General features: G+C 63.8%; 49 protein-coding genes and 1 pseudogene (1 of these 50 running past the window's edge). 29 read left to right on the top strand and 21 right to left on the bottom strand.

Annotated features, from left to right (window positions below; genetic code table 11):
- Positions 1-1084, top strand: the 3' portion of a protein-coding gene (locus RCH11_RS13200) for a hypothetical protein (RefSeq protein ID WP_327057476.1). It extends 182 nt beyond the left edge of the window; the window shows 1084 of its 1266 coding nt (coding positions 183-1266); its start codon lies beyond the left edge, outside the window; it ends in the stop codon at positions 1082-1084.
- Here RCH11_RS13200 and RCH11_RS13195 read toward each other — a convergent pair.
- From RCH11_RS13195 to RCH11_RS13185, 3 genes are read right to left on the bottom strand one after another with little or no spacing between them, the layout of a single operon-like run.
- A complete protein-coding gene (locus RCH11_RS13195; RefSeq protein WP_327057475.1) occupies positions 1059-1433 on the bottom strand; it encodes a DUF2304 domain-containing protein in 375 nt (124 codons plus the stop codon). The two genes, RCH11_RS13200 and RCH11_RS13195, sit on opposite strands and share 26 nt — an antisense overlap.
- Positions 1430-2167 carry a glycosyltransferase family 2 protein gene (locus tag RCH11_RS13190; RefSeq protein ID WP_327057474.1) on the bottom strand — a complete coding sequence of 246 codons (738 nt, stop codon included), beginning with the start codon at positions 2165-2167 and terminating at the stop codon, positions 1430-1432. The genes RCH11_RS13195 and RCH11_RS13190 overlap by 4 nt, the downstream gene beginning before the upstream one ends.
- 28 nt (positions 2168-2195) lie before the next feature.
- On the bottom strand, positions 2196-3140 hold the full coding sequence (locus tag RCH11_RS13185; protein ID WP_327057473.1) for a GDP-L-fucose synthase family protein: 945 nt from the start codon (positions 3138-3140) through the stop codon (positions 2196-2198).
- A 133-nt stretch (positions 3141-3273) separates the two neighbouring features.
- Here RCH11_RS13185 and RCH11_RS13180 point away from each other — a divergent pair, with 133 nt between their 5' ends.
- From RCH11_RS13180 to RCH11_RS13165, 4 genes are all read left to right on the top strand, one after another.
- Positions 3274-4056 (top strand): glycosyltransferase, encoded by a 783-nt coding sequence (locus RCH11_RS13180; protein ID WP_327057472.1) that lies wholly within the window; start codon positions 3274-3276, stop codon positions 4054-4056.
- 102 nt (positions 4057-4158) lie between these two features.
- Positions 4159-5187, top strand: a complete 1029-nt coding sequence (gene gmd, locus RCH11_RS13175; protein WP_327057471.1) for a GDP-mannose 4,6-dehydratase — start codon at positions 4159-4161, stop codon at positions 5185-5187.
- Positions 5188-6123 carry an NAD-dependent epimerase/dehydratase family protein gene (locus RCH11_RS13170; RefSeq protein WP_327057470.1) on the top strand — a complete coding sequence of 312 codons (936 nt, stop codon included), beginning with the start codon at positions 5188-5190 and terminating at the stop codon, positions 6121-6123. It abuts the gene before it with no gap.
- Position 6124: 1 nt separating this feature from the next.
- Positions 6125-7318, top strand: a complete 1194-nt coding sequence (locus tag RCH11_RS13165) for a DegT/DnrJ/EryC1/StrS family aminotransferase (protein WP_327057469.1) — start codon at positions 6125-6127, stop codon at positions 7316-7318.
- A 26-nt stretch (positions 7319-7344) separates the two neighbouring features.
- Here RCH11_RS13165 and RCH11_RS13160 read toward each other — a convergent pair whose 3' ends face one another.
- The 9 genes and pseudogenes from RCH11_RS13160 to RCH11_RS13120 all read right to left on the bottom strand — a co-directional run bounded on the left by RCH11_RS13160 (position 7345) and on the right by RCH11_RS13120 (position 18627).
- A complete protein-coding gene (locus RCH11_RS13160; protein ID WP_327057468.1) occupies positions 7345-8457 on the bottom strand; it encodes a glycosyltransferase family 4 protein in 1113 nt (370 codons plus the stop codon).
- Positions 8458-8536: 79 nt separating this feature from the next.
- Positions 8537-10123: a DUF2142 domain-containing protein gene (locus RCH11_RS13155; RefSeq protein ID WP_327057467.1), complete on the bottom strand. Its 1587-nt coding sequence runs from the start codon at positions 10121-10123 to the stop codon at positions 8537-8539.
- Between the two features lie 1484 nt (positions 10124-11607).
- Positions 11608-12906 carry an O-antigen ligase family protein gene (locus RCH11_RS13150; protein WP_327057466.1) on the bottom strand — a complete coding sequence of 433 codons (1299 nt, stop codon included), beginning with the start codon at positions 12904-12906 and terminating at the stop codon, positions 11608-11610.
- A gap of 30 nt (positions 12907-12936) precedes the next feature.
- The gene (locus tag RCH11_RS13145; protein ID WP_327057465.1) at positions 12937-14277 is read right to left on the bottom strand and encodes an O-antigen ligase family protein; all 1341 of its coding nucleotides are present in this window, start codon (positions 14275-14277) and stop codon (positions 12937-12939) included.
- Positions 14278-14286: 9 nt separating this feature from the next.
- Entirely contained in the window at positions 14287-15060 is a 774-nt protein-coding gene (locus RCH11_RS13140; RefSeq protein WP_327057464.1) for a polyprenol monophosphomannose synthase, read from the bottom strand.
- Complete coding sequence (locus RCH11_RS13135) at positions 15057-16346, bottom strand: hypothetical protein (protein ID WP_327057488.1); 1290 nt, start codon at positions 16344-16346, stop codon at positions 15057-15059. Before RCH11_RS13135 ends, RCH11_RS13140 begins: the two co-directional genes overlap by 4 nt.
- A 178-nt stretch (positions 16347-16524) precedes the next feature.
- Positions 16525-16650, bottom strand: a pseudogene (locus RCH11_RS13130) (acyl-CoA dehydrogenase family protein); the annotation flags it as partial.
- A 125-nt stretch (positions 16651-16775) separates the two neighbouring features.
- On the bottom strand, positions 16776-17090 hold the full coding sequence (locus RCH11_RS13125) for a hypothetical protein (protein WP_327057463.1): 315 nt from the start codon (positions 17088-17090) through the stop codon (positions 16776-16778).
- Positions 17091-17403: 313 nt separating this feature from the next.
- Complete coding sequence (locus RCH11_RS13120; protein ID WP_327057462.1) at positions 17404-18627, bottom strand: acyl-CoA dehydrogenase family protein; 1224 nt, start codon at positions 18625-18627, stop codon at positions 17404-17406.
- A gap of 130 nt (positions 18628-18757) precedes the next feature.
- Between RCH11_RS13120 and manA the strand changes: the two genes are divergently transcribed.
- Together manA and RCH11_RS13110 are read left to right on the top strand one after the other, a co-directional pair.
- Positions 18758-19969: a mannose-6-phosphate isomerase, class I gene (gene manA, locus RCH11_RS13115; protein WP_327057461.1), complete on the top strand. Its 1212-nt coding sequence runs from the start codon at positions 18758-18760 to the stop codon at positions 19967-19969.
- 228 nt (positions 19970-20197) lie between these two features.
- Positions 20198-21205, top strand: a complete 1008-nt coding sequence (locus RCH11_RS13110; RefSeq protein ID WP_327057460.1) for a hypothetical protein — start codon at positions 20198-20200, stop codon at positions 21203-21205.
- Between the two features lie 64 nt (positions 21206-21269).
- Here RCH11_RS13110 and RCH11_RS13105 read toward each other — a convergent pair whose 3' ends face one another.
- A complete protein-coding gene (locus tag RCH11_RS13105; RefSeq protein WP_327057459.1) occupies positions 21270-22223 on the bottom strand; it encodes a GlxA family transcriptional regulator in 954 nt (317 codons plus the stop codon).
- Positions 22224-22428: 205 nt separating this feature from the next.
- Here RCH11_RS13105 and galE point away from each other — a divergent pair, with 205 nt between their 5' ends.
- From galE to RCH11_RS13085, 4 genes are all read left to right on the top strand, one after another.
- Complete coding sequence (gene galE, locus RCH11_RS13100; protein ID WP_327057458.1) at positions 22429-23394, top strand: UDP-glucose 4-epimerase GalE; 966 nt, start codon at positions 22429-22431, stop codon at positions 23392-23394.
- A gap of 182 nt (positions 23395-23576) precedes the next feature.
- On the top strand, positions 23577-23918 hold the full coding sequence (locus RCH11_RS13095; protein ID WP_327057457.1) for a WhiB family transcriptional regulator: 342 nt from the start codon (positions 23577-23579) through the stop codon (positions 23916-23918).
- A gap of 329 nt (positions 23919-24247) precedes the next feature.
- Positions 24248-27091 (top strand): glycosyltransferase family 2 protein, encoded by a 2844-nt coding sequence (locus tag RCH11_RS13090; RefSeq protein WP_327057456.1) that lies wholly within the window; start codon positions 24248-24250, stop codon positions 27089-27091.
- Positions 27084-28625, top strand: coding sequence for a DUF5719 family protein (locus RCH11_RS13085; protein WP_327057455.1), 1542 nt, complete (start codon positions 27084-27086; stop codon positions 28623-28625). Before RCH11_RS13090 ends, RCH11_RS13085 begins: the two co-directional genes overlap by 8 nt.
- 26 nt (positions 28626-28651) lie before the next feature.
- Here RCH11_RS13085 and RCH11_RS13080 read toward each other — a convergent pair whose 3' ends face one another.
- Entirely contained in the window at positions 28652-29089 is a 438-nt protein-coding gene (locus tag RCH11_RS13080) for a metallopeptidase family protein (protein WP_327057454.1), read from the bottom strand.
- A 55-nt stretch (positions 29090-29144) separates the two neighbouring features.
- Between RCH11_RS13080 and RCH11_RS13075 the strand changes: the two genes are divergently transcribed.
- The 6 genes from RCH11_RS13075 to RCH11_RS13050 all read left to right on the top strand — a co-directional run bounded on the left by RCH11_RS13075 (position 29145) and on the right by RCH11_RS13050 (position 36019).
- Positions 29145-29378, top strand: coding sequence for a DUF3499 family protein (locus RCH11_RS13075; RefSeq protein ID WP_327057453.1), 234 nt, complete (start codon positions 29145-29147; stop codon positions 29376-29378).
- Positions 29379-29400: 22 nt separating this feature from the next.
- Positions 29401-30819, top strand: coding sequence for a phosphomannomutase/phosphoglucomutase (locus tag RCH11_RS13070; protein ID WP_327057452.1), 1419 nt, complete (start codon positions 29401-29403; stop codon positions 30817-30819).
- Between the two features lie 110 nt (positions 30820-30929).
- Complete coding sequence (ahcY, locus tag RCH11_RS13065; RefSeq protein ID WP_327057451.1) at positions 30930-32405, top strand: adenosylhomocysteinase; 1476 nt, start codon at positions 30930-30932, stop codon at positions 32403-32405.
- A 150-nt stretch (positions 32406-32555) separates the two neighbouring features.
- Positions 32556-33719 (top strand): dTDP-4-amino-4,6-dideoxygalactose transaminase, encoded by a 1164-nt coding sequence (gene rffA / locus RCH11_RS13060; RefSeq protein ID WP_327057450.1) that lies wholly within the window; start codon positions 32556-32558, stop codon positions 33717-33719.
- 41 nt (positions 33720-33760) lie between these two features.
- Entirely contained in the window at positions 33761-35002 is a 1242-nt protein-coding gene (locus tag RCH11_RS13055) for a rhamnosyltransferase WsaF family glycosyltransferase (protein WP_327057449.1), read from the top strand.
- A complete protein-coding gene (locus tag RCH11_RS13050) occupies positions 35003-36019 on the top strand; it encodes a glycosyltransferase family 2 protein (protein WP_327057448.1) in 1017 nt (338 codons plus the stop codon).
- Here the strand turns inward: RCH11_RS13050 and RCH11_RS13045 are convergent.
- A complete protein-coding gene (locus tag RCH11_RS13045) occupies positions 36016-36960 on the bottom strand; it encodes a glycosyltransferase (RefSeq protein WP_327057447.1) in 945 nt (314 codons plus the stop codon). The genes RCH11_RS13050 and RCH11_RS13045 overlap by 4 nt on opposite strands.
- Positions 36961-37046: 86 nt before the next feature.
- On the opposite strand from RCH11_RS13045, the gene RCH11_RS13040 reads away from it, so the two are divergent.
- Positions 37047-37334: a hypothetical protein gene (locus RCH11_RS13040; RefSeq protein ID WP_327057446.1), complete on the top strand. Its 288-nt coding sequence runs from the start codon at positions 37047-37049 to the stop codon at positions 37332-37334.
- On the top strand, positions 37331-38827 hold the full coding sequence (locus RCH11_RS13035) for a glycosyltransferase family 2 protein (RefSeq protein WP_327057445.1): 1497 nt from the start codon (positions 37331-37333) through the stop codon (positions 38825-38827). The genes RCH11_RS13040 and RCH11_RS13035 overlap by 4 nt, the downstream gene beginning before the upstream one ends.
- Here RCH11_RS13035 and RCH11_RS13030 read toward each other — a convergent pair.
- Positions 38824-39681, bottom strand: coding sequence for an RDD family protein (locus RCH11_RS13030; protein ID WP_327057444.1), 858 nt, complete (start codon positions 39679-39681; stop codon positions 38824-38826). The genes RCH11_RS13035 and RCH11_RS13030 overlap by 4 nt on opposite strands.
- 17 nt (positions 39682-39698) lie before the next feature.
- Between RCH11_RS13030 and RCH11_RS13025 the strand changes: the two genes are divergently transcribed.
- Genes RCH11_RS13025 through RCH11_RS13015 form a run of 3 tightly spaced genes read left to right on the top strand, consistent with a single transcriptional unit; the run spans position 39699 to position 42636 of the window.
- Positions 39699-40691 carry a stage II sporulation protein M gene (locus RCH11_RS13025; RefSeq protein WP_327057443.1) on the top strand — a complete coding sequence of 331 codons (993 nt, stop codon included), beginning with the start codon at positions 39699-39701 and terminating at the stop codon, positions 40689-40691.
- Between the two features lie 53 nt (positions 40692-40744).
- Entirely contained in the window at positions 40745-41179 is a 435-nt protein-coding gene (locus tag RCH11_RS13020) for a Fur family transcriptional regulator (protein ID WP_327057442.1), read from the top strand.
- Positions 41173-42636 (top strand): catalase, encoded by a 1464-nt coding sequence (locus RCH11_RS13015; RefSeq protein WP_327057487.1) that lies wholly within the window; start codon positions 41173-41175, stop codon positions 42634-42636. The genes RCH11_RS13020 and RCH11_RS13015 overlap by 7 nt, the downstream gene beginning before the upstream one ends.
- A gap of 137 nt (positions 42637-42773) precedes the next feature.
- Here RCH11_RS13015 and RCH11_RS13010 read toward each other — a convergent pair whose 3' ends face one another.
- The 5 genes from RCH11_RS13010 to RCH11_RS12990 are packed head-to-tail and all read right to left on the bottom strand — an operon-like array spanning position 42774 to position 48179.
- On the bottom strand, positions 42774-44066 hold the full coding sequence (locus tag RCH11_RS13010; protein ID WP_327057441.1) for a DUF58 domain-containing protein: 1293 nt from the start codon (positions 44064-44066) through the stop codon (positions 42774-42776).
- Between the two features lie 17 nt (positions 44067-44083).
- Positions 44084-45082 carry an AAA family ATPase gene (locus tag RCH11_RS13005; protein WP_327057440.1) on the bottom strand — a complete coding sequence of 333 codons (999 nt, stop codon included), beginning with the start codon at positions 45080-45082 and terminating at the stop codon, positions 44084-44086.
- A gap of 30 nt (positions 45083-45112) precedes the next feature.
- Positions 45113-46291 carry a DUF4350 domain-containing protein gene (locus RCH11_RS13000; protein WP_327057439.1) on the bottom strand — a complete coding sequence of 393 codons (1179 nt, stop codon included), beginning with the start codon at positions 46289-46291 and terminating at the stop codon, positions 45113-45115.
- Positions 46288-46953 carry a DUF4129 domain-containing protein gene (locus tag RCH11_RS12995; RefSeq protein WP_327057438.1) on the bottom strand — a complete coding sequence of 222 codons (666 nt, stop codon included), beginning with the start codon at positions 46951-46953 and terminating at the stop codon, positions 46288-46290. Before RCH11_RS12995 ends, RCH11_RS13000 begins: the two co-directional genes overlap by 4 nt.
- Positions 46950-48179 (bottom strand): hypothetical protein, encoded by a 1230-nt coding sequence (locus RCH11_RS12990; protein ID WP_327057437.1) that lies wholly within the window; start codon positions 48177-48179, stop codon positions 46950-46952. The genes RCH11_RS12995 and RCH11_RS12990 overlap by 4 nt, the downstream gene beginning before the upstream one ends.
- Positions 48180-48334: 155 nt before the next feature.
- On the opposite strand from RCH11_RS12990, the gene mtrA reads away from it, so the two are divergent.
- The 7 genes from mtrA to RCH11_RS12955 all read left to right on the top strand — a co-directional run bounded on the left by mtrA (position 48335) and on the right by RCH11_RS12955 (position 57623).
- The gene (gene mtrA, locus RCH11_RS12985; RefSeq protein ID WP_327057486.1) at positions 48335-49015 is read left to right on the top strand and encodes an MtrAB system response regulator MtrA; all 681 of its coding nucleotides are present in this window, start codon (positions 48335-48337) and stop codon (positions 49013-49015) included.
- Between the two features lie 46 nt (positions 49016-49061).
- Positions 49062-50669: an MtrAB system histidine kinase MtrB gene (mtrB, locus tag RCH11_RS12980; RefSeq protein ID WP_327057436.1), complete on the top strand. Its 1608-nt coding sequence runs from the start codon at positions 49062-49064 to the stop codon at positions 50667-50669.
- Positions 50662-52350, top strand: coding sequence for an LpqB family beta-propeller domain-containing protein (locus RCH11_RS12975; protein WP_327057435.1), 1689 nt, complete (start codon positions 50662-50664; stop codon positions 52348-52350). Before mtrB ends, RCH11_RS12975 begins: the two co-directional genes overlap by 8 nt.
- Positions 52351-52438: 88 nt before the next feature.
- On the top strand, positions 52439-53152 hold the full coding sequence (locus RCH11_RS12970; RefSeq protein WP_327057434.1) for a ComF family protein: 714 nt from the start codon (positions 52439-52441) through the stop codon (positions 53150-53152).
- A 90-nt stretch (positions 53153-53242) separates the two neighbouring features.
- Positions 53243-53935, top strand: a complete 693-nt coding sequence (hpf, locus tag RCH11_RS12965; RefSeq protein ID WP_327057433.1) for a ribosome hibernation-promoting factor, HPF/YfiA family — start codon at positions 53243-53245, stop codon at positions 53933-53935.
- Positions 53936-54148: 213 nt separating this feature from the next.
- Positions 54149-56968 carry a preprotein translocase subunit SecA gene (gene secA, locus RCH11_RS12960; protein WP_327057432.1) on the top strand — a complete coding sequence of 940 codons (2820 nt, stop codon included), beginning with the start codon at positions 54149-54151 and terminating at the stop codon, positions 56966-56968.
- Between the two features lie 82 nt (positions 56969-57050).
- Complete coding sequence (locus RCH11_RS12955) at positions 57051-57623, top strand: protoporphyrinogen oxidase (protein ID WP_327057431.1); 573 nt, start codon at positions 57051-57053, stop codon at positions 57621-57623.
- Positions 57624-57671: the final 48 nt, after the last annotated feature.

The raw sequence follows: 57671 nt of genomic DNA, 5'->3' as shown, positions 1-57671 counted from the left end.
GCAGGAGGTGACTCGCGGCACCACTGCAGCGACAGCCGAATCGTCCCAGCATGCAAGTCGTGCCCGAAACTTCGGGCTCGTCTTTGGCGCGGCTGTGTTCGTTGTCGTCGTTGCCACCGCCCCGCTCTGGGTGCACGCGGCCTTTCCCGCCGATGGCTGGAATCTTGTCTGGCCCTTCGCGTTCGGTACGGCGTCGTTTGTCATGGTTGCGGTGCTTGCCGGCTCGTTCTATGGCATTGCGAAATGGGTTCCACTTGCGCTCATGATCAGTGTCGACGCTTTGCTGCGCCTACTGGGAGTATCGATTGTTCTTTCGGTGACATCGAGCATTGTCGCGCTCGCGTGGGCCGTCGCTGTCCCGTTTCCTCTCACCCTCGTCGTGCTGTGGCCTTTCATCCGAAATTCCGTTGTCGGAAAGACCCAGCTGGATGTTGGGTACCGCGCGATCCTCTGGAACGTCGCGCGGACGATACTCGCTGCCGCATCGACTGGAATTATGGTGAGTGGGTTGCCCTTCCTGCTCGGCCTATCATCCCGAGGAGTGCCCAAGGCGACTTTCGGGCTGGTCATCCTCGCGACAACTCTTGCGAGGGCGCCTCTCATTGTCATTGCCCAATCGTTGCAGAGCTACTTCATCATCTCGTTCCGGGACAATGTGCACCACTTCTGGCGAACGTTCCTGCGCCTTGAGGCCCTCGTTGCCGCCGCCGGTATTGTGCTCGCCGCGCTCGCATGGCTTATCGGGCCTGCCGTCTTCGGGTTTCTTTTCCCCGCTAATGCGCGCCCGGATGGAATGTTTCTCGGAGCGCTCGTACTGTCATCCGCGCTGGTGGCGGCACTCTGCATCGCTGCGCCGGCCGTGCTGTCACGGACTGCACACTTCGTTTACACGCTGGGTTGGCTTGCCGGGGCTACCGCCACAATCATGAGCCTCATGTTGCCGTTGGACTTCACCACTCGCACGATCATCGCGCTCTTCGCTGGCCCAATTGCTGGTCTGGCTGTGCATGGCGGCTACCTCGCGCTCGAGTCCAGGCGAGGGCGCGCACTTCACTCGGTCAAGAATCCGAGTGCGACTGCCTGATCTGCACTTCGAGAGCCTCGATGCGAAGCTCCTGGAGAGCAGCGGTCTCGGCGAGTGCCTGTGTCTTCGCCTCAAGGGCAGTAAGTTCTGTGCTGTGCTGAATGCAGACGAGAAATAGCACCGCGAGACTGACGAAAAATACGAGGTTGAGCGGTATCGCGACGCCGACCAAATTCGCCGCCCAGATGAGTGTTGTCGGAAAGACGCCGATGATGAGGGCGAGCGTACCGGCCACGAGCCACCACACGGCGTGGCGCTCGCGCAGGCGGCGCCTGCGAAGCATTTCTATCACCACCCCGAGGGTGAGCAGCGCCGAAAGAACACCAAAAATATACGACGCGATCGTCATGCGGACTCCGTGATCTCGGCGAGCGTGACGGGCGGGCGCATCAGCGCGAAAACTAGCGCCAGACACGCCCTGCCGAGGTAAGCGGCGGCCTTGATCGGATGGTGGGAGGGAACACCGCCGGCGCGGGGTCTCATTGCTACCGGTACCTGCACAATCACGCATTTCGCGCGTGCAGCGATAACCAGCGATTCAATGGTGTCGCCGAGATATTCGGCCGGGTAGTGCTCGGCGAAAAGACGAACAGCACGCGGTCCGCTTGCACGAAATCCGGAAGTAGTGTCGGTGAGCCTGGTATGGGCGGTGCGACTCAGGAAGCTGGAGAGCAGCACCATCGCCCATTTGCGTGGCCCACTCACGGAGTAGTCTCCCTCGCCGGCAAACCGTGCACCGAGTACGAGATCTGCCGAATCGAGGGCGGCAACCAGTGCAACAACGCCAGCAGGATCGTGCTGCCCGTCGGAGTCGACCTGCACGACATTATCGAATCCGTGATCGAGTGCGTATCGGAATCCGACTCGCATCGCGCCGCCGACTCCCAGGTTGAATGGCAGCCGCGCGACCAAAGCACCGGCGCACACAGCCTCAGCGATGGTCGCATCCCTCGAACCGTCATTTACTACCAAGCAGGTGACTCCGGGAAGTTTCGCAAAGACCTCGAGAACGACCTTTCGCACCGACTCTTCCTCGTTGAATGCGGGCAGCACGATAAGCGTTCTCTCGAGCGGGGTTGGCATAGAGAGATAGTAGCAACGAGGACAAGTGCTAACGCGTTCGGACGCTAGTTATGTTTTCAAGGTACCAGGTGTACGTGGCGGAGATGCCTTCGACGAGTCCTGTGCGAGCGTGCCAGCCAAGATCGTTGATTCTCGACACATCGAGCAATTTGCGTGGTGTGCCATCCGGCTTTGTGGGATCTTGCTTGAGGACACCCTGATAGCCAACGATATCGGCAACGATCCGCGCGAGATCGTGAATCGAGAGGTCCTTACCGAATCCCACATTGATGGTCTCGGGGGAGTCGTAGTTATCGAGAAGGAAGAGGGATGCCTCGGCCAGGTCACCGACATAGAGAAACTCCCGCAGCGGAGTCCCTGAACCCCAGATGACTACTTCGGGCGCCTCGTCCACCTTTGCCTGGTGAATGCGCCGCAACAGCGCCGGAAGCACGTGCGAATTCTCGGGGTGAAAATTGTCTCCAGGCCCGTAGAGGTTGGTCGGCATCGCAGATATCCAATGTCGGCCGTACTGTTTTCGAGAGGCTTGCACCTGCATGATGCCGGCAATCTTCGCGATCGCGTACGCATCGTTCGTCGGCTCAAGCTCGCCGCTAAGCAGCGAGGATTCCTTAATCGGTTGTGCCGCGAATTTGGGATAGATGCACGAGGACCCGAGAAACAGCAGACGATCGACGTCGATATCGTTCGCGGCGTCCATGATGTTGACCTGAATCTGAAGGTTGTCGCTCAGAAACGCTGCAGGGTAGGTGTCGTTCGCGTGGATCCCGCCGACCTTGGCGGCCGCGTCAATAACGACCTCAGGCCGACTTGACCGCAAGAAGTCGAAAACCGCCGGCCGGTCACGCAGGTCGACCTCGCTCGACGAAGCTCCGATGAGGTTGTCGTAACCCTCCTCTTGGAGGTGGTTCCAGATTGCGGAACCGGCAAGGCCCCGATGCCCCGCGACATAGATTCGCGTGTTCTTTTCCAACGGTTCTCCGTAGTGCGTTCTCGTTATACTCGCTGAAGTGCGACGACCAGTGGAGCAAGAGTTGGGTGCCCGATACATTTGCGGGACTCGCCCAGTCGCCTCACCGAATGGTAGCAATGGAGAAGGATGTGACGTGACGGCTGATCCTCAGGTACTTGTTGTTTTGCCAACGCTCGGGGATCGACTCGACTCGTTCAAGCTGACTCTCGCTTCGGTGCAGCAACAGCGGGAGCACATCGGTGTCACCCTCGTCGTCGTGGCGCCTTCGAGCGCAATTGAGGCGCGTGAACTCGCGACCCAAAGCGGGGCGCTCGTTGTGGACGATCCGAAGGAGGGTATTTCCGAGGCAATTAATCGCGGCCTTCGAGCGCGAACGACAGAGCAGTATTACGCATGGATCGGTGATGACGATCTCTTTCGTCCTCGAGGCCTTGGGAAACTTCACGCGATCCTCGAGTCAGCTCCAGCGTCGGTTCTTGCTTTTGGCGGTTGTGACTATATCGACCCGGATGGTCGCACGATCACAGTGAGTAATGCTGGCTGGCTTGCGACTTTTCTCCTTGCGTGGGGCCCCGATCTGATCCCGCATCCCGGAACAATGGTGCGGTTGGATGCCCTCGAAGCAATCGGAGGATTCGATCGCAGCCTGAAGTACGCGATGGATCTCGACGCTTTCCTTAAGCTACGAGCGCATGGAAATTTCTCGTGGACTCGCGAATCTGTTTCGGCCTTCCGATGGCACCCAGATTCCCTCACGGTTGCGAATCGCAGGGGATCGAGTCAGGAATCTGAACTGGTGAAACGACGTCATCTTCCGCCCGCGCTGCGCCCGATCAGCTTCCTATGGCAATATCCGATCCGGTGGGCGTCGGGGTACGCAGCGGGGCGCGTCAGCGCTCGGGCACGTGCCCTGTGAACAAGGTCAGCGATGTCCCTGCGATAGGCTGAGTTGGTTTCGAAGCGAAAGTTTAGACCTTCGACGTGCCCGGTGGGCCGTCATGTGACGGAAGTGAATTGAATGATTGAGACCAAGGCCAAGCGGGCGATTGTGACCGGGATAACCGGTCAGGATGGCAGTTATCTCGCCGAATTGCTTCTCCGCAAGGGCTACGAAGTTCACGGGCTCATCCGTCGCTCTTCCACTTTCAATACCGATCGAATCGATCACATCTATCAGGACCCTCACGTGCCCCATCCGAATCTTTTTCTTCACTACTCGGATCTTGCAGACGGATCCCGTCTTGTGACCCTGTTGAATGAGATTCAGCCGGACGAGGTCTACAACCTTGCGGCCCAGTCTCATGTTCGGGTTAGTTTTGATGAGCCAGAATATACGGGAGACATCACCGGCCTCGGCACGATTCGATTACTTGAGGCCATACGCGCGATCGGCCTCGAGACTCGTTTCTACCAGGCGAGCAGTTCAGAGATGTTCGGAGCAACTCCGCCGCCCCAGAATGAGTCGACGCCCTTCTACCCGCGTTCCCCGTACGGAGTAGCAAAGGTCTACTCCTACTGGATCACTAAAAACTATCGCGAAGCCTATGGAGTCTTCGCCTCCAACGGCATCCTCTTCAACCATGAATCTCCCCGACGCGGCGACACTTTTGTCACGCGCAAGATCACTCGCGCCGTTGCGAGAATCAAAGCCGGCGTGCAAAACGAGCTCTTCATGGGCAACCTCGAGTCGGTCCGCGATTGGGGCTACGCGCCTGAATACGTCGAAGCGATGTGGCGGATGCTCCAAGCCGACGAACCTGACGACTTCGTTGTGGCGACGAACACCGCCTACACGGTTCGCGACTTTCTTCAGATCTCTTTCGAGCACGCCGGACTGGACTGGGAGAAGTACGTCAAATTCGACGAACGATACCTTCGACCGACGGAGGTCGACTCGCTCATCGGCGATTCGACGAAGGCGAGAGTGACCCTTGGCTGGGAGCCATCCATCCTCACCCCCCGGCTCGCCGAGATCATGGTCGACGCTGACATCAAGGCTCTGGAGCTCGGCGGGACTCGTTACGTTGACACGATCGTCGCCCACTAAGTGCGCATTCTGATCAGTGGTGCCAACGGGATGCTCGGGCGGAGCATCGTCGCACAGGTAGCGGCCCAACGGCCCGAGGATGAACTCATCACCCTGACGCGCCATGACGTAGACCTGCGCGACAGATCGGACACCCGTGACTTCATCGAGCGCGCGCGGCCCGATGCCGTCATCCACGCAGCGGCGAAGGTCGGTGGGATTGGCGCAAAGCTTGCTGAGCCGACCATATTCCTCCTCGACAATCTGCTTCTGGACACGAGCGTTCTCGCGGCAGCCATAGATCTCCGCGTTCCTGACTTCCTCTACATCGGCAGCGCAGCGGTGTATCCGGCCAAATATGTAAGGCCGTTCGTTGAGGAGGATATGTTGACGGGGCACCTCGAGGAGGCGAACGAGGGGTACGCAGTCTCTAAGATCGCCGCGATCAAGGTATGTGAATACGTAACCCGTCAGTACTCCCTGAACTACAAGTCGGCGCTGCCGTCGAACCTCTACGGTCTCCACGACCACTTCGAGCTTTCCAACGCGCATCTCGTCGCCGCCACGCTGGCGAAGATGCACGAGGCGAAACATGCTGGACTAGACGTAGTTTCGGTATGGGGAGACGGCACCGCACGACGCGAATTCACCTTCGCTACTGATGTGGCGGTATGGCTAGTCGAGCAAATCGACAAGCTCGATTCGTGGCCATCTACTCTCAATCTCGGTTGGGGCTCGGACCATTCAGTTGCCGAATACTATGAGGTCGCGAGAGATGTTGTGGGGTTCGATGGTGAACTCGAATTTGACACCAGCAGGCCATCCGGCGTTCCGCAGCGCCTCATCGATTCGAGTGCTGCTCGATCCCTCGGATGGTCACCGACCACCTCGCTACGCGAGGGAATGGCAGCGACTTACGCCGACTATCTCGCCAATCTCAGTAGCGCCGGAAGGTAAAATGAACGACCGCATTTCCCCTACGACCGACTTCCCCCTTGCCACGGCATCCTGGGATCAGGCTGAATACGCCGCCATCCAGCGCGTCATCGATGGAGGGCGGTTCACAATGGGACCGCTGGTCGCCCAATTCGAACGCGATTTCGCTGCGCAGGTCGGTTCCGCACATGCCGTTATGGTTAACTCGGGAAGCAGCGCCAACCTCCTGGTGATCGCTGCTGCCGTGCTTGATCCGGAAATCGATCTCAATCCCGGCGATGATGTCCTCGTACCAGCGCTGTCGTGGGCGACCACCTACTATCCCCTTCAGCAGTATGGCCTTCGCCTTAACTTCGTGGATATTGATCTCGATACGCTCAACATGGACCTCGAACTCGCAGAGGCCGCAATCGGGCCGCGCACAAAAGCGATTCTCGCCGTCAACATTCTTGGCAATCCCAATGATTTCGCCAAGCTCAAGGCGATTGCCGACCGTCATGGACTCCTCTTGCTGGAAGATAATTGTGAGTCGCTTGGCGCGGAGTTCGAAGGGAAACAAGCCGGAACGTTCGGCGCAATGGGCACGTTCAGCACCTTCTTCTCGCATCACATTTCCACGATGGAGGGGGGAATGATCGTGACCAATGACGAGCGTCTCCGCCAGACTCTGGTGTCTCTTCGCGCGCATGGATGGATCCGCGAACTCCCCGAAAAAAACTTTATTCATGACAAGACCGGGGATCCGTTCGAGGACTCGTTCTGCTTTGCCCTGCCCGGTTACAACGTTCGGCCCGTCGAAATGTCGGGGGCGATCGGCATAGAACAGGTCAAGAAGATTCCAATGATCATCGAAGAGCGTCGCCGAAATGGGGCCCACTGGGTTGAGACGATGTCGCAGCTCGAGGACGTACGCCTGCAAAAGGAAACGGGCAAGAGCAGCTGGTTCGGGTTTTCGATGGTCCTCGAGGGTGCGCTCACCGGTCGCCGTCGCGAGGTCGGGGCGGTGCTGACCGCGGCGGGGATCGAATCCCGACCGGTGGTTGCCGGCAACTTCACACGCAACCCGGCAATGAAGTATCTTGATGCGGATGTTCCCGCTTCACTTCCGGCAGCGGATACCATCCACTTCGACGGCCTCTTCGTTGGAAACCGTCACTACGACTCACGCGCGAGCATCGACGTGCTGCACGAGATCATGGCGGGGATTCCGCGCTAGCAGTCCCGCCGCGGTGTGGTTTCCAACTAGTTGCGTTTACCCTCGCTGATCGCGAGAGCGAAGGACTCGAGCGTTTTGTGCGCGACCTTGTCCCACGAAAAGAGCGATGCTCTCGCAAGGCCAAGCGCCGTCAACTCTGCCTGTCGAGCCGGATCTGCTGCGAGTTGAAGAACGGCTCGGGCAAGATCGCGTGCATCGCCGGCCGTGAAATAGTCGGCAGCTTCAGCGCCGACCTCACGGAATACTTCGGTGTCGGCGAGCAGCACTGGTAGTCCGATTGCCATTGCTTCGAGGGTTGGAAGTGAGAACCCTGTTGCGAGGGTCGAGTCTATGAGGGCGGTCGCGGTTTCGAACAATTCTCCGAGCTCCTCACTAGGAACCCAGGACCGGAGATGGACCGACCCTTCGAGGCCGAGGGACCTCACCAGAGGGATAAGCGGGTCTTCGCCGAAGCTGCCCGTAATGACGAGTCGAGGGCGTTCACTCTCAGGGATCTCTGCCCAAGAACGCACTACGGTCTCGAAATTCTTGTATGGGCTGCGCTGACCAATTGCGATAAACAAATCTGGGTGGCGCCGTGTCGGCACGGAGTTCGCTGTCGCTTCGTTGGTATTTCGACCAGCAAGCGGGATGACATCGATTCGGTCGCCCGGAAACATAAGGTAACGACGAATTGCCGAGGCCGAATACTCGCTGATGGTTATCAAGCGCGTCGCGTTCGCGGCTGCTCGTTTCTCCATCCACTTGACCGGTCCAATGAATAACTTGTTCTGCATGAGATGAGGGTGTGAGAAGTACAGAAGGTCGTGCACGGAGATCACCACGGGTGCACTCGAACGCAACGGGCCGAGCATGGCCGGACCATGTATCAGGTCGGCTCCGACCTCTTTCGCTCTCCTCGAAACCGTGAAGAGTTCACCCCGAGCCCAGCTAAGACGGTTCTCGCCGCTGATGCCGGAGTTGATGACATCCCCGGGGAACCACGAGTGGTCTTTTGCCATGAGTTCGGTGCTTGCGAATCCCACGTAGGTGTACTCGGACCCGATTTCACCGATCTTTTTATACAGCTCTCGTGCATAGATCTCGAGACCACCTTTGGTGCCGGTGGACTGGAGGAGGTTTACAAAGACGAGAGGCACAGTCGATGAGCATACCAATCAGGGTTCTGCTCAAACGGGTTCAGCATGCTCGCCGGTGCCGCAAGCTGCGCGACTGCGCTCAAAGTCCAATTTTCAAGCCGGCGGTCTTAGTCGCGGCCTCAGAGTCGCCAGCAAGTCGTTTCAGCATTAATGTGGCAACGACGACCACTACTGCGGTGAGCGCGAGGATGAGGATCGTGCCACCGGGCGGAGACCACGTCGGATCAACGAGCAGCTTCTTCCACGACGTTAAGGAGGCGCCGACCGCGTATCGCTTAAGGGCGACCGCGAAAGAGTAGAACTGGGCGAGCCCCCAGGCTGTGAGCACTAAACCAACGAGACGCCGGTGGGCGGAGCCCTCAGGTACTGGCATTCGTTCTGAGAGTACTTTGGCGAGCCCAAGTACGACGCATACGAAAAGAGGGAGTGCATAGCGACCCTGCCAGATTATTCCTCCTCCCGTGATGTAGACCGCTTGCGTGAGCGGCGGGAGCAGGACAATTCCGCCGATGAGAGTCAAGGCGAATACCAATGAGCGTCCACGGAGAAACACCACACCCGCTACGAATAGCGCCGCGATGAAGGCGGACCACACAAAAAAGACGGGCGTTGGTGCTGGAGTATCAAGCCAACCGAACTCGCCGACGATTCCCTGGCCGTAGTCGAAGGTTCCGACAAAGATCTCCTCGAACCCCCGGAGCGGCGATGCGCCTACTCCGAGTCCGCTTACGGCGGTTTGGGGCGCGGTCAAACCCGCAGCTAAGGAATTCGAGAGCGCGATCCATGCAACCGCAACGACGGCGGCGATTGCAATCACGACGATCGCGATCTTTACTTCGCGCTTCTTGGCCAACTCCCTGGTCTCAGACCAGGACACGAGCAGGAATGGTGCAAGCACTGCGATGGCAACCCAGAGTGGCGATAGTCCTCTCATGTTGACGGCCACGGCTGCTGAGACCATGGCGATGGTGGCTCTCTCGGTGAGCAGCCGTGGATGGGGACTTCGAATGATGCTGAGCACCGCAGTGAATGCGGCGAGAGTCGCGGTTGTCTCGAGCGAATTGGGGTTCACGACACCGTCGAGGAAGAAAACCATCGGGGTGGCCGCGACAGCAAAGCCAAGCACAGGAAGCCACCGTCGTTGCCACGTCCAAATCAGCATGAGGGTGACCGCGAGGAACAGCGATGAAATCAGCCCACTCACGATCCTCATGGCGTAGACGCCCGAATCGTCGTGGAAGATCAGCGATGGCCAGCCGACGACCGCGTAATACAAGGGGTTGTAGAGTCCGGCAGATGTCGTCGACCTAACCGTCTTCCACTGGTCGCCAGTCGGAGCAGCGCTGCAGGTCGGAAGTACCTGCGGGTGGAATGCGTAGCACGTCAGGGCAGGCGTGTGAGCGATGTACTGCGGAACGTGCACAACTTGCCCGGTCGGTGAAGGCTTTCCGGCTATCTCGCCTCGGGCAACAGCGGCGGCTTTGATGATGTGCGCCGGCTCATCGGGTGCACCACTGATCGGCGTCGCGATTGACCAGCACACCGCAAGCGCAGACAGAAGCACCCACGCCACAACGAACACCCGCCAACGTGGCCAGCCTCCTGATTTCATGTGATTTTGCGATTCCTCGGCAGCCCCTCGGGTCGTCTCGAGTTTCCGCGGCATGGGGATGAGCTTAGCCGCCACCGCTATCGCCCCAGCAGAGCTGGGGCGTCGAGCGGGGTGCCTCGAGCTAGTCTCGGCTTACGGAATCGGATGCTGCGCCATCGGGGTAGCGAACGCCCGCAGCCAACGCAGCTAGCGTGTGACCTTTACCAACCAGACCATGAAGATGAGCCATCCGAATTCCATCAGGATTGCGCTCACTGCGAGGGACGTGATGACTAGGACGACGAGCACGAGTGCCGGCCAGGAGTAGACGAAACTTCGCTAGCGGGAGCGAGCAGCCACGAGCGCACAAACATGAGGGCGAGCAGTCCTAGAAATGCCAGCAGACCGATTCGGCCGAGTTGGAGCCAGACGTCCAGGTGGTCTTGAGGTCGGATGTGGGGGTGCGATCGAAGAAATTGAGGCTCGGGCAAGGCACGACGTCCTCCGCCTGCGGTCAGCCCAGCCCAATGCCTCGAGTTTGTGCAGCGAAATCAGCGACCGCATCTGCGCTTCGAGCCGCAGCGGAAGTTTCAGCTCTGGGTTCGTGCAGAACACTGGGATTAGCCGCATGCGCAATCCCCAAGGCCGTCACCGAGGTGGTGATTGCGATGACGAGTAGACCGATCTGGTTCATTCACTTCCGATGCTCCGACAGTAACCTCAGCGCATAGAGCCCTCCCGCCGCGAGGGCTACAAGGAGAGGGGCGCAGAAGACGATGGGAAAGCGCGCGAGCAGCGGGATTCTTGACGCGGCGGTCACCGGCGCTTCTTCGCGATCGCCCCGGCGCGGGAGGGCACAATCCTGCTTCGCGCCCATTATCGACGGTTTGTCGCGGCTGCTCTTTCGATCTTTCCTGCAGACAATGGTGCTGGGAGTGATCGGGCCAAAGACCTCGGTGGTAGGGCTTGGGATCGTCGCTTAGGCGCATTCTTTCTGATTCCTAAAACTGAGAGTCGTTCGGGCAGCCGGGGCCGGCTGCGGGGCGGTGTCGCCATGCTCGCCTGTGCCACCATTCTGTCTCGAACGTCCCAAATGGTCTGATTCCTCTTGGCACTGTCGACGGGTCCGTGTCCCGCTTAGCCGACTCGACAGCAATCGACGGAACGCAGCTTGCCGGTTGCGCTTTCATCCGGAAACATTCAGCGCCAGCCGATTGCGCCATCACGAATAAACACTGTCTGACCGGGACGATCGCGGCCGTGAACGCGACCCGCCCTGGTTTGCTGTGGCCGCGTTCACGAAACACGCCGTGTTCGTAGAGGGGTAGGTTTCACACACAGGGAGTTCTAGCCGTCCTGGGCGAAGAATCAGCTCAGCCTCGGCGACAAATTCCTCACCTCTCCAGTAACGGCAGGAAAGCGAGGGCTGATCTCCGTCGGTGTGAAATAAGTCTGAGCGACGGGCGGTATTCCTATTCGGATCGGCTGAGTTCGGTCGCCGCATTGAGCTATTCACGGGAGCGGGCTGACGCATTCAACCTGAACCGCTAGCGTTTCGTTCAATCGAGGTAACGCGTATCGTCGCGGGTAGCGGCAAACGCCTTGCGCCAACTCAACTCCCGCGACGCCTTGACCGAGCACACCACAAAGGTGAGCCAGCCGAATTCCACCAGAAGGGAGCTCTCCGCGAGCCCGCTCACAAGCAGCACCACCAGCACGAGCGCCGGCCAGGCGTAGACGAAGCTGCGCTGGCGGCAAGCGAGCAGCCAAGAGCGGATGAAGGCGAGCGCGACCATGAAGACGAAGGCGAAGAGACCGATGAGGCCGACCTGGAACCAGACGTCGAGGTACGCGTTAAGGGCCGACGACTGAAGCCCGTCGCGGATGTAAGTGAAGGGGGGAACGCCCTCCCACCAGTGACCGGCCCAACCCCATCCCTCGAGTTCGTGGATGGGGATCAACGCCCTGATAGGGCGCCAGACTGCAAGCCGCAGATTGACCTCGCTGCTGGCGCTGAGAGCATCGATGATCGGGGTGCGCAACCCCCAGGCGATGGCGCCAACCGTGATCGTGGACCCGAGAAGAATGAATTGCCAAATTCGTTTGCGCTCGGGGGAGACTCGGCGCAGCCCGTACAAGGCGAGGGTTGCAAGGATCACGACGACGAACGTTCCGAACGCGACAGGGGAGCGCGCGAACACGAGCGTCAGGCCGCCGAGCACCAGCGACCCGATCGCGAGGTTGCGCGGCACCGACCGGGTGCGAAGCTCCGTGCCGAAAGTGACGATCGCCACGAGGGTGACAATGCCGAGTTGGTTTCGTGTTCCGAATATGCCCTGGATCGGCCCGAGTTGCCTGAGGTTGCCCTGGATGCCGAGGAATCCGAGCGGGGTGTCGATGAGGATGCCGGAGAAGATTTCGAGAACAAGCGAGAGCGCGAGTGCAGCGCGCAGCACATTGCCAAACGCCCGCGCGATCTGGATGGTGTCGCGGATGAGGGCGACGTAGATCCCGAGCATCGTCACGGCGATCAGGTAAAGGGCGCTGGCGATCGTCACCCAGTTGTACTCGCTCCAGAACAACGAAATTGTGGCCCAGCCGACAAACACGAGCAGGGATATCGGCAGCAGGCCGTGCCATTCGATCTCCTCGCGCCGGGCGATCAGTGAGAGCGAAGCCAGCACGACCAGCCCGGCGAGGATGGCCAGCCAGCCCGCCCAGCCGATCAGCTCCCTCAGGAGCAAAGAGGCGGCGACAGCCCCGATGATCGCCTGGGTGAGCGCGGCCGAAAACCGGGGGGAGCCGAGCATCTGCCGTGCGAGCTCGAATGCCGGATGCCGCGGTGGCGCCAGGCTCACCGGCAGACCCCGGTCATGAGCGGCCCTCTCTCATGGCCGGTTCCGCAGCGTCGCGGGGGACAGCTCGGGCTCGACGGGTTCCAGGCCGAGCGGGCTGGTCTTGGTCTTGACCGCCCAGATCACCAGCAGCATCAGCCCGCCCTCGAGCAAGATGCGACTCTCGGCGATGCTCTGCACTAACTGTGCCGTGAGCATGAGGAGGGGTAAGAGCGCAAGCCAGCTGTGCGAGCCGGGGTCCCCCCGCCCGGTGACGACGCGGTCGACGGCGAGGAGCCAGGAGCGCACAAGCGTCGCGAGCACGACAGCTCCGAACACCACCAAGCCGACTATCCCCAACTGCAGCCAGACGTCCAGCCATGCATCATGGGCGTGGGGCGGTTGCACTCCGCCGGCCTTCTTGAGGGTGTTGAACGGGGCGATCCAGACGATCCAGTATCCGAGCCATCCCCATCCCGCACCGGGGCGTTGCTGGGCGAGCGTGCTCACCTCGTGCCAGATAGTGAATCGCCCGGTGAAGTCCGAGCTCTTACCGAGTAGCCCGAGGATACGGCTCTGCGCGAGATCCGCGAGCACGGCGAGGGCGGCGACAACGAGGGTGATGCCGCCATAGGCATACGCTCGCCCGCGCGGCGTGCGCGCTCGGCGCACGAGCAGCGCCGCGAGCGCAACGACGATTACCACGGCGAGGGCGACGAAGATGGTGGCCGACCGAGTGAGCCCGATCGTGACGAGAGCGACGGCGAGCCAAAACCAGCCCCATCCGCGTTTCACCGTCTTCGAGGCGAGCTGGATCGTAAACACAATGAGCCCAAGCAGCGCGGCCATCGCCAGCAGGCTGGAATTGCCGACGATGCCCTGGATCTTGCCGAGGTCGAAGAGCAGGTCGCGCGACCAGTAGAGGAGCTTTGCCGGATTGCTTTCTGGCGTGACCCAGACCGGGTAGATCGGGTGTCGGATGAACGCGGAGACGATGAACTCGAACAGGAACGACAGACCGAGCACCAGCCGGAATACCCGGCCCAGGACGATGAGCAACTCCGGCCAGGTCACCGTCACCGCGATCGATACCGCTGAGGCGGTGGTCAGCAGCAGCACGACCGCTCCGAGGGCGGTGAAACCGGGGTAGAACGACCAAGCAATGGAGAGGAAAGCCAGCGCAATGAAAGCGAGTAGGGGGTAGGGCAGCGAGCCGACACGGAATCGAGCGCGATTGTGGTGGAGGACTACGAACGAGATCGCGGCGATGCCCACAACGAAGACGCCGTAGCCGTACCAGCTGAGGGAATTACGCCAAAAGTCTCCAGCGATTCCGGTGAACAGCACGAAGGTCGCGAATCCCAGACGGAATCCGCGGCTGTCGAGAGTGGTCATAGACACAGGTTAGGCGTTGCCGAGGGGCAGCGCTGTTTCCGAAGGGTTGCGCCGGACGCGCCTGGTGAAACTCCATCCCGTGACCTTGAGCAGCGCCTCGATCACGATCGCCCGGCTCATCTTCGAGACGCCAAACTCGCGCTCGCGGAAGTGGATCGGCACCTCGGCGATTGCAAAGCCGGCATCAAGGGTGCGCAACGTCAGGTCAATCTGGAAACAATATCCCTTCGAGTCGACGCTCGCGAAGTCGAAGCCGGCAAGCACAGCCGCGCGGTAGACGCGGTAACCGGCGGTCGCATCGCGCACGCTCAGACCGAGCATGATGCGCGCGTAGGTGTTAGCGACTCGACTGAGCAGTTCGCGGCCCTTCGGCCAGTCCTCGACGGACCCCCCAGACACCCAACGTGACCCAATCACCAGCCCCACCGAATCCGACGCGGATGCCGCCTCCAGCATTCGGGGCAGAGCCTCCGGTGGATGTGAGCCATCGGCATCCATTTCGATCAACCAGTCGTAGCCACGCTCGAGGCCCCACGCGAAGCCGGTGATGTACGCGGCCCCGAGCCCCAGTTTGCCCGAGCGATGCAGCACGTGGACACGTTCGTCGGATGCGGCGAGCGTCTCGGCGAATATCCCGGTGCCGTCCGGGCTGTCATCGTCGACGACGAGAATGTGAGTACTGGGAAGCGCTCGCAGTGTTCGTTCAACTACGCGTCCGAGATTCTGCCGCTCGTTAAAAGTGGGGAGAATAACAAGCGTGCGAGCACGCGGCGTCGGGGTCATTTCGCCAACCGTTCACAGGAGATGGGGAATGTCCAGAGCGCGGTTTTCGTGCGGGGAGCGGTAACCACGAGCTGATCCATTCCTGAGGCCGAAGACTCGCACGATTTTCGCGCGGCTCCTATCGCGTTCGCCCAGGTTGGTCCGTTCGAACGATTGGTCTCGGTCGGGATGTACTGCACCACCATCAACACGACCAGGGCGGCGACCGCCGCGGTGCCGATCCAAGCAATCGGAGCCCGCCGAGAGGCCAGTACCTGCGCTGCCAAGACGATCGAGGCCAGCAAAAGCATGCTTGGTATGACCGCATAGCGGATAAAGACGAAGGGCGCGTGATGGATGGGGGAACCGCCGTAACCATTCAGGTAGGAATCGACCACCCAGATCACGAACGACCCCGGCACGAGATAGAGGGCAGCGACTCGCTGCAGGGTAGAGCCCCACCGGAGGCAGACCAGCACGGAGAGCACGAATGGGACAATGGCGAGCACCTCCCAGACGAGAGCCTGCTCGCGAAGCGCGGCGGTCATCGTCTGCCGATTTGCGGCGAAATTGGGCAGGGCTACCTGTCCGACATACGCGCGGAGTGCGCCGCCGAGTCCGCCAGCGTGAGCCACCCGCGGTGACAGCAGTGTGGTGATGATCTGCGCGACCAGTCCCACTGCCAGACCGATGCGTGGTGGCCACACGTTAAGGCCTCTCACCTTCACCAGGAGCAGCGGCACAAGCACGAGGACTTGAATCTCGGACATGGCACCGATGAGCGTGACTATCGCAAGCATCCACGCGCCGATTCGTGTGCGCGGTTGGTACAGCAGTATCCAGAGAGTGATCCAGATGAAGAACCAGTGCAGGTTCGCGGCGTTTCCGAGGAGCTCGATCGGTGCGAGTGGGGCGAGCACGGTGATTGAGCACAGAACGAGGCGGAGCGGACGCGCCGCGATCACGTCGCGTGCACACCAATAGACGAGGGAAGCTCCGAGACCCACGACCGCGCAACTTGCCAGGTTGATCATGATGCCCGCGTCGGCGATGTCGACCGTTCGAATGACGCCGTCGGCGATCAGGCGCGGCAGCAACTGGAGGTAGCCGGCATACCCCGCAAAGAGGTGCGAGGCCGGGGCTCCTGAGATGGCATCGTTGAGGAAGATCGTGCCGTCTTCAGCCCAGACTGTCTGCTGAGTCGTCGGAGGTAGACGGAACCAGGCTGCGGCGCTCGCAAGCACCGCTAGCGCTGCCGTTATGCCGAACTCGGACCGCGGAACGAACCGAGGACGGGGGCGGCGCATGGGTTAACTCTGTCATGCCGGGCTTCGACGCGGTCGCCAGAGCGAGACACTCGACCGGCCGGGCTAGACGAACGCGGCCGTGCCAATGATCGCTCGGCAGACAATGAGGGTGTTCATCGCGCGTGCCCTCGTACGAGTAGATGGCTTCGGCATCCGCGAAATACTTCATCACCCCGTAGTCCATGACGATGCCGTTGCCGCCGAAGAGTTCGCGGCACCAAGCGATGGTTTCCCGCAGACGGCTGGTGGTGAATTCCTTGGCGAGAGAGGAGAGTTCGTCGCGCTGTGTGCCCTCATCGGGCATGTCGGAGATGCGGGTGACGACTCCTATCGAAGAGGTGATGTTGGCGTGAAGCCAGCCGCACAAGCGGGAGATGGGCGTTCTGGTGGGCGGCGTTCATGAATTTGGGTGCACGATCACCGGGTCGGTCAGACGTCGACGGGCCCCGAGTAGGTGATCTTGGGCGCTGCGGGCGTTCCTGTGATTTCGCACACCATGATGCCCTCCGGGCGCCCGTCTGGGAGCGCCCCGAAGGGCAACTGCACGTTCACTCCGGTCCCCTCGATCGCGGCAGAGACGTCACCCGTCGCGTAAGGACGGTAGTTCGTGATGGTCGGGTAGTCGGAAATCATCTTCTCGCGGCACAACTTGAAAACAGTGAGCGAATCGAAGCCGTTCACTGGAGCGTCGCCATCTTGGCCGGGCACCGGAATCTGCCCGGTCGCGAGTGGCTTGGGCGTCATGCTCGGGGAAGGTTCCGTGTGTCCGCTAGACGTGGGGCTTGTTGCGTTGGGCGTCGAGGGGATTGCAGCGCACCCGGAAATGATGAGGGCGAGGCCACAGCTAAGCGCGGCGCCCCAGGTGACTCTGTGTATCGTGTCGCGCCGCATCCGCTCTCCCTATGCTCCCCCTCAGCATAGGGGTGCGTCGGTCGAGACCGGTAGGTCCAAAACGTCGGCACTTGATGGTTGCGTAGCTCCTGCCGGCACGCGAATCCAAACCTTCACAAATCGGGTTTCGATGTGGTCAACAGAGCGAGACACTCGACCGGCCGGGCTAGACGAACGCGGCCTTGCCGGTGATAGCACGACCGACGATGAGGGTGTTCATTTCGCGCGTGCCCTCGTAGGAGTAGATGGCTTCGGCATCCGCGAAGTACTTCATCACGCCGTAGTCCATCACGATGCCGTTGCCGCCGAAGAGTTCGCGGCACCAGGCGACGGTCTCGCGCATGCGGCTGGTGGTGAACTCCTTGGCGAGGGAGGAGTGCTCGTCGCGCTGCGTACCCTCGTCGAGCATGTCGGAGACGCGGGTGACGACTCCGATGGAGGCCGTGATGTTGGCGAGGCTCTTGGCGAGCAGCTCCTGCACGAGCTGGTGGCTGCCGATCGGCTTTCCGAACTGGATGCGGGAGCCGGCATATTCGACGGCGGCCTCGTAGGCTCCTACCGAGTTGCCGACGGCGGCCCAGGCGACCTCGGCGCGGGTGAGACGCAGCACAGCGGCGGTCTCGCGGAACGACTTGGAGCCCTGCAGGCGGTTCTCCTCCGGCACGATCACGTCGGTGAGCACGATGTCGGCGTTCTGCACGATGCGCAGTGCCTGCTTGTTCTCGATGCGCTTGGCGGAGTATCCCTCGGTCGTGGTCGGCACAATGAAGCCCTTGACCTGGTTGTCTTCGGCATCCCTTGCCCAGATGATGGTGACATCGCTGATCGAACCGTTGCCGATCCAGCGCTTGGCACCGTTGATGACCCAGTGGTCGCCCTCACGCCGGGCGACGGTCTGGAGGCCCTGTGCGGTGTCCGATCCCGAGAGCGGTTCGGTGAGCGCGAAGGCTCCCAGCAGTTCCCCACTGGCGAACCGGGGCAGCCACTCGGCGCGCTGTTTGGGGGAGCCTGCGACGGCGATCGACCCCATCACGAGACCGTTCTGCATGCCGACGAGAGTCGCGACGGAAGCATCCACCCGCGCCAGCTCGAGCGCGACCCAGCCGCGGAAGGTGGCACTGTTAGCAAACTGCTGGGTCTCCGGGTAGGACTGTCCGAAAAGGCCGAGCTCGGCGAGCCCGTCGACGATGTGGCGGGGGAAGAACTCCGCCTTCGTCCAGAGATCGTTCATGATCGGTCGCACCTCGGCCTCGAGGAATGCGCGCAACTTGACAATGTACTGCTTCTCCGGCTCGGTGAGCAGGCTCTCGTAGCCGTAGAAGTCGCTGATCAACGGGGTGAAGGCAACAACCTCCACGGAGGACTGGGGGTTTTCTGTGGTGAGGGTCATCGGGGCTCCGTTACGTGAGGTCTGGGGTGAGGTCTCGACGAGCTCGACCTCCCGCCACCTTAATCGCGCAGGCTGGGCGTTCCCCACGCGATTGGTAGTTTTGACTCACCCCTATCGAAGGAACTCGCGGATGTTTGTAGGCATCATCAACACCCCCCGGCCCTATGCGTGGGGATCGACGACCGCGATCGCCCAGCTGCTCGGGCACGCGGCATCCGGCGCCCCGGAGGCGGAACTCTGGCTCGGGGCGCACCCTGGATCGCCGAGCGTGATCCTCGATCCCACACAGACGGGTGGTGCGGCGGATCTCGCGGAGTGGATCGCGGCCGACCCGGAGACGACGCTCGGGCGGTTCGCGGCATCCGGTCGACTGCCGTTTCTGCTCAAGGTGCTCGCCGCCGCGACTCCGCTCTCGCTCCAGGCGCATCCGACTCTCGAGCAGGCGCGCGCCGGATTCGACCGCGAGAACGAGCTGGGCATTTCCCGTGACGCTCCGGAACGAAACTACAAGGACGCATTTCCCAAGCCGGAGCTGATCTATGCACTGTCGCCCACCTTCGATGCGCTGTGTGGCTTCCGTCCATTGGACGAGGTGCGGGCGCTTCTGCGCGCGCTGATCGACGCGTCGCTCGGGATGGAAGATCCGCAGCCACAGCCCCTCGAAGACCTGCTCGATTCCCTGTCGGGATCGGATGTCGCGCTGCCTGAGACCGTCGAATGGGTGATCGGCCGGCGCACCGGTGTCGCGACCCTCGTGTCGCTCGTCACGACGCTCGCGTCTCGAGGGGTATCCGGTTACGGCGCTGAAATGGCGACGGTCTCGTCTCTGGCGGGGGAGTACCCGGGGGATCCGGGCATCGTGATCTCGCTGCTGCTCAATCGGGTGAGTCTGGCGGCGGGGGAGGCGCTCTACCTGCCGGCCGGCAACATCCACGCGTATCTGAGCGGGCTCGGAATCGAGCTCATGTCTGCCTCGGACAACGTGCTGCGCGGCGGCCTCACGCCGAAGCACATCGATGTGCCCGAGCTGCTGAGCGTGCTCGATTTCACGCCGGTCGAGGTGCCGTACCTGCACTCGACCTCGCCGTCCGAGGGGGTCGCTGCCTTCAGGCCGGACGGTGCGGACTTCGAGCTGCTTCGCATCGACGGCATGTTCCTCGACGCCTCGGTCGCGCTCACGGGGCCGGCGATCGCTCTGTGCATCTCCGGTGAGGTGTCGATCTCCGGCGCTGCGTCATCCTCATCGCTGGCGCTCGGGGACGCCGTCTACATCACGCCGGATGAGGCGGGGCTGCGGTTCACCGGATCGGGCACCGTGTTCGTAGCGACGACGGCGGCGTAGGGACCGGGGCGCCACGCCGCTCCGCCGCTTACCCTTCCCTAAAACGCAGGAGATTCGCCGCGGAACGCGCCTGCTCGCCGCCGAAAGGGGGTTTTGGTGGCGAATCTCCTGCGTTTTGGGGAAGCAGTTCGCGGGTGACTACTCCTTCCGGGAACGGCGGAAGTGAATGTGTCCCCGGATTGGGCCGCCATGGCACCGGCGACGCGCCGGGATCGGGATGCTGCTCCGATGATGCCCATCGACACACTCCTCCGATGTTCCGGCTGGTTCCTGCGGAGGCGGGACCTGCTCGAGCGCGGGTACACCGACGCCGCGATCCGCGCAGCGCTCGCCGACCGCATCATATTTCGGGTGCGGCAGGGCTGGTACTCAGTTCCGGATGCTCCGGAGCCCGCCGTTCGCGCGGTTCGGGTGGGTGGGCGGTTGACCTCGATCTCCGCGCTCGAGTCGTATGGGATTCCCGTGCCCCGACGACCGGACACTCACATCGTGGTCAAGGCAACGGCCAGCCGACTGCGTGCGACACACGATCGACGGAAGCGACTCGCCGGAGCAAGGGACGTGCGCATTCACTGGGTCGATCGTGCGGCATCCGCGGACTCGGTCTGGAGGGTCTCTATCGACGATGCTCTCCTACAGGTGCTGATTGACGAGCCCCGCGATATTGCCGTCGCCTGCGCGAGCCTCGTGATGCATATTGAAAAGTGGACCGATCGCAGGCTGGATGCCATTTTCGCTCGCGCACCCCACGACGTGCGCGTGTGGCGAGCACTGGTGAGTGCGCTTGATGAATCGCACGGCGAGACCTTCTTCCGTCTCTGGACGAGGGACGCAGGCCTGTTGGTCGTTCAGCAGGTGTCACGCCGGGGTGTTGGTCGCCTCGACTTCCAGATCGGGCCGCACACCTTCGTCGAAGTGGACGGTGGACAACACGACCCGGGCTGGACAGCCACCGCGTCGAACTCGTGGGAGAAGGACCATGACCGGGACACCACAATGGCGATCGCGGGCGACCGGGTGCTGCGATTCACCTATCGGCAGTTGTACGGCGACTTCACGCGGATACTGCTCGCTGTCTGTCGGTGCCGAGCGGATGACCTTGCACTCACCACCATTCGCAACCGTCGGCCGTATCGGGTCGACGCACGTCGGGCGCGGGTTCGAGGCATCCTCTCCCGGTCGAGATCGCGCTCGCACGCCCAACGAAAACGCAGGAGATTCGCCATGAAACCCTGACGATTGCGGCCGGAGGGGCGTTTTGATGGCGAATGTCCTGCGTTTTGGGACACAAGCGCAGACGCTACGCCGACCGCCGCTGGCAGAACGCCCGCCGGTAGGCGGTTGGCGTGGTCTGAAGTACCTTCACGAAGTGGTGACGCATCACTGCGACGGCCCCAAAGCCGGTGTCGGCGGCGACCGTCTCAAGGCTCAGCTCGGTCTGTTCGAGTAACTGCTGCGCGCGGATGATCCGCTGTCGGTTGAGCCACGCCGCGGGAGTTGTGCCCATGTCGGCGCGGAACCGACGGGCGAAAGTGCGCGGCGACATGAGCGCCTTGCGCGCGAGTTGCTCGACCGGGAGGTCCTCACCGAGGTTCTGCAGCATCCACTCGGCGACCTCGGCGAAGGAGTCCGCGCAGTCTTCGCTCAGCGGAGCCTGGATGTACTGCGCCTGGCCACCATCGCGCTGGGGAGGCACCACCATTCGACGGGCGATGACGTTGGCCGCCGAGGCTCCGAGCTCCTTGCGCACGATGTGCAGCGCGGCATCGATACCCGCTGCGGTGCCTGCGCTCGTGACGACTCCGCGATCCTCGACGTACAGCACATCCGGGTCGACCATGATGCGGGGGTACGCGGTCGCAAGCTGGTCGGCGTGCATCCAGTGGGTCGTGGCGCGGCGACCGTCGAGGATGCCGGATTGCGCCAGGGTAAACGCCCCGCTGCAGACCCCCAGGACCCAGGCGCCTCGCGCCTCCGCGGCCCGGATCACCTCGAGGTAGCGCTCGTCCACGCGAGTGAAAGAGTGCGCGGGAACAGCAATGAGATCAGCATCCTCGGCGGTCTCGAGGCCGGCTTCGATGATCATGTCGAAACCAAGGCTTGTGCGAACCGGGCCCGGTGCCGCCGCCGCGATGGTGAAGTCGAAGGAAGGCCCGCCCATATCGGAGCGGTCGATACCGAAGACCTCGCAGATCACTCCGAATTCGAACGGGGCGACGCCGGGCAGGGCGAGAAGCACGATCTTTTTGAGCACGGAGACTCCAGTGGCAGGAATGAACCAAACAATAGTGATCCTGCCACTTATGGCAGCAACTCGCAAAGCGTAGATATTCTGCCACGATCACCTGCGCGATGGTCGCGGGAGCACTCAGCACCTCGATCGTCGTCAAACGCCGGGACAGATCCGGGACCAGCCTCAGAGGCCGCACGAGGGTCTGGGACGCCACTAGCCTGTAGGCATGACCTGGTTAGTAACCGGCGGCGCCGGATATATCGGTGCCCATGTGGTGCGAGCGCTTCAGGATGCCGGGCTCAGTCCCGTCGTGCTGGACGACCTCTCGAGCGGACACCGCGACTTCGTGCCCCACGATGTCCCCTTCGCGCACGGCACGATCCTCGACGGGGACCTGGTGCTCGACACTCTCAAGCGGCACGACGTGACCGGTGTCATCCACGTTGCGGGCTTCAAGTACGCGGGCGTGAGCGTGCAGCGTCCGCTGCACACCTACGAGCAGAACGTCACCGGCACAGCCGTGCTCCTTGCCGCAATGCAGGACCGCGGCGTGGATCGCATCGTCTTCTCCTCGAGTGCCGCAGTGTTCGGTACCCCGGATGTCGAGCTCGTCACCGAGGACACCTCGAAAGATCCGCAGTCGCCCTATGGCGAGTCCAAGCTCATCGGCGAGTGGCTGCTGCGCGACCAGGGTGTGGCCACGGGGCTCCGGCACACCTCCCTGCGGTACTTCAACGTCGTGGGGTCGGGCGACCCCTCGCTGCGGGACACCAGTCCGCACAACCTCTTCCCGCTTGTGTTCGACGCGCTCGCCGAGGGGCGTATTCCGCGCATCAACGGCAACGACTACCCCACTCCCGACGGCACCAACGTGCGCGACTACATCCACGTGTCCGACCTGGCTATCTCGCATGTGGCCGCCGCGCGGCGGTTGGATGCGGGTCAGCCGCTCGCAGCCGCTTACAACCTCGGCAGTGGAGACGGCATCTCGGTCGGCCAGATCATGGCGACAGTGGCGGATGTCACGGGCATCCCGTTCACGCCGGAGATCGGTCCCCGCCGCCCCGGCGACCCCGCCCGGATAGTCTCCGCGGGTGAACTCGCTGCACGCGACCTGGATTGGAAGATGAGGCACAGCCTCGCTGACATGGTTTCCAGCGCCTGGGTGGCACGGCAGCGCTCGGTCCTCTGACAGGGTTTCGCCGAAGGCGCAATATATGCTGCCCCCCATTTGCGGGGCGCGGCGCGTCGCGAACCCTCGAGGCCGGATTGAGCGTTTACGATTTGCGACTTGACGTGGCCGAACTACACCGGTGTAATTATCTCTAACGCGTTTGCGCAAGTCGTTCGTGATCGCGGAGGGGAGACTGTGATATGGCGCCAGAAGAGTTCCGCAGCGCTGTGACAGGGGGCGTCGTTCCCGATAACTGGTTCGTTGACCCGGTGCGCCTCGGCGTTCCCGGAGTGCGGCAGGCCAGCGGATTCGCCTCGGACGACAACCCGTTGTCGTGGCAGACCGATTCGTTGTGTGCGCAGACCGATCCGGAGGCATTCTTCCCGGAAAAGGGCGGATCAACGCGGGATGCGAAGAAGATCTGCACCTCCTGCGAGGTTCGCAACCAGTGCCTCGAATACGCGCTGATGAACGACGAGCGATTCGGCATCTGGGGCGGACTGTCGGAGCGCGAGCGCCGGAAGCTGCGCAAGCGCGCGTAGGGCGTCACCCGCGGCATCCGCCTCCCGCCCGCGTCGGCGCGCGTAGGCGTCACCCGCAGCATCCATCTCCCGCTCGCGTCGGCACGCGTAGGCGTCACCCGCGGCATCCATCTACCGTTTTTCCGACCACCACTCTGTGTGAACAGGGAGGTGGTCGGAAAAACGGGAGGGGGACGCCGACTCATGGGGGAGGTGGGGGACGCCGACTCACGGGAGGGGGACGGCGTCTCGTGCAACGGGGACGGAGCCGAGCGCCAGTCGTCCACCGGGTTTGGCCTGCCGTGCGTGTCACGCCCCACTGACCGCGGAGCGCGCTTAGTCTCGACAGGATGCAAACGAGAGTCACGGTGATACTCGTTGCCCGGTCGGGGGCGGCGCACCTCGAACGAACCCTCGCGGGGCTCGCTCGCCAGTCGAGGCGACCCGATGCGATCGTCGCGGTGGATGCCGGCTCGACAGATCGCAGCGCGGAGTTGCTCGCGGCATCCGGTCCCACCCAATTCGTTACCACCACCGGAAAGGTCGATTTCGGCAGCGCGATCGCGCGAGCGCTCACGGTGGCGGCGCCCGCGGAGTCGGTGAACGACTGGCTCTGGCTTCTCGCCCACGACAACGCGCCCCAGCCGGCGGCGCTCGAAGCACTGCTCGGCGCGGTGGAGATTGCGCCCTCGGTTGCGGTGGCCGGCCCGAAGCTCATGCGCTGGGACCAGCCAGACGTCATCGCCGAATACGGCGAGACGATGACCTATTACGGTGCCTCGATCCCGCTCGTTGAGGGCGAACTCGACCAGGCCCAGCACGACGTGCGTTCCGACGTTCTCGGAGTCGCCGCAGGCGGCATGCTCGTGCGCCGCTCCCTCTGGACCGCCCTCGGCGGTTTCGACCCCGCACTACCGAGCGTGGATGCCGCCCTCGACTTCTCCGTGCGCGCCCGACTGGCCGGCTTTCGGGTCGTGGTCGTGCCCGGTGCAAAGGTCGCCAGCGATGGAGGACCGGAAATGTTCGGGCGCGCCACCGTCTCCGATCGACGCCGCGCGAGCACCCGCCGTGCGGCACAACTGCACCGTCGACTCGTCTATGCGCCCGCTGCGGCCTTGCCGTTGCACTGGCTGTCGCTGCTTCCGCTCGCCATCCTGAGGGCCATCGGCCAACTCCTCGCGAAGCGCCCAGGGGCCGTCGGCGGTGAACTGGGGTCTGCGCTCACCGCGGCCTTCGGGGGCAGTCGCATCAGAGTGGCGCGGCGCAGCCTCAAGCGCATCCGTCGGGTTGGCTGGGCATCCATCGCACCGCTGCGGATGCCGCCCGCCGCCGCGCGGGAACGTCGCGCTCAGGCACGCGACGCCCAGCGCACGCACTCTGTCGTCGTCGTCACCGAGGCCCGGGCCGGATTCGTCACCAATGGTGGACTGTGGGTCGTGCTTCTCGCCGGCATCATCGGGCTCATTTCCTGGGGGTCCCTTATCGGCTCGCCCTCCCTGACGGGCGGGGCACTCTCTCCCCTGAGCGACTCCGTTCAACAGCTGTGGTCGCATGTCGGCTATGGCTGGCGCGAGATCGGCATCGGGTTCACCGGGGCCGCCGATCCATTTAGCTATCTCCTCGCCGTGCTCGGTTCGATCACTTTCTGGTCGCCTTCATTCAGCCTTGTGCTCGTCTATCTGCTCGCTCTCCCGCTCGCCGCGCTCGGGGCATGGTTCGCCGCGAGGCGGCTCAGCACGCGCGCTTCGTTGCCCGCGCTCGCCGCGTTTCTCTGGGCGATCGCCCCTCCGCTCACCGGCGCTCTCAGCGGCGGGTACCTCGGGGCCGTGATCGCCCACCTGCTGCTGCCCTGGCTCGTGCTCGCGGTGCTGAATGCTCCGCGATCGTGGGCCGCCTCCGCGGGAGCCGCGTTACTCTTCGCGGCTATCGCGGTATCCACTCCGAGCCTCGTGCCGGCGCTCGTGATCGCCCTGCTGGCCTGGATCGTGGCCCGGCCGAAGAGCGTGCATCGGTTGTTGGGCATCCCGGTTCCGGCGATCGCCCTGTTCGCTCCCTTGGTCGTGCAGCAGGTGCTGCGCGGCAATCCGCTCGCGCTGTTTGCCGACCCTGGAGTGCCCGCGCCAACGGCAACCGGATCGGCCCTGCATCTCGCGCTGCTCTCGGCATCCAACGGTGTGCACGGGAAGGACGGCCTCGACGGCTGGGCGGGCGTCGTGCAATCGTTCGGTCTGCCGGGGGTCTCGGCGAGCATCATCATCGCCGCCCTCCTCCTGCCGGTCGGAGCGCTCGCGTTGCTGTCACTCTTCGTTCCGGGGTCGCGACGGGCCATTCCGTCGATGATCATGGCGCTTCTCGGGTTCGTAACCGCCGTCGCGGCATCGCACCTGCAGGTCTCGCACCTCGGATCGGTCGCGGTGCCGGTCTGGACCGGTTCCGGTCTCAGCCTTTTCTGGCTCGGGCTCGTCGCCAGTGTGTTGATCGCGCTGGATGCCCTCGGTCGTTTCGCCGTTCCGGTGGGAATTCTCACCGCGGTCACCGCCACCCTGCTTGTGCTTCCGATGCTCGGCAGCGTGCTGCTCAAGACGACTCCCGTTCAGGCGGGCGCCCGTATCCTGCCCGCGGTGGTCACTGCTGAAGCGGAGCAGCATCCGGATGTCGGCACCCTGGTGCTCACGCCCCAGCCCGGTGGCGGCCTCTCCGCGACGGTGCAACGGGGGTCGGGGTCAACGCTCGACGACCAGTCGACCCTCGCCGCGACATCCGCCTTCTCGGATCCGACCTCGCGTCGCGTGGCGACGGTTGCGGGAAACCTGGCCTCGCGCAGCGGATTCGACGCGGGCTCGGAACTCACGAAACTGTCGATCGGTTTCGTGCTGCTCACCCCGAACGACACGGGGGTGCACAAACGCACCTCTGAGGCTCTCGACAGCAATGCCCTGTTCGCCCCGGTCGGCGCCACCGACAACGGGCTGCTCTGGCGGTTCGAGGGACTGCCGAACGAGAAGACGATCGCCACGGTGGGCAACACCGATACCGCTCTCGGCAGCCTCATCCTCGTCGGCCAGGGCATCATCTTCGGCATGACCCTTCTGCTCGGTATCCCCACGGTGCGTCGTCGGCGACGCGTCACTGTGAGCGGATCCAACCCCGGGCAGCCGGCCGACACCTTCGATGGGGATGGTGAAAATGACTGAACCGACTGAACCGACTGAAATGACGGAACCGACGGAACCCGCCGAGACTCACGCCTACGTCACCGAGGTCGAGGATGTCGCCGAGCCGGTGGCCAAGTCGCCACGCACCGCCCGTGGCGCCGTGCTCCTCGGCGCGCGCATCCTCACCGGCATGATCGGAGTTGGAGTAGCGGCTGTCACCATCGGTGCGGCAATTCTTGTGCCGTTGCCGAGTCATCAGGTGACGCCGGTCTCCCGGCTTGTCACGCCCGTGGCATCCCCCCAGAAACGCGTATGCGCGGGGCCGTTACTGCGCCTCGGAGACGATGCCGGGCAGGCAGCGACCGCGGTCTCCTCCGTCGGCAAGCCGGAGGTGCGTTACAGCCAGTCGGCGGGCAAGGCTACTCTTGCGCCGCTGCCCTCCACCGACAGCACCACGGGCGTCGCGCCCGACCTGCTTACGCTTCCTCCGCGATCGACCAGCTCATCGCTACTGCCGCTGCTCTCGGGCAGCCAGGTGCAGGCGGTCTCATCCGGCGATCTCGTCGGGCTTGCCGCCGCGGAGTGCGCGGAGCCGAGCAGCGATAGCTGGCTGGTCGGCGGTGCGACCAATACCGGGCGCACCACTCTCGTCACCCTCAGCAATCCGAGCAACGTCGTCGCCACGGTGAACCTCAGCATCTTCTCCGAAACCGGCCCCGTCATCGCTGCGGGGACGGACGGCATTGTCGTGTCTCCGGGTGGGCAGCGCGTACTGTCCCTCGCCGGATTCGCACCGGATGTCATCTCCCCGGTCGTGCACGTACAGAGCCGTGGCGGCCAGGTCGTCGCCAACCTTCAGCAGACAATTGTGCGCACCCTCGAACCCGGGGGAGTGGACATCATCGACGCCTCTGCCGCCCCCTCGACGTTCACGCTGATTCCGGGCCTCGTGCTTTCGAACGGAGCGGCGGTGGCGGCTCGTCAGGCCCAAGGCGGGTTCGGCGACCTGAGCTCGATCATCCGCCTCTACCTGCCTGGCACCGTCTCCGCTCGCGCAGAGATCACGATCGTGCCGGAGAACGGCTCAGAGGCCGCGACGCCGGTGCGGGTCGTGGTGCAGCCTGGCATCGTCACCGAGGTGCCGCTCGACTCCTATCCCGACGGTAGCTACACCGTGACGATCGCCACCGACAAGCCGCTGGTCGCCGGGGCGCGGATCTCCACGGTCGGTACGGCGGGCCAGACTGATTTCGCCTGGTCGACGTCGACAACACGAGTGTCCCGGCGGGCGCTGGTGACCGTGGCTCCCGGCCCAGCGCCTCTCTTGCACCTCGCGAATCCGACACAGAAGGATGCCGTGGTCACCCTGGCCCACGCGGGGGCGGCTGACATCCCGATCACCGTGCCTGCCGGGAGGACGGTCACCCAGGCGGTGACCGGCGGAACGAATTACTTCCTCACGGGCTTCGATGCGCTTGCGCTCTCCGTCAGCTTTGTCGGTGACGGCACGCTCGCGGGCTTCAGCGTGAGCCCGTCCGCCCCCGCGTCACGCCCGATCGTGATCTACCCGTAGATCTTCGACCAGGGCGGGCGCCCGGGCTACAGGTGGCGGAAGCGCTCGGGGGCGAGGTCCCACGGATCTTTGCCGAGCAACTCGGCTACCGCGCGGAACACGCAGCTTTCGATGAGCATGCGGCGGTGCAGGTCGTCGGTGCGATTCAGTCGGGCGAGCCGCTCGATCGGAAGACGGAATAGAACCACGCGCTTCTCGGGCGCGATCACACTCCAGCGGTCGATACCGCCAGCGGGCGCGATCTTGCTCGGCAGGCCAGCGACTTCGAACGAGACCCCGGCGAGCTCATCCGGCCACAGGTCCTTGAGGTACTCCGCAGTGGCCGAGACGGTGAGGTCGAACAGGTCCGACCGGGTGTGCAAAAGGGGAAGATCTGGCCCCGTCACGGCGGAACGCAAGCCTCGACCGTGCCGGTCGCGCGACCCAGGTCGCGCCGACGGGCGGACGATCCGAGAACGAGTCATCGTAAAAGTGTACGCGGCGAGTTCAGGCTCCCCCGCGGCGCTAGGGTGGAGTCAAATGGACGGTCGACCGTGTAGCAAAGTCGCGTGTACGGCCGACGCTGTGTCCACCCTCACCTACGTCTACGCCGACTCGATGGCCGTGCTCGGACCGCTCAGCCGCACTGCCGAGCCGCACAGTTACGACCTCTGCGCTAAACACTCCGATCGCCTTTCCGTTCCACAGGGCTGGCAGGTCATCCGGCACGTCTCGCTCAGTGCCCCTGAAGACCCTCAGCGACGCGCCCAATAAATCGGCGCGGTAAATTGGCAGAATGACTGCCTTCATTGATCTCGCCCCATTCATCAAGGCCTACGACGTGCGCGGTCTCGTCGGGTCCCAACTCACCGCGGAGGTCGTCGAGGCGCTCGGTGCCGCGTTCGTCGATGAGATCGAGGGAGCGGGCAAGGATGTCGTGGTCGGTCACGACATGCGTGACTCTTCACCGGGGTTCGCTGCCGCCTTTGCGGTGGGAGTTCAGGCTCGTGGCGGAAACGTCCTCTCCATCGGGCTCTGCTCGACCGATGAGACCTACTTCGCGTCCGGCCACTTCGACGCCCCGGCTGCGATGTTCACCGCGAGCCACAACCCGGCCACCTACAACGGCATCAAGTTCAGTCGCGCGAAGGCGCAGGGCATCAGCTTTGACACCGGGCTCAAGGCGATTCGCGACCGCGCACAGGCGTATCTCGCGGGTTCGATCGAGCCGGTCTCGAAGCCAGGCACATTCCGGTCGGTCGACGTGATCGCCGATTACGCGGCCTACCTTCGATCTCTTGTGGATCTCACCGAAATCCGCCCGATCAGGGTCGTCGTGGATGCAGGAAACGGGATGGGAGGGATGACCGTGCCCGCTGTGATCAGCACTGCCGCCGGATTGCCCGCCCTTCCGATCGAGATCATTCCGCTGTACTTCGACCTCGACGGTACCTTCCCTAACCATGAGGCCAACCCGTTGGAGCCCGCGAATATCGTCGACCTGCAGAAGGCGGTCGTCGACCACGGTGCGGACCTCGGTCTCGCTTTCGACGGCGACGCCGACCGTTGCTTCGTCGTGGACGAGAAAGGCGGCGCCGTCACCCCCTCTGCCGTTGCCGCCGTGGTGGCGTTGCGGGAGATTAGCCGGGTACGGGCGCTGCAGCCAGAAGGCGATATCTTCGTGATCCACAACCTCATCACCTCGAATATCGTGCCAGAGACGATCGAGGCTGCCGGGGCGATCCCGGTGCGAACGAAGGTCGGGCATTCGCTCATCAAGGACCAGATGAGGATCACCGGGGCGATCTTTGGGGGCGAGCACTCCGCGCACTATTATTTCCGCGACTTCTGGGGTGCCGACAACGGCATGCTGGCCGCAATGCACTTCATGGCCGAGTTCGGCTCGCAGTCGGATCCGGTCTCGACGATCTCAAAGAAGTACACCCCGTATGCCCTGAGCGGGGAGATCAACTCGACCGTCACGGACATCCCGGCCGCCTACGACCGTATCGTCGAGGCGTACACCGGGGTGGGTGACTTCGATGAACTGGACGGCCTCACGGTCACCGGGATCGTCGGCCAGGATGAGCCGTTCTGGTGGTTCAACGTGCGTCCCTCGAATACGGAGCCGCTGCTGCGCCTGAACGTGGAAGCCGGCACCCCCGCGGTCATGGAACGCGTCAGGGATGCCGTGCTCGCGCTCATCCGCGAGTAGCGTCCACCGATCGTGCACTTCGTCACGACGGTTCCGGGCGATCGGGAACGGTCGCAACGAAAGTGAACAATCGCAGGTTCGGTGCAGGTACTGTCGCGTACCCTTGAGGCATGACGATCACTGCCCCGAGCACCGCCTCTCGCACCGCCCTGCAATTCAGGGTCGCCGACCTCTCCCTCGCCGAAGCCGGGCGCCACCAGTTCCGACTTGCCGAAAACGAGATGCCCGGCCTTATGGCCCTCCGCGAGGAATTCGGCGAGTCGAAGCCGCTCGCTGGCGCACGCATCGCCGGGTCGCTCCACATGACCGTGCAGACTGGAGTGCTCATCGAAACTCTCGTGGCGCTCGGCGCGCAGGTGCGCTGGGCCAGTTGTAACATCTTCTCGACCCAGGACGAGGCGGCGGCAGCCATTGCCATCGGCCCGACGGGCACCGTCGAGAATCCGGCCGGTTCTCCTGTCTTCGCCTGGAAAGGGGAGACGCTCGAGGAATACTGGTGGTGCACGACCCAGATTTTCGACTGGTCAGCGGAGGGCTTCAGCGGCCCGAACATGATTCTCGACGACGGTGGTGATGCAACAATCCTCGTGCATAAGGGTCGTGAATACGAGCTTGCCGGCGCGGTTCCGGATGCTGCGACGGATGACACCCATGAATGGCGAGTGATCCTCGACACCCTTCGCTCATCGCTCGCGTCCTCCTCGGATCGGTGGACCACCATCGCCGCCGACATCATGGGCGTCACCGAGGAGACCACCACTGGCGTGCACCGCCTCTATGAGCTCGCCAAGGCTGGGGAGCTGCAGTTCGCCGCCATCAACGTGAACGACTCCGTCACCAAGAGCAAATTCGATAACAAGTACGGCATCCGCCACTCGCTACCGGACGGCCTCAATCGCGCCACTGACGCGCTCATCGGCGGCAAGGTCGTCTTCGTCGCCGGCTACGGCGATGTGGGAAAGGGTGCCGCTGAGGCGCTCAAGGGCCAGGGTGCTCGCGTCATCGTGAGCGAGATCGACCCGATCAATGCACTGCAGGCGGCAATGGACGGGTTCCAGGTCACCACTATCGAGGATGTCCTGGGCGACGTGGACATCTTCGTCACCGGTACCGGCAACGAGAACGTGCTCACCGTTGACCACATGCTCGGGATGAAGCACCTCGCGATCGTCGCAAATGTCGGACACTTCGACAACGAGATCGACATCGCCGGTCTCGAGAAGCTTGCGGGCACCGAGAAGATCGAAATCAAGCCACAGGTACACGAGTGGCGGCTGCCGTCCGGCCGCAGCATCCTCGTGCTGTCTGAAGGCCGCCTGATGAACTTGGGCAATGCCACCGGGCACCCCTCCTTCGTTATGAGCACATCGTTCACCAACCAGGTGCTCGCCCAAATCGAGCTGTACGCCCACGGTGAGAACTACGAGCGCAAGGTCTATGTGCTGCCGAAATACCTCGACGAGAAGGTGGCCCGCCTGCACCTCGATGCCCTCGGAGTGAAGCTCACGGTGCTCAGCGGCCAGCAAGCCGCCTACATCGGTGTGCCAGTCGAGGGACCGTACAAGGTGGACCACTACCGATACTGATCATCTCCGGCTCGCTCGCCAGCAGGAACCACCGAGCGGAATGCGACGATGCGATTCACCCCTCGGGGCGAGTCGCATCGTCGTTTCGACAGGGAGTCGACCCTAGGCTGTGTCAGGTCAGGCCGAATCCCTGAACAAGGGAATTGAGTCATGACCATCGATAAGAACCGACATCTCGCGCTCGACATCATTCCGTTTTCGATGCCATTCAGCAGCGGGAATGAGCTGGCCAACGTGTCTGAGGTGCTTCGTTCCGGCCATGTCCACGGCGACGGCATCTTCACCGCCCGGGCCACCGAACGGCTGGTCGAAATCACCTCGGCTGATCACGTGCTCCTGACCACATCGGGAACACACGCTCTCGAAATGGCAAGCTACCTCCTCGGCATGGGCAAGGGCGACGAAGTCATCCTGCCGAGTTTCACCTTCCCATCGGCGGCGGATGCTGTGGCGCGCACCGGAGCGACCTGCGTGTTTGTCGACATCGACCCTGCCACCGGCAATATCGATCCACAGCAGGTGAGTGAGGCAATCGGGCCCCGCACCAAAGCCATCTCCATCATGCATTACGGCGGCGTTCCGGTGGATGTCGATGCGATTCTGTCAATCGCTCGAAATTACGACCTTCCGGTCATTGAAGACAATGCCCACGGGCTCGGCGGAAGCATCGGAGAGCACAGGCTCGGGACGGTCGGCATTCTTGCCGCCCAGAGTTTTCACGACACGAAGAATGTGCACTCCGGCGAGGGTGGCGCCCTTCTCATCAATGATCCCTCGTTGGTGGAGCGTGCGGAGATCATGCGGGAGAAGGGCACCAATCGGTCCCAGTTCCTGCGCGGCCAGGTCGATAAATACAGCTGGGTGGAGGTCGGTTCGAGTTACCTGATGAGCGAGCTCAATGCCGCTGTCCTCGACTCTCAGCTCGAGTCGTTCGACGACATCCAGCACGCGCGGTTCGGGGTCTGGGATCGTTACTCGCAGGAGCTCGAAGAGTGGTCCGCGGAAAACGGGGTGCGGCGGATGAGCCCGCCGCTCGGCATTCACTCCGCTCACGTATTTTACCTGGTCATGGCCGATTGGGAATCGCAAACTGCGCTGATCTCGCACTTGCGAGCCGCCGGCATCATCGCGACTTTCCACTACGTGCCTCTCGATTCCAGCCCGGCTGGCCGACGATACGGACGCGTATTGCAGCCTCTCACGCAGAGTGAAGACTTCTCCCGTCGGATCGTTCGGCTGCCTTTGTGGGCCGGGATGCCGGAGGACTATGTGACGAGAGTCATTGCGGCGGTCGCGGAGTTCCCGGGTCGGTAGGGTTTAACTGTGATGGATAGCCTGCATTCGAGTGTCGACATATGAACGCGCTCGGACGCGCATTCACCAGCCTGAAAACCGAAGGCGTGCGGTCGGCGGCCTGGCGAAGCGCTAAGTTCCTGGCGAACCGCTTCAGTCCATTCGTCGTGACGCCGCTCTCCTCTGTCTACCGGGAAGACGTCATCGCGGTCGACTGGACGAAGCCGAGAAACTTCAACGGCGAATCGATCGCCGGCTCGGACGGAAAATACCGGATCGCGTGGGTGATCACCCCGCCGAGCCGCACCAGCGGTGGGCACCAGAACGCGTTTCGATTCATGAGCTTCCTCGAAGAGGCCGGGCACGACCTCACGGTGTATCTGTACTCGCCCGGCAAGTTCCCGGTGGTGAACCTGGAAGAAATCCAGTCGATGATGCAGAGCATGAGTGCCTATCCCGAACTTGCCGGAGAGCTGAAGCTCTACGACCCGGCGACAGGGTTCGCGCCCGGCTACGACGCGATCGTCGCCTCCGACTGGGAGGCGACCTACGCCGCGTATCGTTACGAGGGCGCTGCGAAGCGGTTCTATTTCGCCCAGGACTTCGAACCTTTCTTCTTTGCGGAGGGCAGCGACTACGTGCTCGCGGAGAACTCGTACCGCCTCGGCTTCCACGGGATCGCGGCCGGCCAGTGGCTTGGCGAGAGGTTGCGCACCGACTATGGGATGTCGTGTGACGCGTACGACTTCGCCGTCGACACCACCCGCTACACCTTCGCAAACACCGCTCGCCGCACCGAGATCGCGTTCTACGCTCGCCCGCCGACCCCGAGACGGGCCACCGAGTTCGGCCTACTCGCGCTCAGCGAAGTCGCGAGGCTCAGGCCGGACATCACAATTAACCTCGTGGGTTGGGACATGTCGGGCTACGACGTGCCGTTCCCCTATGTGAATCACAAGGCCGTGGACATCGCCGAACTCGACGCTATCTATAACCGCTGTGCGGCAGGGCTTGTGCTCTCTCTCACCAACATGTCGTTGCTCCCCATGGAATTGATGGCAAGTGGAGTGGTGCCCGTCGTCAACGACGCCCCGAACACTCGCGGGGTGTTCGACAGTCCGGATGTGGAATACGTGCCGATGTCCCCACGAGCGATCGCTGAACGGCTGATTGCCATCGTCGACCGGCCGGATGCGGTCGAGAATGGCGCGCGAATTGCTCGGGCAGTCAGCGAGACGGACTGGTCAGATCCGGCGAGCCAGTTCATCGGCTCGTTCGAGAAGGCCATGCGGACGGCTCTCTGAGTGACCGAGCCTCTGCAACACCTCCGCCAGGTGGCATCCCTTGATGTCACCGTCGTCATCCCGACGTTGAACGGCGAACTGTATCTCGATCGTCTTCTTTCGCTGCTCGAGCGCCAGGACTTCGCTGGTTCAGTCGAAGTGCTTGTCATTGACTCCGGCTCTATTGACAGTACCCTGACAATCGTGCGCGCCCATCCGGAGGTGCGCCTGCACGAGATCCCCAATTCCGAATTCGGGCATGGAAAAACTCGGAATCTGGCCGCACAACTCGCCCGCGGGCGGGTCGTCGCGTATCTCACCCAGGATGCCCTTCCCCGCACGGCCGGGTGGCTCAGCGCTCTCGTCGCGCCGCTCGACCCCGGCGGAGCGGATGCCGTGGCGGTATTCGGCAAGCAGGAGCCCCGGCCGGGATGTTTTCCCCTGCAGAAGTATGAGATCCAGGCCGTCTTCGCGCGATTCGGCGACGAACTGGCGCTCTATCAACGCACCGAGCGGGTGCCCACCGGCTCGGAGCTGGATCTGCTTGCCTTCTATTCGGACGTCAACTCGGCCACGCGGCGGGAGTTCCTCCTCGACGTGATTCCCTACCGCGATCTGTCTTATTCCGAAGACATGGCCTTCGCCCGCGACCTGATCGAGGCCGGCTACCGTAAGGCATATTCTCCGGACGCGAGTGTCGAGCACTCCAATGACCTCAGCTTTAGCGAATATGGCAAGCGAATCTTCGACGAAACCCTTGCCATGCGCCGAGTGGATGAGAGCGCCCCGATGTATGGCTTCGGTGGCGCGGTGCTGCGGGCTGGCTACGGCATCCTGAAAGACTCGATTCGAATCATCCGTGATTCCGATTATGGGATTGGGGCGACCCTTCGGTGGCTCGTTGTGAACCCGTGGTACCACGCATCCAAGTGGCGCAACTACGGCCGCGCGGCGCGGGTGCGACTCGACGACCGCAGAACGATCGAGGCGCACTCGCTCGAGCGTGAGCGGGTGCGCCAGGCGCGACCCGATAGCTAGTCGCGCCTCCCGACCAGGAGTTTGCGCAGTCCGGGGGAAAGCGGGCCGCGCAAGCGCATCAGGCCATGGGCCGCGCCGATGACGGTCGCAACCAGCTGACGCCAGCGCAGTGGCCCCGAGACGATGGTGGTCACGGTCGGTCCGATCTCGCGCTTGATCGCCGAGAGTACCCAACGCGGGCGGATGCGGGAGTACCGCAGGAAGAGGTCGATGTTGTTACGGGTGATGAAATACCGGCGGGTAGGGCCGTGGTACTCATAGGTGCGCTGGCGTCCCCGCTCATCGAAGCGAGCGACCCCGAAGGGTCTCAGGGCGACCTGCTCGCCGAGCGAATGGCTGATATCCGTGCCAGGCCCCACAGCGATCCGGTAGCCATACTGCGCGATCCGCAGGCAGAATTCGGTGTCGACGCAATCAATGAAGAGTCGCTCATCGAAGAGGCCGCACTCTCTGAGGCACTCGGCGCTGATGAGAAAGCCCGATTGGATCGCCTCCCGCACCAGGCCGAGTCCTTCGGCCGTGTAGTGCTCGGGGATAGAGGGTTGGCCGTTCACACGGTCGGTGCAGACGACGCCGAGTCGTGTGGCCGGAGCCGCGATGCGAAAGGCCGTCGTACAGTCGGACACGTAGTGGCCAGGGAGAACCGTGTCCTGGTCGAGTGTGAGCACGAAATCGGCGTCGTCAGCGAGCGCCATTCGAATGCCGATGTTGAGTGCCGCAGCGATCCCGTCGTTGCTTGCGCTTCGAACGATTTCACAGCCGAGTTCCCCTGCCAAATCGAGGATCCCCGCCGGGTCGTCCGGGCTTCCGTCGTCCACCACGATAATCATTGCCACCTGCGGGGCGAGAGCGCGGAGGCCGACGAGCAGCGCCTCATCGGGACGAAAGGTGGGAACGACGGCCACAACCCTCTGGCCCGTCGGTCGTTCGTTTTCGGTCACACCCCATTATCGAGGGCGCACGATGCCCGACCAGCCCGCGCGTTACAGTAGGGGCTGGTGGGACAACGAGGGAAGAAGCGAGTGCCGTGACCAGTCCGAGCAGTGAATCCTGGGTCGGGCCGGAGGCCGAACTCGAGGGTGTTGGTCGCGTGCACGCTCTCGAGAACCTGCTCCAGCTCAGCGATCGCATCATGAGCCTCGAGGCAGAGCTCGCGCAGGTCAGCACAGTGCGTGTGCTCACTCCGACAGAGCAGCTCGACGCCGAGCAGCAGCTGATTGCGATGCGCGCGTCCCTGCCGTGGCGGGTCGGTCGCGTCGTCACCATCCCTCTTCGCGTCGTGCGGCGGATGCTGCGCCGGAACTCGAACCGGTGAGTGCTGCGCCGACTCTTACGATCTGGGTGGATGGCATCGGTCGTTCCCGGGCTGACGTCGAGCGGGTACTGGTCGAAAGCGCTCTGCAGGCGGCGCCGGGCACCGACTTCGTCTGTCTCGTCGCTGCCAACGAGGAGGACAGTGCGGATTGGGCGGTCGACGCTGAGGTACTACTTGTTCCGCTGCCCGACGACGACGCCGCAGTGCTGAATCGACTGCTGTCGCAGACGCGGAGTGACTGGGTTGTGTGGATCGATGCCTCGGCGCGACTGGCTCCGGGAGCACTCGCACACGTCGAGTCCGCAGTGGCGCGCTTCGACATCGATCTCCTCTACGGTGACTCGCGCCTCCCCGGTTCGCGAAGAACCCACCGACCGGCCTTCTCGACAATTCGACTCCGATCCCAGGACTATCTCGGCGATGTCCGGGGATTCCGGGTGGAAGCTCTTCTCCGGAGGGGCGGGTTCGGCGCTGGCCACGCGGGCGCACATCCCCTCGACCTCTCGTTACGGCTCGGTTCGGATGCGGCGCGCGTGCTTCGTATCCCGGAGATCCTCTCGGTCTCCGCCATGGCCATCCGACCGTCTACCGAGCGGCACCGCAAGGTCGTCGCACAATTCCTCGGTGCGAGTGACATCGTCGCGGAGGTGACCGTCGTGGCCGGGGGGCTCCAGGTGAATTACCCGCTGATGTCCGCCCCGCTCGTCTCGATCATCATTCCCACCCGGGGAAGTCGCGCAAGAATTCACGGCGCCGAGAGCGTTCTCGTGGTGGATGCCGTGCGCGGCATACTGGAGCGATCGACGTATGCCTCCCTTGAATTCGTCGTCGTCGCCGATGATGAGACACCCCAATCGGTGATCGACGACCTCGTGTGCCTCGCCGGTGACGCCCTTCGGGTCGTGCGGTGGTCCGAGGACTTCAACTTCTCGGCGAAGATGAACCGGGGCGCGATCTTTGCACGTGGTGACTACCTGGTGCTACTCAACGATGACGTCGACCTGATCACCCCTGACTGGATCGAAACAATGCTCGGCCTCGCCCAGCAACCGGGAGTCGGACTGGTCGGATCGTTGCTCTTCTTCGAAGACGGCACGGTGCAACACGGCGGACATGTCTACTCGGCGAGTTGGGCGGGACACATCGCGTTCGGGTGGCCGGCCGATCGAGACGACGACCTCGGCTCCATGGGCGTGGAGCGCGAAGTCTCCGGAGTCACCGCCGCCTGCGCAATGATCCGCGCCGACACCTTCTGGCAACTGGGGGGACTTTCGCTCGACTACGCCGGTAACTACAACGATGTGGATCTGTCTCTCAAAGTTCGGACGAGCGGCCGGAGCATCATCTGGACGCCGCACGCTCGCCTGTATCACTTCGAATCGAAGAGCAGAATTGCCACCGTCGAACCGGCAGAACTCGCGACGCTGCGTGCCCACTGGGGTACCTGGCTGCTGTCGGACCCCTACTGGCCGAGCTCGGATGGGCAGCCCTAGCGCTCGGGGAATCCGTGCGGCAGCCCTTCGAGCGCCGGCCGTAGGTGCTCAAGGCGCTGCGTCTCGAGGCTGAGGCCGGTGTACTCGCGGTCGCGGCGGAGCGCCGAGACCGCGGCGAGAAAGAGTTCGGCATCCACGGTCGGCAGCGGCGAGACGAAGCCGGATGCCTCGGTCGCGAGCGAGCGGGACATGCGGGCGCGGGCATCCGGGGTCAATCGCGACGCCTGTCGGAGGAACTGTGCAATGCGGCGCGACAAGCCGTCGGGCATCCGCGCCACATCGGCCGTCGTGGCCCAGCCGAGCAGTTCGAGGGGGACCCCGTACACGGGAGGCGTAATTTTCGAGACCCGCTCGTTTTGGCTGTAGGTGCCGGCGAGCAGGTCGCCGAGGCGTTTGGTGCGGCCGTTGAGGAGCGCCGTGACTGACGCGATGCCACCGAGGGTCGAGAACACCTCGAGCACCCCGGTGAGCGAGCGGATGAAGGCGTGACGCAATCCGATCGATCCGCCGTCGTCCCGCACGATCCGCCCGCCGACCGCGAGTTTGCCGAGCGACTTACCCTGGCTGAGGGTCTCGACGGCGGTCGGGGTGACGACCAGGCAGAAGACGAGGGCGGAGAGGGTGACTGCCTTACTGCTCGCCTCGTCGAAGAATCCGCTCAGCCAAGGAGACGTCACGGCGAGCAGGATGAGGAGCCAGAGTCCGAAGTAGGCCACGAAGTCGATCATCGCGCCGGCCGCCCGCAGAATGAAGCTTATGGGCCGCAGGTCGAGGCCAACGGCCTCGCCGGTCATCAGCTCGAGCTCATCCGAGACCTCGGGAATGCGTGCACCACCCTGCGCTGCCGTCGCCATGTCTAGTATCTAAACAGATGGATCTCGATGCATACTCCGCCGCGCACCGCGATGAGTGGGACGAGCTTGCCCGGCTCGGGGCGAAACGGAGCTTCTCAGGCAGCGAATCCGACCGGCTGATCGAGCGCTACCAGTCCGGGGCCAGCCAGCTCTCCGCGATCAAGACCACGGCGGGGCAGTCCGTGCAGGGAGATCGGTTGTCGCTGTCCTTGTCCCGCGCGCGCCTGCGCTTCACCGGCGCTGGGAGCAATGTGCTCAGCCAGCTGCCCACCTTCTTCGGGGCGCAGCTTCCTGCGGCTCTCTATCGCATCCGCTGGACCAGCCTGATCGTCGCCCTCGCCAGCGCGACCATCGCCGTGCTCTACGGGTTCTGGGCACTCAACACGCCCGGAGTGCTCTCTCACTTCGGAACCGAGGAATTTCGCAAGCAGTTCGTGGAGCAGGACTTCGTGAACTACTACTCGAATCACCCTCCCGCATCCTTCACCGGGCAGGTCTGGACGAATAACGCATGGCTCGCAGCCCAGTGTGTTGCGTTTGGCATCGTCGGTGTCGCTCCCTACGTGCTCTTCTTGAATGCGCAAACCATTGGACTCAGCGGCGCACTGATGGCCTCCCACGATCGGCTCGATGTGTTCTTTCTCTACATCGCCCCGCACGGCCAGCTCGAGCTGTACTCGATCTTCGTCGCCGGAGCGGCCGGATTGACCATCTTCTGGTCGTGGATCGCTCCCGGTGCCCGCACGCGCGGGCAGGCGCTTGCCGAGGAGGGGCGAGCACTGTTCACCGTCGCGATCGGCCTGATCCTCTCGCTTCTGGTCTCCGGCATCATCGAGGGCTTTGTCACCCGCCAGGACTGGCCCTGGGTGATCAAGATCGGAATCGGCACGGTGGCGCTCGGGTCGTTCCTGTTTTACCAGTGGGTGATCGGCCGTCGCGCTGTGCGCGCGGGCGAAACCGGTGACCTCGACGAGTTCGAGGCGGGCGCGCGGAGGATCGTCGCGGCCTGACGATTCCACCATCCAGTTTTGAGTCATTCACGATAAGTGCCATACTGGAGCGGATGGATGCCGAGCTGGGGACTGCGCTTCGTGCCGCAGGCCTGCGCGTAACGCCGGGTCGGCTCGCCGTGCTCGAGGCGTTGGAGACGCATCCGCACTCCACCGCCGAGACACTGAGAGTGGTATCCGCGGCGGGACTCTCGATCCAGTCCGTGCACAATGTGCTCGCCGATCTGACGGCGGCGCGAATGATCCGGCGTACCGAGCCGGCCGGATCCGCCGCGCTCTACGAGCGTCGAATCGGCGACAACCACTACCACGTGGTGTGCTCGGTCTGCGGAGCCGTGGCCGACGTCGACTGCATACACGGTGAGGCCCCCTGCCTCACCGCGAGCAACACCAACGGCTTCACCATCGAGGCCGCCGAAATCACTTTCTGGGGGCGCTGCCCCCTCTGCCAGCACAAAATAACCACACCGAAGGAGACAGCATCGTGACCGAACCAACAACGAGCCAGACCGGAACCCCAGTTTCAAGCGATAGCCATTCGCTCACCGCCGGAAACGACGGCGTGACCGCACTGCACGACCGTTACCTGGTCGAGAAGCTTGCACAATTCAATCGGGAGCGCATCCCGGAGCGGATCGTGCACGCCAAAGGCGGTGGGGCGTTCGGAACCTTCACCGTGACCGGAGACGTGTCGGCGTACACCAAGGCCGCGGTCTTCCAGCCGGGTGCGACGACCGAAACTCTCCAGCGCTTCTCGAGCGTCGCGGGCGAGCAGGGCAGCCCTGACACCTGGCGCGACGTGCGCGGCTTCTCGGTGAAGTTCTACACGACGGAGGGCAACTACGACATCGTCGGAAACAACACCCCGGTGTTCTTCATCCGCGACGGGCTCAAGTTTCCCGACTTCATCCACTCCCAGAAGCGCCTGCCGGGCTCTGGCCTGCGAGACGCCGACATGCAGTGGGACTTCTGGACCCTCTCGCCGGAGTCCGCTCACCAGGTGACCTACCTCATGGGAGACCGTGGTTTGCCACGTTCCTGGCGGGAGATGCCGGGCTTCGGCTCGCACACCTACCAGTGGATCAACGCGGCCGGCGAGCGATTCTGGGTCAAGTACCACTTCACCTCGAACCAGGGCAACGTGGAAATGGGCGGAGCCGAGGCCGAACTCATCGCCGGAGCGGATGCGGACTATTACCGTCGCGACCTGCATGACGCGATCAAGGCGGGCGATTTCCCCTCGTGGGACGTTCACGTGCAGGTGATGCCGTACGAAGAGGCGAAGACCTACCGTTTCAACCCCTTCGACCTCACCAAGGTCTGGCCGAAGGCGGACTATCCGCTGATCATGGTCGGCACCCACACGCTCGACCGCAACCTGGAGAACTTCTTCGCGCAGATCGAGCAGGCCGCGTTTTCGCCGGCCAACACCGTGCCCGGTATCAGCATCAGCCCAGACAAAATGCTGATGGCTCGCGTGTTTTCCTACCCGGATGCCCAGCGTTATCGAGTCGGCACCAACTATAACGAGATCCCGGTGAATGCCCCGAAGGCGGCCGTGAACAGCTACACCCAGGATGGTGCCGCACGGCACGGCTTCAAGCCGGCATTCGCTCCCGTCTACGCCCCGAACTCGTTCGGTGGACCCGTGGCGGATGTCGCTGCAGCCGGCGAGGGCACCTGGGAGAGCGATGGTGAGCTGGTTTACGCCGCCGCCAGCCTGCACGCGGAAGACGACGACTTCGGCCAGGCCGGCACGCTCTATCGCGATGTGTACGATGATGCCGCCAAGCAGCGGTTCCTCCAGACGCTGACCGGCGCGGTCGGCGGCGTGCAGAGCGCCGTGATCAAGGAACGCGCGATCCAGTACTGGACGAACGTGGATGTGACGCTCGGTGCCGCTCTTCGCGTGGAGCTCTCGGCCGCGGCGGTGCTGGTCGAGTAGGTTCAGCGCGCCGCTGCGCCATCCATCTCCCGTTTTTCCTACCGCCGCCGTGTCTGAACACGGAGGCGGTAGGAAAAATGGACGGGGGTCACGCCTCAAGGGAAAATGCGACGATCGGGCGCAACTCCGGGTGCGTTCTACAGCCGGCCGGCGGCTTTCAGCGCGATGTAGCGGTCGGCGAGGGCCGGCGGGAGGTCCGCGGGGGCGCCGGTGACGACATCCGCCCCCAATTGCCGGATGGCGGCCGAGACGCGGGTGGTGTCGAGCATGGCGCGCTCGGCGGCAGCGGCGCGGTAGACATCGTCCCGATCGCCGCGCTCGAGTGAAGCCGATAGCACCGAAGGGTCGGTCACGGAGGACACGACGACCGTGTGCTTGCGGGTGAGCTGCGGAAGCATCCCGAGTAGGCCGCGGGAACTGCCGGCCGCATCGATCGAGGTCATGAGCACGACGAGCGCGTGCTGGCTGGTCACCGAGCGCACGAGCGAGGGCACCGCCGACCAATCCATCTCGATGAGCTCGGGATCGATCGGGGCCATCACGGTGACCATTCGCGAGAGCAACTCCGGGCCGCTCGCCCCCTGGATTCGTCCGCGAACCCGTCGATCGAAGATCACGACATCCACCCGGTCGCCGGCCCGCGTGGCGAGAGCGGCAAGCAGCAGCGAGGATTCGAACGCGGTGTCGATCCGCGGCTCGTTGGCGATGCGAGCGGCAGAGGTGCGTCCGCTGTCGATCACGATCACCACGCGGCGGTCCCGTTCGGGCCGCCAGGTGCGCACGACCAGGTCGCTGCGCCGGGCGGTGGCGCGCCAGTCGATCGAACGCACGTCGTCGCCGCGCACGTATTCGCGCAGGCTGTCGAACTCCGTACCCTGTCCACGGATCATCACACTGGTGCGCCCGTCGAGCTCCCGAAGGCGAGCGAGCCGGGAGGGCAGGTGCTTGCGCGAGTTGAACGGCGGAAGCACCGTGATCGCGCCGGGAAGGTCGATGGTCGCCTGGCGGGCGAGGAGTCCGAGCGGTCCGAACGACCGCACCGTCACCTCCGCCGCGCGTCGTTCACCGCGCCGGAACGGGGTGAGCGATGTCTCGATCCGCCGTCGCTCGCCCACCGGCAGCACCAGCCGTGCCCGGGTCGGTGACGCGCCCGCGGAGGGCTGCCAGCCATCCCGCACAATGCCGCGAATCGTGCGTCGACCCACGTTGGTGAGCAGCAGGGCGGATGCCACGGTCTCGCCGAGCCGCACGCGTTCGGGCAGCTCCCGCTCCAGTCGCAGTTGCCGCGGGGAGCCCGCCAGCAGCAGGTCGAGCATCGCTACGAGCATCGCGAACAGGAGCCAGATACCGAGCAAGTCTGGCTGGTTCAGCAGGATGATCGGCACGATGCCGAGCGCGACAAGCAGTACGAACCGCCCCGACCATGCCATCAGAAGCCGCCGCTCATCTAGATCGGCACCTGTACCTGGCTGAGGATCGAGCGCAGGATCGCGTCCGGTGCCACGCCTTCGAGCTCCGCCTCTGGTCGCAGCTGGATGCGGTGCCGCCAGACCGGCAGCACCATCGCCTGCACATGGTCGGGCGTGATCGAGTCGAATCCATTGAGCCAGGCCCACGCCTTTGCGGCCGAGAGCAGAGCCGTCGTTCCGCGCGGGCTCACTCCGAGCTTTACGCTCGGGCTCTGGCGCGTTCCCCGGGCGAGGTCCACGATGTAGGCGAGCAGATCGGCGGATGCGCGCACCCGTCCAACCTCCTCCTGCGCGGCGGCGAGCTGCTCGGCATCCAGCACCGCGGCGACGCCCGCGGCCTCGAGGTCACGGGGATTGAACCCGGCGGCACTGCGAGTGAGCACCTCGACCTCGTCGGCCCGCTCGGGGATCTCGAGCACGAGCTTGAGCAAAAAGCGGTCGAGCTGTGCCTCGGGCAGCGTGTAGGTGCCCTCGTACTCGATCGGGTTCTGCGTTGCCGCCACAATGAAAGGCACCGGTAACGGCCTGGTCTCGCCATCCACGCTCACCTGGCGCTCTTCCATCGCCTCGAGCAACGCGGACTGCGTCTTCGGGGGCGTGCGGTTGATCTCGTCGGCGAGCAGGATGTTCGTGAACACCGGACCGGCGCGGAAGTCGAATTCACCGCTTCGGGCGTCATAGACCAGCGAGCCCGTGACATCCCCCGGCATCAGGTCAGGGGTGAACTGCACTCGCTTCGTCTCGAGCTGCAACGCCCGGCTCAGGGTGCGTACGAGCAGGGTTTTCGCGACACCAGGCACCCCCTCGAGTAGGACGTGACCGCCGGCGAGCAGCGCGATCATGAGCCCGGTGACGGCGCCATCCTGACCAACCACGGCCTTACCCACTTCCCCGCGCACCCGGGCGAATTGCTCGCGAAGGGCGGGGGAGCCGCTCGGGGTATCAAGGGAAGGTGCAGCCAGGTCGGTCTCGGTCATTGGATAATTCTCCATGGTGGGTTTCGTATTTCAGGACGGACGGATGTCGCGAGCGACGAGCTGCTCGAGTTCGAGTAGCTCGTCGGAGAGCCGCACAAGATCACGGTCGGTGCGGGGCTCCGCTGTGAGCAGCAGGAAACGGATGTCGGCAGGATCGCGCGCGGTGACCCTCGAGACGGCCGCGATCACGTCATCCACCGTGGAGAGCCGCGGCAGGCCGCAGAGCGTGGCCAGCCGGGAAACGGCACCGATGCGCAGCGAGTCGAGAGCCCGCAGTCGCGCCGCACCCTTCTGGTAAAGACGCGCCCGGCCCTCCATCGTCTCGCTCGCCCGCACGACGACCGGAAGGTTCTCGACCACGAGGGGCCCGAGGCGGCGTCCCCGCCAGAACGCGGCGACGATGGCGACGATGATGAGCAGCGTGGAGACCGAGCCGACCCAGGAGGGAATGAGTTCGGCGATGCTCGGGCCGCTGATCGATGAGTCGTCGATCGTCGGCAGATACCAGACCAGCCGATTACTGTCGCCGAGGAGGGTGAGCGCGAGTGCAGCGTTGCCATGCTCGGCGATGTGCTCATTGGCGAAGGCGTCGGTCGTGCCGACGACCGTGATGTGTCGCCCCGCCCGGCTGATGTCGACGACCGAGAACGTGTTGGTACCGCTGCCGAAGCATCCGGTCGCGTCCGCTGCACCGTCGATGATGCGGAATCCGGATCCGGCACCGGTCACTCGCCCGGCGGCGCGCGCGGCGGGCAGGTCGCAGCGGGCGGTGAGGGAGGCGCGGCCGACGACTCCGGCAAGACCGACCTCTGGCGCCAGGGCCGTGGCCTGCGCAAAGGTGGGGGCCAGCAGCACGACGTGCTGGGCGAGAGCGGCGAGGGAACGCAGCTGCGCGGAGTCGAGGTGGGACGCGGAGTCGACGAGGAACAGCGTCGAGCCGGGGGAGTCGCGAAGGGCGGAACGGGCGCCCGCGAGGGTCGCGGGCACCGAGACATCCACTCCCCTTGCACGCAAAACCTCAGCGATCGCCTTGCTGCCAGCCGGTGCCGGATTGGTCGCCGAGAATGGCACACCGCCGGTCTTGGCGCCGGTGGTGGCGAACGCGATCACGGCGATCAGCACCAGGAAGACGGCCGCGATTATCCAGAACATGCCCTTACGGCTCGCGGCGCGGATCGTGGGGGTGAGGGTGGTGCCGTAAACCGTCACGGGGTCGTGACCGCGGACGACAATGCCGGACGGGCCGCGCGCAGGTCGCTCTCAAGGGCTGAGGCCGAGCGGTAGACCGCTTCGGTACCCGCCCGGCTGAGGTAGCGCACGTCGTCGAAAGCGGATGCCGCGGCCGAGAGCCGCTCCGAGAAGGCGGGTAGCACCGTGCCTGCGCGGAGCGCGAAGTCCCGTGCGGTGGTGCCGGGGGAGACCGTGACCAGCGTGCGTTCGGCGAGCCCTCGGGCGATCGAGCGGAAGATCTCCTCGATGGCGAGCACCCAGTCCGCCCGGGCCGCGGCCTCCTCGGCGGAACGGCGCATCGCGGAAGCATCCCGCGCATCGTCGTCGCCGAACAACGCACCACCTCCCGCGCTTCGACGATTGAGCCTCGGGGCGCCGAAGATGAAGAAAGCCGCGACGAGGGCCGCGACCACGACGATTAGAGCGATTATCAGGATCGGGCCCTGGACGCCGGGCCCCCCGTCGATCTTCAGCGACTGCAGCCAGTCCCAGAATGCCTTCGACGCGCGGTCGAACCAGGTCGGTTGGGCGGCCCGGTATTCCGGTTTCGATAGCTCCTGGATGATCCACTGCTGGGCCTCAGCGGAGTCCGGAGTCACCGGCACATCGAGTCGCACCAGGGCGAGAGTCGTCGCGATCACGCCCACGGAGACCCGTCAGGAACCGGCGCCGGCGCGACCGGAGCGCCGTGCAGCAGCGGGCTGACCGCATTCGCGTTCCCCGACTGCTTCGCCTCGACATAGCGCACCAGTTCGAGGTCGAGCCCCTCCTTCCGGATGCGCAGGTCGAGGTAGATCAGTCCCGTCGTGGCCGACTGCACCACGGAGGTGATCGACTGGATCACGACGGCGATCACGACCGCAAGCAGGCCGACCACCACGAGAAGCACGGTCACTCCGCTGCCCTTCTGGCCCTGGGGGTCGAAGAGCACCGTTGCGAACTGGGTGACGATCGAAAGGGGAATCGAAGCCACTTGGCTCACGAAACCGATAATCGCTGCCACGAGAAGCGTGATTCCGAAGGTGCGCCAGAAATACCCCTCCGTGAGCGACCAGGAGCGGGCCACGGACTCGCGGATGCTGAGACGCTCGATCATGAGCACGCTCGCCACCAGGGAGAGCTTGGTGCTCAGCCAGACGTAGACGACCGCGAGACCGATGGACGCGAGGAAGCCGATCAGCACTGCGGCGATGGCCCCTCCGGTGCCGAGGCTGACCACGAGCAACACAATGATGACCACGATGACGCCGAGCACGACCGTCAAGGCGAGCACGACCAACGCGGCCCAGCCGATCAGCGCTCCGATGCGGCCCCGAGCCCTCGTCCAGAGGGCCCGAAGCGTCAGTTTCTCGCCGACGGCGCCGCTCGAGACCTCGAGCACGATGATGCCCTGAAGCACGGCCGAGGCGATCACGGCGAGCAGTGCTGGGATGATCGAGGCCACGACGATGAGCCCGGTCGCACCGGCCGTGATCTGGTCTGTGTTCTGGCTGGTGCTCGAATTCACACGCGAGACGCCAGTGAAAGTGACCCCGGCCACCGCGAGGATCAGCACTAGGTAGACGCTGCCCTGGATGAGCAGCGCCGCGCCGAAGGTGGGCTTCGGGTTACGACGAAGCACCCGGAAAGACGCACCGAGGATCGTGCCGAGATCGAGTGGACGCAGGGGGATGAGGCCCGGCTTCGGCGGCGGGGTCCAGCCCGGTTGCGCGCCGCCAGAATAGGCGTAGCCGCTTCCCGCGCCGGAGTTCTGGCCGATGAAGCGCGGGTCGACCGGTTGCCCCACCGGAGGCATGATCGGAGGCACGGCGCCGCCGCTGGGTGGCACTGCTGCCCCCGGGCTCGCCCACTTCTGTTCGTCGGTCACTCGTGATCCCCTCGTCGCGCCACAGGATTAACGGTCCGGGCGTTCAGCGTCCGGGAGCTCTCCAGCCCATGGGATTATGCTTCCACACTCGACTACTCTTATGCGAAAGCAGCTGAGCCTGTCTCAGACCCGAACCGCCACATGAAGACCGGATGATGACCGCACGCATTCTCGTAGTCGATGATGACACCGCCCTCGCGGAAATGATCGGAATCGTGCTTCGCTCCGAGGGCTTCGAGCCTTCCTTCTGCGGAGACGGCAGTCTCGCGCTCGCCGCTTTTCGAGAGACGAAGCCCGATCTCGTGCTGCTCGACCTCATGCTGCCAGGAAAAGACGGCATCCAGGTCTGCGCGGAGATCCGCACTGAATCCGGCGTGCCGATCATCATGCTCACCGCCAAGTCCGATTCAACGGATGTCGTGCGCGGGCTCGAGAGCGGAGCCGACGACTACGTCGTCAAGCCTTTCAATCCCAAGGAACTTGTCGCCCGCATCCGCACCCGCCTGCGTCCGACTCCGACCGCTGCCACCAACCTGCTCCAGGTGGGTGACCTTCAGCTGGATGTCGCTGGCCACGAAGTGAAGCGCGGCACGACGAAAATCAACCTCACGCCGCTGGAGTTCGAGCTTCTTCTCGCGCTGGCTCTCAACCCGCAACAGGTCTTCACGCGCGAGATGCTCCTCGAACAGGTCTGGGGCTATCACTACAAGGCCGATACCCGACTCGTGAACGTGCACGTGCAACGCCTGCGCGCCAAGGTGGAAGAAGATCCGGACAACCCGCGCATCGTCATGACCGTGCGCGGAGTCGGCTATCGCGCGGGCTCAAGCAACTGAACCAAGCTATGAACTGCGGAAAGTCCGGCCGGGAAGAGCGTCAAACGTGAATAGCTTTGACTGGCGCTCCTACATCGACCGTCTCCTGCGATTCTGGCGGGCCTCGCTCCAATTCCGTACGGTCGCGATCACCGTGCTGCTCTCCGGATTCGCAGTCATCGTGATCGGGGCATTCCTCTCGGTGAGCATCTCCAACAACCTGTTCGCATCGCGGAGCATCCAGGTGCAGCAGGAAGCCCGCACCATCCACAACCAGGCCCAGAGCACCTTCGATGCGGCGCAGCCGGCCAACGACCAGGCGCCGACGGTCGAGCTCGACGTCGTGGCGAATTCCGTAACCGACAAGTTTCTGCCGTCGACCACGGCACCGGCCAGTACCAAGTTCGCCATCAAACGCACGCCGGGGCAGGCCGAGACGCCGCAGAACATGCAGCCGGTGTCGTCCACGAACTTCCCCGACAGTGTCGTCACCGATTCCCTCCGGGCGAGAGTGGTCAAGGACGTCGCGCACGTGCAGTACCAGTCGGCGACGCTGCCGGATGGCTCGCCGGCTCTCGTCGTCGGATCGCAGGTGCGCGTGCCGACTGCTGGCAGCTACGAGCTGTACCTGGTCTATGACCTTTCCTCGGTTCAGACGACCCTTGGATATGTGCAACAGACCCTCGCCCTCGGCGGACTCGCGCTCGTGCTGCTGATCGGCGCGGTCACCTATACGGTGGTGCGGCTCGTTGTCGGGCCGATCAGGCTCGCCGCAGAAACCAGTGAGAAGCTGGCCGCTGGCCAGTTGGAGCAGCGCATTCCGGAGCGGGGGGACGACGTGATCGCCACCCTCGCTCGCTCATTCAATGGCATGGCCGATAGCCTCCAGCACCAGATCACCAAGCTTGCGGAGCTGTCGCGCCTTCAGCAGCGGTTCGTGTCGGATGTCTCGCACGAGCTGCGCACGCCGCTGACCACCATCCGGCTGGCGGGTGACGTTCTCTACGACCATCGGGATGACTTCGCTCCTGCGACGGCGCGCACTGCGGAACTTCTGCACACCCAGGTGCAACGGTTCGAAGTGCTGCTTGCCGATCTCCTCGAGGTAAGCCGCTATGATGCGGGCGCCGTGGAGCTCGAACTGGAACCAACCAACCTCGTGCGGCTGGTCGAGGATGCGGTCGAGGGGATGCAGCCGCTCGCCGAACAGCGCGGCTCGTCGGTGCGTTTCGTCGCGCCCGGCGGCTATTTCGAGGCGGAGATCGATGCCCGTCGCATTCGTCGCGTGCTGCGCAATCTGCTCGGTAATGCGGTGGAGCACGGTGAAGGCAAACCGATCGTCGTGATGGTCGATAGCAACGCGACAGCGATAGCGCTCACAGTGCGTGACTACGGCATCGGCATGAAAGCGGCGGATGTCTCGCGGGTCTTCGACCGCTTTTGGCGAGCAGACCCCTCCCGCCAGCGCACTATCGGGGGCACCGGTCTCGGCCTGGCGATCTCGCTGGAGGATGCGACGCTGCACGACGGTCGACTCGAAGTGTGGTCGGAACTCGGCATCGGCACGTGCTTTCGGCTGACCCTGCCCCGGGAACGCGGCCGTGCGATCGTCTCATCCCCACTCGAACTGCCCCCGGACGACGCCATTCATCTCGAGGAGGTGCGCGATGCGTGACCACCGCCGACCGGGAGTCCTGGCCGCGGTGATCGCCGCCATGCTTCTCGCGCTCACCGGATGTGTGGGTATCCCCGGCTCCGGACCGGTGAATGCCGGGCTGTCGCTGAGCGAAGACAGCACCGGCTCGAACATCGCATTCAATCCGCAAGGTCCGGAGGCGGGAGCGAGCCAGCAGAGTATCCTCCGCGGGTTTGTCGCGTCATTCACCTCGGCGACTGGCGGCTACGCCGTATCCAAGCAGTTTCTCTCTTCCGATTTCAAGACGAAGTGGGATCCGCGCCAAAGCGTGCAGGTGCGTTCCGGCACGCCGAGTATCAGCCAGCTCGGTGCTGCTTCGCTCGCGTATTCGTTCGACACACTGGCCACGGTCGACAGCACGGGTGCCTACTCGCAGACCAGTCAGTCATTCACCCTGCCGTTTTCCTTTGTGAAGGAAGGCAACCAGTGGCGCATCAGTGCGGCATCGGATGGCATCGTGCTCGCAGACCAGACCTTCGAGCGCATTTTCCGGCAGTATCCGCTCTACTTTCTCGATCAGCAGAACCAGTATTTCGTACCCGACGTGCGCTGGTACCCGATCGGTACGGCCTCGACCCGAATCGTGACCGCGCTTCTCGCCGGGCCGCCGGACTGGCTAAAGGGGGCGGCCTTCTCCCGGTTCCCGGACGGCACGAAGCTCTCGGATGCTGGCAGCGTCATCACCCCGGCCGACGGTGTAGCCCAGGTGGACCTCTCGAAGGAGGCACTCGTGGCCAGCGCGCGTGACCGCCAGAACATGTACCTGCAACTCGCCCAGAGCCTGCGGTCAGTATCGAGCATCTCGCAGGTGCGCCTCTCGATCCAGGGCGCCCCCGTGCAGGCCGACGACCCGGGAACGGCCGGTCCGCAGGTCGACTTCTCCGTCAACAGCCAGGCGCTCGTGCTGCGCAGGAAAGAGTTCGGCTTCTACTCAAACAACCGCGTCGCCGATCTTGCGGGAATCAGCACTAAAGTACTCTCTCTCGGTCCGCGGGATGCCACGATCTCATCCGACCAGCAGGAGGTCGCTGTTCTCGGCAGTGCGGGGGTCTCAGTTGTGCGCAAGACGGGCACGGTGGCTCTCATCGATCCGCGCCCCGATCTCATCGCTCCGTCACTCGACGAGGCCGGATACACCTGGTCGGTGCCGAAAAGCGCGCCGAACGCGATCAACGTCTACGATCCCTCCGGCACGGCCCACCCCATCTCTGCAAAGTTGCAGGACGGATCGCAGATGATCTCCCTCGCCGTGTCGCGGGAAGGTGCTCGAGTACTCATGCTCCTGTCTACCCCCACGGGACCGAGACTCATGGTGGCGGCGATCCTGCGCAACGAAAAGCTCGAACCGATAGGAATCGGCCCGGCGGTAGTCGACGTCTCACTCGGCAACGGCGTGGCCGTCGACGCGACCTGGGTCGACCAGTGGACGATCGGCACCCTTCTCACCGCCGACGGTCAATCGAGGGTCGAGCTGTACGCGATCGGTGGGCAGAAGACGGCGCTCAGCTCGCTCGTTCCCTCTCGCCAGATCGTCGGCGGCAACAAGGGCGAGAACGGACTGCACGTGCTCGGTCGCGACGACTCCACCCTCTACAGCTGGGGCGGAAGCAGCTGGCAGTCGGCCAAGGTCGCCGTGGACTTCATCGCCACCCAGCGCTAGTCCTGCACAGCCTCCCAACCGCCGGTGGCGTCCTCCGACCGGTGCCGACACGGTGATACCGCGCCGACGGTACGGGCAGACTCCGGTCATGGCACTCACGATTCCTGATTCGCTGCGGGAGGCCGTTCTCGATGCCCTGGCGGTCGTTTTGCCCCTCGCCTGTGCCGGCTGTGATGTCGACGATCGCGCTCTCTGCTCGGGATGCCGCGGGCAGTTGCAGCCGCGCCCGTTCGCGCGACCTCTCGACGACGGCACGCCAGTGTGGGCTGCACTCGCCTATGACGGAGTGCCGCGCCGCGCCATCCTCGGCCTCAAAGAGCAGGGGCGCACGGATGTTGCGCGAGCGCTGGCAGTGCCGCTGTGGAGCGCGGTCTCCAGCTCCATGCTTCAGGTGGGCTCCTCCGTTACCGGCTCGGTGGAACTCGCGATTCCCCCGGTGAACCGCGCGTCTTTCCGGCGGCGCGGCTACGATCCGGTGCGACTGCTCGCGCGGGCCGCTGGCCTGCCACGACCCGTGTCGGTGCTCGTCAACCTGCACGAGAGGGCAAGCCAGAAGACTCTCGATAGGGCGCAGCGTGCCGTGAATCTTGTCGGTTCGATGGCGGCGAGTAGACCGCTGAAGGGACGAAGTTTTCTGGTGCTCGACGACGTCGTCACCACGGGTGCGACCCTCGCCGAGGTCATTCGCTCACTGCGTGATGGCGGCGCGGAGGTGGTGGGCGCAGCCGTACTTGCGGCGACGCCTCGGCATTCGCTGGGTTTGTCATCAGAGCTCGAGATAAGCCGTGACATCGACGCCTGACGAGGACTACGGTGGGCAAAAGAGGCGCGGAATTATCGCCTGGTTCACCCGGGCGACGTGCCGTCAACTCAACAGGAACTGGGGAGTGCCATGGAAATTTCCATCAACGGCCGCAACGTGGGAATCACGGATCGATTTCGGTCATATGCGACCGAGAAGGCCGAGAAGGTCCTCCATCTTGCAGACAAGGCCCTCGCTTTCGAAGTCAAGGTGAGCCGCCACAACGAGAAGAACGGGTCAAGCGGTGACGATCGGGTCGAACTCACCCTGATCGGACCGGGACCGCTCGTGCGGGCGGAGTCCAACGGATCCGACAAATACGTCGCTCTTGATCTCGCACTCGACAAACTCGTCGAGCGACTGCGTCGGGCGAAGGACCGCCAGAAGGTGCACCGAGGACAGCATCGACCGGCCTCGATTCGCGAAGGGACCGCCGGTGGCTTCGGGGGCACCGACGTGACACCCGCGGATGCTGCTGTGATGGAGAAGGTGCGCACCGGTTCCATTGCCGTGATTGAAGATGCGATCCCGGAGGACGAGGACGCGGCGTGGAGCCCTGTAGTCATCCGCAAGAAGGTGTTCGCGCAGGTTCCGATGACGGTGGATGACGCTCTCTACCATATGGAACTCGTCGGGCACGACTTCTACCTGTTCATGGACGCGGAAACCGATCGCCCGAGCGTCGTCTATCGCCGAAAGGGCTGGGACTACGGCGTCATCGGCCTCGACGATTCCACGAGCGAACTGCAGGAGCCCGCGGGGTCGCGCAAAATGCGCGGCTGAGGCTGGCAAAGAACAGGCCGTCCGCACCAAAGCTGTGGGGTCACTGCACACGCGGTGGCCCCACTTCTGGGTTATCCGCGGGGCGACCTCACTGCGCGGACGGGCCAGACCGTCGGCTATGCCACCGGCTAGTCTTGTTACTATTACGAACTGGTCACAGGCCCCGCTCCGCGGTGCTGTCGTGGCGTGTCCCCCATTCATCTGGAGTTAGCAGTGGCCAACGTTCTCGAGAAGGTCCTCCGTGTCGGCGAGGGTCGAGTCCTTCGACGACTGGACCGGTATGCGCAAGCGGTCAATCACCTGGAAGATGACTTCAGCGAACTCAGTGACGAGGACCTGAAGAAGGAAACCGTAGAGTTTCGCGAGCGGTATTCGAACGGCGAGTCGCTGGAAGACCTGCTGCCGGAAGCGTTCGCCGCCGTGCGTGAGGCAGCCAAGCGCACCCTTGGTATGCGTCACTTCGATGTGCAGCTCATGGGTGGCGCGGCGCTTCATCTCGGCAACATCGCCGAGATGAAGACCGGCGAGGGCAAGACGCTCGTCGCGACCCTCGCGGCCTACCTCAACGCCATCCCATCCCGTGGCGTGCATGTGATCACGGTCAACGATTACCTCGCGAGTTACCAGTCCGAGCTCATGGGCCGTATTTTTCGCGCGCTCGGCATGTCCACCGGTGTCATCCTCTCCGGCCAGACTCCGCTCGAGCGGCGTGAGCAGTACGAGGCCGACATCACCTACGGAACGAACAACGAGTTCGGGTTCGATTATCTTCGCGACAACATGGCCTGGCAGGCCAGCGACATGGTGCAGCGTGGGCACAATTACGCGATCGTCGACGAGGTCGACTCGATTCTCATCGATGAGGCTCGCACCCCGCTCATCATCTCGGGTCCCGCCTCCGGCGAAGCCAATCGCTGGTTTGCGGAGTTTGCGAACCTCGCAACGAAGCTCGTTCCGGATGTCGACTACGAGGTCGACGAGAAGAAGCGCACCGTCGGCGTACTCGAGCCCGGTATCGAAAAGGTCGAGGACTACCTCGGCATAGACAACCTGTACGAATCTGCCAACACTCCGCTTATCTCGTTCCTCAACAACTCGATCAAGGCATCCGCGCTGTTCAAAAAAGACAAGGACTACGTCGTGATGAACGGCGAGGTGCTCATCGTCGACGAGCACACCGGCCGTATCCTGATGGGCCGTCGCTACAACGAGGGCATCCACCAGGCGATCGAGGCGAAAGAGAACGTCGAGGTCAAGGCCGAGAACCAGACCCTCGCCACCGTGACCCTTCAGAACTATTTCCGGCTGTATAAGAAGCTCTCGGGCATGACCGGTACGGCCGAGACCGAGGCCGCCGAGTTCATGAGCACCTACAAGCTCGGCGTGGTCTCCATCCCCACCAACAAGCCCATGCTGCGCATCGACCAGTCCGACCTCGTCTACAAGAACGAGGAGGCCAAGTTCGGCCAGGTGGTGGAAGACATCGTCAAGCGGCACGACACGGGACAGCCCGTGCTCGTGGGCACGACGAGCGTCGAGAAGAGCGAATACCTCTCGAAGCTCCTCGCCAAGCGTGGCGTGAAGCACGAGGTGCTCAACGCCAAGAATCACGCCCGCGAGGCCGCGATAGTGGCCCAGGCCGGCCGCCTCGGATCCGTCACCGTCGCCACCAATATGGCGGGGCGCGGCACTGACGTGATGCTCGGCGGCAATGCCGAGTTCCTCGCCGTGGCCGAGATGAACCAGCGCGGCCTCAGCCCGATCGACACTCCGGAGGAGTACGAGACGGAGTGGATTACCGTCTTCGACCGGGTCAAGAGCGTCGTGCAGGAGGAGGCCGACAAGGTCGTCTCGGCCGGTGGGCTCTACGTGCTCGGTACCGAACGCCACGAGTCGCGCCGCATTGACAACCAACTGCGTGGTCGCTCCGGTCGCCAGGGTGACCCGGGCGAGAGCAGGTTTTACCTGTCTCTCACCGACGATCTCATGCGGCTATTCAACTCTGCGGCCGCGGAATCCCTCATGGGCCGGGGGAGTGTGCCGGAGGACCTGGCGATCGAGTCGAAGGTCGTGAGCCGCGCCATCCGAAGCGCCCAAGGCCAGGTGGAGTCACGCAACGCGGAGATCCGCAAGAATGTGCTGAAATACGACGACGTGCTCAACCGCCAACGCGAGGCGATTTACGGCGACCGCCGGCACATCCTCGAGGGCGATGACCTTCAAGACCGTACCTCAAAGTTCCTCGAAGACGTGATTACCGAGGTCGTGGACGTGCACACCTCAGACGGACACGCCGACGACTGGGACTTCGAAGCACTATGGACCGAACTTGGCACGCTGTATCCGGTGTCGATCACAATCGATGAACTGCTCAGCGAGGCGGGATCCCGCAACAAGGTGACCACCGGTTTCCTCACCGAGGAGATTCTGTCAGATGCCCGGGTGCAGTATGCGGCCCGCACGACCGCCCTCGGAGAGCCCGCCATGCGCGAGCTCGAGCGTCGCGTCGTGCTCTCGGTAATCGATCGTCGCTGGCGCGACCACCTTTACGAGATGGACTACCTCAAAGATGGAATCGGCCTGCGCGCGATGGCTCAGCGCGATCCGCTGGTCGAGTACCAGCGTGAGGGTTTCGCTCTCTATCAGAGCATGATGGGGCAGATCCGCGAAGAGTCCGTTGGCTTCCTGTTCAACCTCGAGGTCGAAGTGACCGGAGGAGGAGAGGCCACTGCTGCTGTTCCGACCGTGGCCGCCAAAGGACTCACCGGCAACGCCGCTCCCGTCGATCGTCTCAGCTACTCCGCACCCAACGCCGACAATCAGGGCGAGGTGGAGGTGCGCAATGCGCGCGGTCAGCTCGACCGGGCGTCCACGGCGAAGGCCCAGGAGGCGCAGGATGCTTCGGGCGGTGGGTCATCCTTCGGTAAGGCCGCCACCGCTGAGGGCCAGCGTGGCACATTCGGCCAGAACAGTGGCGGTGCAGCCCCTGCCAACCGCGCGGAACGGCGCGCCCAGGACAAGCGCAAGAGCTGACCGGCCTCTCCCGTGCCGCTGGGGAGATGACCCGCTGGGGTAACCCGCTCGCGCTTCCAGTCGCAGTGCTTAGGCTGGTCTCATGAGATCAAAGTTTTTGCTTATTGTCGGGCTCGCCGTCGGTTATGTCCTCGGAGCACGCGCCGGACGCGAGCGCTTCGAGCAGATTGCTCGAGCGACCCGACGCCTGTGGGAGAGCTCCGGGGTGCGCAAGACGCGCACCGAAGTGGAGGGATACGCCCGCCAGCAGGCTCCCGCGGTACGCGCGAAAGCGGAATCGATAGCGAAGGCCACTCCCGCAGCAATCGCTGACAGCGTGCGCGCCACGGCGGATGCGGGTCGGAAGGTCGCCGATCGAACCGTGACGGCGGCCACTGACCTCGCCGAGCGGGTCACGTCAGTGGCGAAGGACGTCGCCGGGATGACCTCGACGACGGCGCGCGATGTCGCGGATCGCACTACCGGGCTGGCGAAGGATGTCGCGGATCGCACCACCGAGACCGCCGAGGAGTTTCGCGAGCGCGTTTCGATCACGGCGACCGAGCTGCGTGAACGGGGTGAGGAGGCTCGCGACCGGGTGGTGGTCAAGGCCAGCGAATCACGCGACGATGCGCTCGCCGAACTCGACGACGATGACGAGAATCCGGACCGCTGAGTCGTAGCTCGTAGCTCGTAGCTCGTCGCTCGTAGCTCGTAGCTCGTA

Source organism: Glaciihabitans sp. GrIS 2.15 (genome assembly GCF_035984695.1).
Lineage (GTDB): Bacteria > Actinomycetota > Actinomycetes > Actinomycetales > Microbacteriaceae > Lacisediminihabitans.
Note: the sequence above shows the minus strand (reverse complement) of the source record. Positions and strands in the feature narration are given on the sequence as shown.

Excerpts from the sequence above, each read along its gene's own strand:
- RCH11_RS13195 (WP_327057475.1), bottom strand. The coding sequence starts at position 1,433 with ATGACGATCGCGTCGTATATTTTTGGTGTTCTTTCGGCGCTGCTCACC.
- RCH11_RS13190 (WP_327057474.1), bottom strand. The coding sequence starts at position 2,167 with ATGCCAACCCCGCTCGAGAGAACGCTTATCGTGCTGCCCGCATTCAAC.
- gmd (WP_327057471.1), top strand. The coding sequence starts at position 4,159 with ATGATTGAGACCAAGGCCAAGCGGGCGATTGTGACCGGGATAACCGGT.
- RCH11_RS13165 (WP_327057469.1), top strand. The coding sequence starts at position 6,125 with ATGAACGACCGCATTTCCCCTACGACCGACTTCCCCCTTGCCACGGCA.
- RCH11_RS13155 (WP_327057467.1), bottom strand. The coding sequence starts at position 10,123 with ATGCCGCGGAAACTCGAGACGACCCGAGGGGCTGCCGAGGAATCGCAA.
- RCH11_RS13145 (WP_327057465.1), bottom strand. The coding sequence starts at position 14,277 with ATGACCACTCTCGACAGCCGCGGATTCCGTCTGGGATTCGCGACCTTC.
- RCH11_RS13140 (WP_327057464.1), bottom strand. The coding sequence starts at position 15,060 with ATGACCCCGACGCCGCGTGCTCGCACGCTTGTTATTCTCCCCACTTTT.
- RCH11_RS13135 (WP_327057488.1), bottom strand. The coding sequence starts at position 16,346 with ATGCGCCGCCCCCGTCCTCGGTTCGTTCCGCGGTCCGAGTTCGGCATA.
- RCH11_RS13125 (WP_327057463.1), bottom strand. The coding sequence starts at position 17,090 with ATGACGCCCAAGCCACTCGCGACCGGGCAGATTCCGGTGCCCGGCCAA.
- RCH11_RS13120 (WP_327057462.1), bottom strand. The coding sequence starts at position 18,627 with ATGACCCTCACCACAGAAAACCCCCAGTCCTCCGTGGAGGTTGTTGCC.
- manA (WP_327057461.1), top strand. The coding sequence starts at position 18,758 with ATGTTTGTAGGCATCATCAACACCCCCCGGCCCTATGCGTGGGGATCG.
- RCH11_RS13110 (WP_327057460.1), top strand. The coding sequence starts at position 20,198 with ATGATGCCCATCGACACACTCCTCCGATGTTCCGGCTGGTTCCTGCGG.
- galE (WP_327057458.1), top strand. The coding sequence starts at position 22,429 with ATGACCTGGTTAGTAACCGGCGGCGCCGGATATATCGGTGCCCATGTG.
- RCH11_RS13095 (WP_327057457.1), top strand. The coding sequence starts at position 23,577 with ATGGCGCCAGAAGAGTTCCGCAGCGCTGTGACAGGGGGCGTCGTTCCC.
- RCH11_RS13090 (WP_327057456.1), top strand. The coding sequence starts at position 24,248 with ATGCAAACGAGAGTCACGGTGATACTCGTTGCCCGGTCGGGGGCGGCG.
- RCH11_RS13085 (WP_327057455.1), top strand. The coding sequence starts at position 27,084 with ATGACTGAACCGACTGAACCGACTGAAATGACGGAACCGACGGAACCC.
- RCH11_RS13080 (WP_327057454.1), bottom strand. The coding sequence starts at position 29,089 with ATGACTCGTTCTCGGATCGTCCGCCCGTCGGCGCGACCTGGGTCGCGC.
- RCH11_RS13075 (WP_327057453.1), top strand. The coding sequence starts at position 29,145 with ATGGACGGTCGACCGTGTAGCAAAGTCGCGTGTACGGCCGACGCTGTG.
- RCH11_RS13070 (WP_327057452.1), top strand. The coding sequence starts at position 29,401 with ATGACTGCCTTCATTGATCTCGCCCCATTCATCAAGGCCTACGACGTG.
- ahcY (WP_327057451.1), top strand. The coding sequence starts at position 30,930 with ATGACGATCACTGCCCCGAGCACCGCCTCTCGCACCGCCCTGCAATTC.
- rffA (WP_327057450.1), top strand. The coding sequence starts at position 32,556 with ATGACCATCGATAAGAACCGACATCTCGCGCTCGACATCATTCCGTTT.
- RCH11_RS13055 (WP_327057449.1), top strand. The coding sequence starts at position 33,761 with ATGAACGCGCTCGGACGCGCATTCACCAGCCTGAAAACCGAAGGCGTG.
- RCH11_RS13030 (WP_327057444.1), bottom strand. The coding sequence starts at position 39,681 with ATGGCGACGGCAGCGCAGGGTGGTGCACGCATTCCCGAGGTCTCGGAT.
- RCH11_RS13025 (WP_327057443.1), top strand. The coding sequence starts at position 39,699 with ATGGATCTCGATGCATACTCCGCCGCGCACCGCGATGAGTGGGACGAG.
- RCH11_RS13020 (WP_327057442.1), top strand. The coding sequence starts at position 40,745 with ATGGATGCCGAGCTGGGGACTGCGCTTCGTGCCGCAGGCCTGCGCGTA.
- RCH11_RS13010 (WP_327057441.1), bottom strand. The coding sequence starts at position 44,066 with ATGGCATGGTCGGGGCGGTTCGTACTGCTTGTCGCGCTCGGCATCGTG.
- RCH11_RS13005 (WP_327057440.1), bottom strand. The coding sequence starts at position 45,082 with ATGACCGAGACCGACCTGGCTGCACCTTCCCTTGATACCCCGAGCGGC.
- mtrA (WP_327057486.1), top strand. The coding sequence starts at position 48,335 with ATGACCGCACGCATTCTCGTAGTCGATGATGACACCGCCCTCGCGGAA.
- RCH11_RS12975 (WP_327057435.1), top strand. The coding sequence starts at position 50,662 with ATGCGTGACCACCGCCGACCGGGAGTCCTGGCCGCGGTGATCGCCGCC.
- RCH11_RS12970 (WP_327057434.1), top strand. The coding sequence starts at position 52,439 with ATGGCACTCACGATTCCTGATTCGCTGCGGGAGGCCGTTCTCGATGCC.
- hpf (WP_327057433.1), top strand. The coding sequence starts at position 53,243 with ATGGAAATTTCCATCAACGGCCGCAACGTGGGAATCACGGATCGATTT.
- RCH11_RS12955 (WP_327057431.1), top strand. The coding sequence starts at position 57,051 with ATGAGATCAAAGTTTTTGCTTATTGTCGGGCTCGCCGTCGGTTATGTC.